Origin of the sequence: Dysgonomonas sp. GY75 (genome assembly GCF_015234155.1) — a bacterium.
Classification (GTDB): domain Bacteria; phylum Bacteroidota; class Bacteroidia; order Bacteroidales; family Dysgonomonadaceae; genus Dysgonomonas; species Dysgonomonas gadei.
The window spans coordinates 807399-865069 of sequence record NZ_JADCLQ010000036.1; the positions used below are offsets into that span (position 1 = coordinate 807399).

The window sequence follows — 57671 nt, forward strand, 5'->3', positions numbered from 1 at the left end:
CCCATAACACGGGTCAGCGGGCGGAAAGATGACATGGATGCTATATTTATTATATTCCCTTTCCCATTGTCTACCATTGCTTTTGCAAATACAAGGGTAGGGATAACCGTACCGAAGAGGTTGAGATCGATTACGTCTTTGAATGCATCTACCTTAACATCGAATATTGTTTTATCCGGCGGGATAGTTGCTCCCGGCATGTTTCCTCCGGCAGCATTTATAAGTACATCGATTTTACCGTATGCTTTAAGTATCTCCTCCCTGTTTTGTACCAGATTTTCTTCGTTCATGGCATCTGATACAAGAAACATTGCTTCGTCTCCTTTGGCTTTAATCTTAGCGGCCAAGGCCTCACCTTTTTCTTTCGAACGTCCGAGTATAACTACTTTAGCTCCTTCCGATGCCAGATATTCTGCCATTTGCGAACCTAAAATACCATATCCTCCTGTGATGAGGACTACTTTTCCGTCGATGTTGAACAAGCTGTTTTTCATTTTTAGTTACGAGTTACAAGTTATGGATTACAAGTTTTCAGGCTTCAAGTTTACCCATTACTTATTGTTATTTTTAATTTTTAGTTTTTCACGTTACATTTAGATTCCTATAATTTATAGTTGTTATAATAATCTACATTTTCCTTTATGAGTATGTCTATAGGCATAAAGTTGGTTTTCTCCGGTTCTTGTTTAAACAGAAAATAATTTGCCAGTGCCTTGATAGCGTCATATCCCTGCAATTCGGGGCGTTGAGAAAGGATAAATGAAATCTGTCCGTTTTTGAGTGCCCTTATGTTACGTTCTATGGCATCATGGCCCACCAACCGGACTCTTTCGCGTAAAGCCGGTTTAGCTTTTTCCAGAAGGGCGATTAGTTCGTATATCCGCGAGTTTAATACTATGCCGCCTACCAGAGTATCGCTTTGAGAAAGGATATCCTCGAGTTTTTCCAGTCCGGCAGGATGGTTGTCCGGATCTATTTCCACATGATGTATTTTACCTTTATAATCAGATTGGGAAAGGCATTTCATAAAACCTTGTTCGCGAGTCTTCATCTGCACGGATATTTCCTTGTATTTGAATCTTACATGTGCGATAAAAATATCGGCATCGAGACCAATTTCCTTCAGGAGTAGTTTTGCGGCTATATTTCCGCTACCTAAGGAATCACCGCCAAAGTATGCGAGGTCTTTTTGTTTTTGAATGTCCGAATCAATGTATATATATGGAATGTCTTTTTCGTCGAGTTCTTTAGACAGGTTTACAACCAGTTCACCGAAAAGGGTGGCCAGCAGTACGCCATCAAAATCTTTTTCTTTAAACTTGTCCGCTGCTTTGAGAAAAGAAAAACGGTCGTACTGGTTGAAATGGAAATATTCGACACTTATATTGAATTTCCTCATCTCATCTCCTGCACGATTTATACCGTCACAAACAAGCTCCCAATAATCGCCTTCCGAATAGGTGGGCGCGATAACGGCGAACTTATAACTGCGTTTCGACGCAAGAAAACGTGCTACCAGATTAGGCTCGTAATTGATTTCTTTCAGAATAGCTTCTACTTTGATGCGTTTTTCTTCCGACACTCGTCCCCTATTATGCAGAACACGGTCTACAGTGCCTGTTGAGACTCCTGCAAGTTTAGCGATATCTACAATTCGTATATTACTATTATCTTTTTTCATTTTTTGCAGAAAAAATTTAATTGTGTGCGCACACACATTTCTACAAAAGTAATTATTTTTATTAACTACACAATGCGTGTGCGCACACATATTTTTGAGAAAATATTTTAAAACACTAATATTTAATATATTACAATCTTTACTAAAAGATGAATATGTTGTAGGGCATATTTTAACGTCCGCATATCTAATAATACAGCAGTATGCTTCTTAATTTTACTTTTTGTTATATTGTGTGCCAAAATATCGCGTCCCGAAGAGATTTACCTCCCGCAAAAGGGATAAAAGTAAGTATATACACTATCATGGCGATATAAAGCTCAAGAAAAACCTGACCAAATTCAATCAAATAACACGTAAAAAAGAGTGCTACTTTCTTTATATTACTTTATCTATATGTATAAGCTTTTAGCCGTTAGCTGATAGCTTGTAGTTCTTTGAAATATTGATGGCCCCTCCAACCTCCCCAAAAAGGAAGCAACAGAGAAAGTAAAAAGCTAATTAGCTCCGTTGACCGTTGTTTCTTAATTTTTCATTCTTAATTATTAATTGTTTTCCGTGTTACCTATGTTATCTTTTAACTATTTATGGTTAACGAATGTAAAAACTATAAGATAAAAATAGTGAAAAACTGTCAGATGTGTCAGGTTTTAACGAAATATAGTTAATAAGTGTAAATAAGGTAATGAGCTATGAAATTCACTTCAGTATAACCAAGCGCAACATTGTTAACTGATGACTGCTAACTGTTCACTGAAACAAGTGTTACCTTTGTTACTTTTTAACAAGTAGTAAGTTTTAAGTACTAAGTTGAAAGTTATATGAGATACGAGTAGGCAAGACACGAGATACAAGTTGTTAACTGATGACTGTTCTCTGTAAAGCCACTTATGCGATAGCCAAAGCTAACGGCTAATAGCTATCAGCTAAAAGCAGAAATATCTGTTACTTTTGTTACTTTTTTAAACCTTGACATCTGCGGGTGAGAATACTATTACCAGATGACAGCTTACTGTCCACTGAAAATGTTACCTTTGTTTAAGAGCTGCTACAAGTAAAGGAGATGTAAGTTATTTTCTGCTTACTGTGAAAAGTGTTACCTTTTACTATTTTAGGGGAAATATAAGGCACAAAGTTCTTAATTTAAACACCCTTAAAAAAAACGATATTATTATAAACTTAATTCATAACCATTAAAGACACACAGAAAATGAAAAAGAAGACCGGATTAATAAGTATCATGCTTGTATTGATTACTTTATCTTCGTGCAAAACCGAAGTGAAAGAACCAACGGCTTATGGGGCATTACCTACCGAACAACAGATAAAATGGCAAGAGCTGGAATATTATATGTTTATCCACTTGGGACCTAATACCTTTACTGATGTAGAATGGGGAGATGGGAAAGAAGATCCTAAAATATTTAATCCTACCGACCTAAATACAGACCAATGGGCTGCTACAGCTAAAGCGGCAGGAATGAAGGCAATCATAATAACAGCCAAACACCATGACGGTTTTTGCTTGTGGCCAAGCGAATACAGTACGCATACTGTGCGTGAAAGCAAATGGAAAGACGGAAAAGGAGACATATTAAAGGATTTGGCCGAATCGTGCGAAAAATACGGATTACTTTTAGGTGTTTATCTTTCTCCATGGGATCAGAACCATCCGGCTTACAATACACCTGAGTACAACCAGATATTTGCAAATACCCTCAACGAAGTACACTCCAATTATGGTGATATATTCGAACAATGGTTTGATGGAGCAAATGATGGAACATCCAGACAGGTATATGATTGGGACTTGTTCCACAAGACAGTTTTCGAAAAGCATCCGCATGCCATAATATTCAGTGATGTGGGCCCCGGATGCCGCTGGGTAGGAAATGAAAGAGGATATGCCGGTGAAACAAACTGGTCGATGATAAATGCAGAGGGATACACTCCCGGAGCAAATGCTCCGGATATAAAAACACTGAACGAAGGATTACCTGATGGTAAAGAATGGATCCCAGCCGAAGTAGATGTATCTATCCGCCCCGGATGGTTCTACAGCGCGGCTACAGACGACAAGGTAAAATCTGTATCTCACCTGATGGATATATATTACTCATCGGTAGGAAGAAACGGCAACCTGCTCCTTAATGTTCCACCTGACAGAAGAGGGCAAATACATCCAAACGATTCGATCCGCCTCATGGAATTTAAAGAAGCGAGAGAGAAGGCTCTTCAAACAAATCTTGCTAAAGACGTGAAAGCCACAGTAAGTAATACCCGTGGAAATTCGGATAAATATTCGGCCTCCAACCTGTTCGATGGAGACAAAAGTACATATTGGGCTACTGATGATGGTATAAAAACAGCCTCGATAGAAGTTGACTTCGGAAAAACAGTTATGTTTAATAGAATATTACTGCAAGAACATATTGTCCTCGGGCAAAGAATAGCTGAATTTGACGTAAAATACTGGAACGATAAAGAGCAAATATGGAGTGATTTAGCCAGTGCCACAACAATAGGATATAAAAGAATCTTATGCACACCTCAGGTTTCGACTTCAAAGATAAAGATTGACATTACCAAATCTCTGGCCGAACCATTACTTAATAATCTTGAGGTGTATAACGCTCCTGAAATCGTCTCATCTATAACCGAAGGAGAAAGACAAATTAATAGAAAAGATGTAAAATCTGTCATCAAGCCATCGAAGGACATCATTACTACAAAGAAAAAAGACGGGACAATTCTTTATACAGAAAAGAAGGAAAAGCCCATTATTATCGAAATGGATAGAGAGAGCTTAATCCGAGGATTTAAGTTTACTCCGGATATATCCGGAGAAAAAGGTACAATTCAAAGGTATAATTGTTACTATAGTTTTAACGGGATGGAATGGAAAACTGTTATTTCCAACGGTATATTTAATAATATTAAGAACAATCCGATGACGCAGGAAGTTTCGTTTCCAACAGCTGTTCGCGCAAAATTTATAAAAATAGAACCTATAGTATTAACTGAAAGTAATGACAATGAATATACTTACTGTACAATTGATATTATCCTCTAGTTTGGAGTTTAAAAAAAATTCAGAGTGTAATTTTATGCTGTACAGTAGAGCAAATATTATATGTTATAGGAAACAATCCGGCTTATAAGAATCCAAGAGCCGGATTGTTCCTTCAACAAACAAATAAGCTTAATAAAATGAGAATAACAGATAATAAAAAGCAAGGTAATACCTAGGAATGATTGGTCTAAAAAAGAATATGCTATACAAATTATATATATGCATAAAAAAATAAGCTAATAATCAATGATTACTAGCTTATCTTGTCGGGATACCAGGATTCGAACCTGGGACCCCCTGCTCCCAAAGCAGGTGCGCTAACCGGACTGCGCTACATCCCGTTTTTTGCGTATAGCGGTGCAAAGGTATGACATTTTTTTATATTTCAAAACAAATAAAGAAAAAATTACAAAACATATTTTTTGTCACTTTTCAATCCTTTTATAAATAAGCATTTTAACACCATATAAAATAGTATAGATAAATTTATTCTGTTAAATAGTATCGGAAATATCAACAGGTGCTTTTTTTGTTTATTTTTGCATCTAAATCTCAAATCTTATAATTATGGTTAAAAAGGTATTCTTCTCTTTAGGGCTATTAATGCTTTCATTTTCAGCGTACGCGCAAAATCTTCAGTTGCATTTCGATCCGCGCCATGCATTACATGGAAACAAAATCTCAGATAAAAACTATTTCACAGCAACATTTGAAATGTTCAAACCGGACAAATGGGGTTCGACATTTATGTTTGTGGATTTAGATTTTAACCAAAGCCGGGGAAACATTGGTACTATGTATCTCGAAATTGCCCGCGACATTAAATTAGGCAAAAGCCCTGTTATGGCTCACGTCGAGTTTAATGGTGGTGTAGGAAAGGCCGAGAACTTCGGGTTCTCAATAGCAAATGCATATATGGCCGGTGCATCATACTCCACAATGGTAGGCAAAGCCGTTTTAGGAACATATGTTGTATATAAGTACAACGCCTTTGAGAAAGTGAGTAACGACGTACAATGGACCGTTACATGGGGTGTCGACTTGTGCAATAACAAATTCAGAGTTTGCGGGTTTATGGATGTCTGGACACAAAACAAGGCTAAAACCCATGCAGATCCCACCAGCGGCAAAGAGATCGTATTTCTGACCGAACCTCAGTTCTGGTATAATGTTAGCCCTAATCTGGCTTTAGGTAGTGAAATAGAAATCAGCAATAATTTCCTCACTAATAAAGACAAAGCGTACATCAACCCTACAATAGCCGCCAAGTGGAACTTCTAAGATTTGAAAAACAATGAAAAATCTCCTCGAAAAAACATTTAAACTAACAGAGAATAAGACCACCATCCGCAAAGAACTTCTCGCCGGGCTTATTACTTTTTTAACCATGTCATACATACTGATAGTCAATCCTAGTATATTATCGACTACCGGTATGGATAAAGATGCCCTGTTCACTGCAACAGCTCTGGCTACAATCTTCGCTACCCTGATGATGGCTCTCTATGCCAAACTTCCGATAGCGCAAGCTCCGGGAATGGGCTTAAATGCTTTCTTTGCATTCACCATCTGCGGAGTAATGGGATATTCCTGGCAATTTGCTTTGACTGCTGTATTCATCGAAGGTATCATTTTTATACTCCTAACATTTTTCAATGTACGGGAACTAATAGTAAAGAGCATACCAAAGGTACTGAAAGACGCTATACCTGTCGGGATCGGACTATTTATCACTCTGATCGGACTAAAAAATGCAGGAATAGTGGTTTCAAGCCCCGCCACACTGGTAGCACTGGGTGATTTTTCCCAACATAGTGTATGGATCGCCTTCTTAGGCCTGATTGTTACAGCCGTTCTGTTTGTAAGGAACATAAACGGTTCTATACTTATAGGAATAGTTGTGGCAACTATCTTCGGTATCATTCTGGGCGATGTAACATTACCCGATACCAGCATCATCAGCACACCGCCCTCTATTGCTCCTATCTTTGCCCAATTCGAATGGGATCATATTCTATCATTCAATATGCTTGTGGTGGTATTCACCCTCCTATTCGTTAACCTCTTCGACACTGTAGGTACATTGATCGGTGTTGTTTCCAAAGCAGGGCTGGCCGATGAAGACGGCAACTTTCCTCAAATGAAAAAAGCTCTGTTCTCCGATGCATTAGGAACTACAGTAGGCTCTATCTTAGGAACAAGTACCATTACCGCATATGTGGAAAGTGCATCGGGCGTAGCATCGGGCGGACGTACCGGACTAACATCTGTAAGCACAGCTCTGATGTTTGTTCTGGCTCTGTTCTTTGCTCCGTTATTCTTAATGGTTCCAGCAGCAGCAACATCTCCTGCACTTATTATCGTCGGGCTGTTTATGATCTCATCCGTTGCCAAAATTAACTTTAGCGACATGAGCGAAGGACTACCAGCATTCCTTACCATCGTATTTATGCCTTTCACTTATAGTATTGCAGAAGGTATTGTGTTTGGTATGCTTAGCTTTGCTTTCATCAAAGTTTGTTCAGGTAAACACAAAGACGTATCAACTACTGTGTATGTAATCGCCATATTATTCTTACTCAAAATAATTTTGGATGCATCTCATATAATGACCAATGCAGCTGGTTGAGCAGGCAAAATAACAAGATAATCTTTAGTCCCTCCCTTCTTTAACCGGATCGGAGGGACTTCTCTTTTCTACCGCAACTTGCGACTAAAATGCTTATCTTTGCCCTAAATTATAATCCCGATATGAAATACAGCGACATACTCCTCGACTTAGACGACACATTGATAGACACCATAGAGAATACCCGCCTCACATTAACAGAAATATATGATGACTATGCGTTCAGCCGCTACTTCCCGTCCTTCCATGACTTCTATACTATCTATTACGCAAATGTAAGCCATTTGTGGGAACTCTACGGCAGAGGACAGATTACCAAGCAGACACTGCAACGCGAACGCTTTATAGGCCCTCTGAACAGCATAGAAGAAATCTCCGAAGAGCAGGCCCTAGCTATCAACGACGACTTCATAGCCCGGATAATGAAAAAAGGCGTATTGGTAGAAGGCGCAAAAGAACTGCTGGACTACCTGCACCCCCGTTACAGGATACATATCCTCTCCAACGGCTTCACCGAAATGCAATACATAAAGATGGAAAGCGCCGGTATTTCATCATACTTCGATAAGGTTATCCTGTCCGACAAAGTGGGGATAAACAAGCCACACCCGGATATATTCACGTATGCCCTGAACGAAATCGGGGTTAAACCCGAAAACATCATAATGGTTGGTGACAACCTGTTTACAGGCATTGGCGGGGCCTACAACAGCGGACTGGACCAGATATGGTATAACCCCAAGAACAAGCCTTCCGAAGATTTCGAGCCGACTCATACAGTCGCCAGACTGGAAGAGATCAGGAACATCCTCTAAAAAACAAAAACCGGACGACATACACCATCCGGCTTCTTACTATATACACTAACTAAAATATATCAGTTCAGATATTTCTTCAAATCTTCCACCCATGCAGTAAGACGTGCATCAGTTTCGTTATATTCGTTATCTTCATCTAATGCCAGACCGATAAAGCGACCATCAATAACAGCATCAGACTCATCGAATGTATAGCCGTCGGTAGAGACCGAACCTACTATTTCGACTTTCCCTTTCAGTGCTTTGTAAATGTAATACATTGCTCCGGCAAAGCTTGTGGAGAATGAAGCACTGTCTCCCAGTGAGAATAGAGCAACTTTTTTTCCGGTAAAATCCATCTTTTCAACCTTAGGCAGAAGAACTTCCCAATCGTCCTGTAAATCGCCTACCCCTGTCGTAGATGCCCCGAAAATCAAAAAGTCATATGGTTTCAAATCATCAACACTCACACTCTCAGCATTGAAGAGTGCAGCATCGTCGAACAATGCCTGTATTTTTTCTGCTACCGCTTCTGTGGCCCCGGTAGATGACCCGTAAACTATTGCAATTTTGCTCATAACAAGTTAAGTAATTTATTAAATTGATTATCAACTATCTGGAATCATTCAAAATAGCAGGAGCCATAAAACTCTGTACTATCCCTCTCAAAGCCAGATACACAATAAACGCAATCCACAGGATATTGTTCGCATAAATATTTGAAAAAGCAAAATACAATACAAAAAATCCGGCAACTGCTATCAACATAGAATTACGCATCTGATGAGAAGCAGTCGCCCCCACAAACACCCCGTCCCAAAGAAAAGCAGAGAAGCCCGCAAAGGGAATCATATACACCCAGATATGAAATTGCCTGCTAAATTCTACAATATTCTGCTTATCGGTCAAAATACCCAATATCTGATCCAGGAAGAGGATATAAATAAGCGTAAAGAACGAAGCAATAATAATACCCCAGACAAACAGCCGTTTGACAAGAAATTTTAGCTTGATCCTGTCTTTTGCCCCTATAAATCTGCCTGTCAACGCCTCGGCAGCATAGGCAAACCCATCCATCATATATGAGAACAGAATAAACAACTGCATCAGTAAAGCATTGGTCGCCAGCACATCTTTCCCCGACTTTGCTGAAGCAGACATAAAGAAGGTAGTAACAGCGACAAGAGCCATCGTACGGATAAAGATATCGCTGTTGACCTTAAAAAACGGGATATAAGATGATAAATCTTTCAGCACCTTCAGATTGATATATTGTTTCAGCCAGCCATATTTTATATTCCAGAAAAGAAGGAACGAAAGAAAGCCCGTATATTGTGCACATACGGAAGCTAAAGCCACCCCTTCTATCTTCATCCCAAAACCATAGACAAAGGCAAAACTCAATCCTATATTGACTATATTGACTCCGATAGCTACAATCATCGGCATCTTGGCATTCTGCATCCCTACATACCAGCCATTAAAAGTGTACATCCCCAGAATAGCCGGAGCAGCCCAGATGTATATATAGAAATAGTCGAGGGCGTATCCTTTTACCGTAGGCTCTCCATTCAGCAAATAGAAACCCGCATGGGCAATAAAGTATTGCAGCAGAATAATAACAACGCCTGCTCCCATTGCCACAGCGAGTGAGCGAAGCAAAATATTGGTTTGCTCCTGATGGTTACCAGCCCCATATGACTGGGCCGTAAATCCGCTTGTACCCATACGCAGAAAGGAGAAACTCCAGTAGATAAAATTGAAGATCATTGTCGCAAGCGCAATTGCCCCGATATAATCCTCCGAATCGAGATGTCCTACTATATACATATCCACCATACCCAAAAGCGGCACGGTGATATTGGATATAATATTTGGAATAGCTAAACGCAGAATGCTTTTATTCATAATGGTTACAAAAATAGCAGGAATCGGTTAATAATAAAGAATGAAAAATTGAGAATCAGGCATTCTCTATTTTATCTTCTAATTTCAGCTCTTTAAAAAGTTGACAAACTTGACACTTTTTTCTATTTTTCATTATTCATGCGAATCAGTAGTTGAGATTTAATGTTGTATTTTTTCTGCTTCACTACGTTGCGCTTAAACGTTCATTTTGGCATTGCCCAAAACGAACCAAAAGGCTAGCGCTGCGTTCCTCGGCGACCCAAAACCGTTTTGACGGCTGAATCAAACAAACGGGCTATCGCCCCGTTTGATTCTACGCCGCCTGCAACGGATTGGGTACCCCGCCTGCGTCACTAATGCGCAAGGGCTGACGCACGTGGGGCTAAAGCATGAAAAATCTCTGTCTTGTCGCCGCATCGCGATTCCGGCCTCGTCCCGCAGGCGGGACACCCAATCCGTAAAGCGGAGGTGTAGGGCAAAATAGGATAGCTGCTATACACGGCTGATAATCCGGCTAGAGATGATTCCGTATTATTTTGCCCCACCGCAGCTGCGGTTTTGGGTCGCCGAAGGGATGCAGCCTTAATTTTTGTAACTTTTTATCAAGAAAAAGTTAAGAAAAACAAGCCGGACGGCGCGTTAGAAAAAATAGAACGTTAAAATTCAACTGCTGATTCGTATAATATGCTGTGTTAATTTTTATGAAATCAAAATACATTTATCTATACTGAAAAAACAGGAAATGAAGAAATAATCATTATCTGTTCCACCCTCGTAATTATCTAAAAAGTATGGCAAAGTATAGTGAAGAATTAGTAGATAAAGTCGTTTTTCTTATCGAAGAAGAGTTTTATACTACCACTCAGGTATGTAGGGCTTTAGGTTTTAGCAGGCAGGCTTATTATGGCTGGCTGGACACTAAACCCGGATTCAGGAAAGAGGTGGATATGGCCGTCAGTCGCCGTAGTGAAGCGATGCAGACAATGATGCTGGCCGCGCTGAAAAAGAAACTGGAGGGATATATGACGACCGTGGAAAAAGATATATATGTCCCTGATGAAAGGAATCCCGATGAACTGGTTTTCAAATCGAAAGTGATAATAAAGAAAGAATGTCCTCCTGATCTGCGGACAATAAAGATGTTGCTGGATAGGAACAGCCCCTCCCTGCCCCAAGGGGAGGAGATGTATACTACGAGAGATAACTGGGTGATTGAGGAAGAGACCGTTATAGATAACATAGAAAGGGATGTTGTAGAAGATGAAGAAAAAGAGGTTTCAGTAGTGATTGAGGAGAATGAAGATGTAGAAACTGCGGAGATGATAGAAAGACTGGATAAAGCCTGTGCCCGGCGACGACAAGAAATCAGGAAATCAGTAATAGTGAGTAATAGAAGACCGGTGTATAATCATGGAAAGAGAAGGAAGAAAGCGAAGAGATAATGAATAATGCCAATCAATAGTTCAAGTAACTATTGTAGTATAAAATTGTTCTATTATTCTATGCATTTTTTTCTACGCGCAATTAAAAATTGCTTGTGTTCCTTTTGGCCAAATCCCCAAAAGGAACCAAAAACGCTTTAGCGCCCCGCATCAAAGACCGACCCGTAACGGACAAAAAGACGAAACGGAAAAACTCGCTGGAAAGATCGTATAACCCGAATCGAAGGATAAACTCAAACACGTTTCCGTTTTTTTCGTCTTTTAGCCCTACGGGTACCCCGTCCTTGAAGCTAACGGCGCAGGCTGACGCATATTTCATTCTCGAAAGGGCTTTGCCTTACTAAGGCGTCAGCGGATGCGCATTAGTTTCGCAGGCGGGCACCTGTCCGGAGCAGCCGGCGTGGAAAGGGACGGGGCGATAGCCCGTTTGTCCCTTTCAGCCGGCAAACCGTTGACAGGTCGCCGAGGAACGAAGCGCTAGCCTTTTGGTTCGTTTTGGGCAATGCCAAAATGAACATTCAGACGGAACGAAGTGTAGTCGATAATAATCCAACCTTTTTTCAACTTATTAATACGGAAGAATTTTCTCAATTCGAATAAACATGGATGCTATTCTGTGCGGCAGGAAGATAATTGACGCCGATCCAGGTAATCATAAGTAAAACAAATGCGATTGGCAGCATCCATAAAATAAACTTAACATGATATTTTTGCAGCCGCATATGGATATAGACTAAATATCCGGCCGATGTAATAAACGCCCATGTCTCTTTCGGGTCCCACGACCAGTAGTGTCCCCATGCCTCCTTTGCCCATACTGCTCCCATGAGCATTCCCAGTATGAGGAAGCCGAAACCGATATATACAACATTATCCATCAGCTTATACAGGTTATCATCCAGCCTGTCTTTTTTCAGGTTTACCAACTGAATAATAGCAGCGATGGTCGCAGCCCCAAGCATGGCATAGGATAAAATATAGACTGTGACGTGCGGCACAAACCAATAGCTTTGGAGGGCGGGCATCAGATTGGTCGAATGTATTTCCGGCTTGAATATATTCACACAGACAAAAACACAGGCGACCAGACTGGAGAATGACAGCAGCCATTTATATTTCCAGTGCTTGTATGTAAAATAACCGACGGTCGCTAAAAAGAATGAGTACCATAATCGGGTTTCACCTATTGTACGAAGCGGAGGGCGTTCCTGTCCTATCCACAATCCGACGATAAATGCGGCAAAAATAGCAATGCCGGCTATCATCAATCCTTCTACGATAAATGTTTTCTTACATTTATATACCAGTGCCCCTGCGCTTATCCAGCAAATCATCGCAGGTATTGCAAACCAAAGAAATTCATCCCAAGTCATCTTCCGCCTTTCTTTTTTTGTTTCCCGACCATAATAAACATATCGAACCTACCGACAATAGAATAATTCCGGCATAGACAGGATAGAGCCAGGGGTCGTATACCAGTTCCATACTGCTGTATGTGGACATTCTGCCGGCCTGATTGTCATACCCGTACTGGTAGATAGTCCAACTGCCTATTCTTAAAGGTTTATTTACTTCCAGAACCGCGTGCTGTTCGCTTCCGTCTTCCATAAATACATCTATGTCCGACAGGAATCTCTTTGGCTCGGGTTGTGTCATTACAATACAATATTGAGAGTCGAGAGGTAATGTCATATATAACTGTGCCATATTGCCTCCGCATACCCATCCCTGACGCACTTCGCCTGTTTGCCTGTTCCTTGCCGATACTTTTGCTGCCGGACTGGAGCCGGGCATAGGCACAGCCTGATAAGTACTGTCACTGTTGCGTACTGCCTGATGAATATATTCTTCGAGCCTGATATCCCACTTATCGAGTGTGCCGTTAGGCATTTTCTCATCTATCTGGAAATAATCAGGTTTGTTTTTAGGTTGTGATTCTCCGCTTTCCCTGTCTATTATTGTAAGTTTGGGCGGGTATTCTTCCATCTCGAAATCGTTGAGCTGTATGGCGATGGGTAGTTCGAGCACATCTTTGTTTTCGCTATAGACACGCCATTCCACTTCACCTTCGCGGACATGCATTACATATCTTTTTATATCGGCGGCTCCCAGCCCCGCGGCAAAGAGGAGAATCCAAAGCCCTATATGATTGAAATAGAATGCATAATCCTGCTTGCGGAAAGCGATTAGCCTCCTTACAATCAGTGAACCTAAGGAAATCAGCGTAAGGAAATATATCAGCACGAAAGGCCAGCTGCTTGTTACCTGCCTGAAGCCAAGCACCGTGAATATATCTTTATCATGAGGGTCGAGACGTGCGAATTGCGGAGTGAGTCCCATTACAAGCCCCAATATTAATAAGGCGGCAATGAGGGTTACCGAAAACGGAACACCGGAGATCCATTGGTAAAAAGCACTTTTGCGGACGAATGAAAGTAATATGAGAAATGCGATTACCGCACCACCTAGGATAAGGTTGACCGGAGCCTGTAGCAGGTAAAAGTCAAACTTTCCTACTGTGATCTGAAGCATAAAACCAATGAAGACAAAACCTGCCACAAAAGCGATACTTTCTTTGTACCGCCACGGGAATTGCCACATTTTACGTTTTCCTTGTTCCATATGTATATGAAGAGAAGAAAGTGCCTGAAGTCTTTCTCAGACACTCTCTTCTTTTTTATTTACCGTTTGAGAGTCTGTTTAAATATTTGCTGTTAATTTTCCTTCTTTTTTAGCTTTTTCGAGCCATTGAGGAACTACTGTTTTTATCCAGTTGTCTTTCTTGTCTTTCAGAGTCTTCATATCCAAGCCGATGTATGCCTGCGCCTTATCTTTAGTAGATATATCCGGCATCTGCATATCGGTTACTCCGTGGCTGAACAGTACTTTCTGCAATTCAAGCTGGGCAAGCATTGTTTTGTCGAGGCTGTGAGCCAGTATCCGCTGGGTTTCCACCGGAGCATGGAAGGACGCTCCGTGAGAAGCTACCGCGAAGTCCCAGCGCCATTGTGCCTGACGAAGCAGTTTGAGAGATGCTGCCATTTCTTTGTCGTCTGCTCCTTTGTCCCATGCTGTTTTAGCCATGATGTGAGCTTTCGACAGTTCCTGTTCTATACGGTCACGGATTTCCAATGCTTTGTCCTGATATTGGTAAACATAGTTTTTCAGATTCTCTTCGCTGTCTCTGTGACAGGTCTGGCAGGTATTCGCTACATTTTTCAGCGGGCTCATCACCTGATGGTTCGAGTATTTTATACCGCCTTCCGACATGTATGGCATATGGCAATCGGCACATGACAGACCACGTTGGGCATGAGGTCCCAGCAGGAATATTTCATAATCCGGATGCTGCGCTTTCAGCATAGGGGTTTTACTTAATGCATGTGTCCAGTCTGTGAATTCTGCTTCATCGTAATATTTCTCCATCGCTTCCACAGTCATTCCTCCATCCCAAGGGAATGTCAGGTATTTATTATCTTTTGTAAAATAATATTCAACGTGGCATTGCGCGCAAACCAGCGACCGCATTTCCTGAGGTGTGGCCTGTGTGATATCTTTTCCCTGACGTTGAAATGCTTCTATCAATGCCGGACGGGTAATTGTCAGATTCATCGTGACAGGATCATGGCAATCGGCACAGCCGATAGGGTTTACTATCTCCGCTCCCCAATCGCTCCATTTGGCTTTATAATAGTTTTCAATGCCTTTTTCGTGCATCAGGCGCGGTACATCGGGGCTTTTACATGTCCAGCAGGTACCCGGCTGCATATCGCCCTCTCCGTTTTCGGGGCAACCCGTACGAAGCGTATTACGTACATCCTCAATAGCATGCATATGTCCTCTTGGTGCGGAATAGTCACGCGAAAAAGCGTATCCTGCCCATAGGACTACCATTTCGGGACGCGACTCCAGCACATCTTCGGGCATATTGCCCAGATGCTTGCTTTTGAAATCCATATCGGCAGTCTTTTTCCACGTATTATACTCTCTGGGATAGTTTATTCCCCATTCTTCATTGTGAGGATTTATCCCGGTTATCTCTACTTTTTTATTGTTGTACAGTGTAGCTATTTCGGCACGGCGTTCTGTTATAGAGGCAGCCAGGATGCCTAATGCAAACACTCCTACCATGACAACGGCAAATATGCCCCATCCGATAATCGGTTTCCGTTTGATTGCTTCTGCTAATTTCTTGAACATAATTTATAGAGTTTTTAGTTGTTTATTTTGTATTCATTCTCTTTTTCAGCCACTCCGGTACAGGTGAGGCGGGTAGAGGGACAATCGCGTTAGGCGAGGAGGATAAATTGCTTATTTTGGAGTGTGGTACTTGTGTGTGGCAGTCCCAGCATGCTTTACCTTTGCCTTCCTGCACGTCGCAGTAAGTTATCATACCTGTATTTACAAATTCGGTATTGAGTTGCGTGTGGCAACGGATGCAGTTGTCCATTATTACCCCGTAGCTTTCGTCGCGTGGACGGATTACCTGTGGCTCTCCGTTTATGGTAAATACGGCGGCATGGTAAAGCCCGTCTTTAGCTTTAAATGCGTATTTATTGAGGATGTTGTCCTGCGGTACGTGGCAGTCGTTGCAAGTAGCCCATTGCGCGTGTGAACTATGGTTCCATGACTGATAGTACGGAGTCATAATGTGGCAGTTGATACAGGCTGCGGGATCGTCCGAAAGGTAAGAGTGAGCCCTCGACATATAGACAGAGTATCCTACCAATCCGACTATAATACCACCTACGACAAACAGGGGTACTATAAACTGGTTGGGTATATGGCTCAGGATTTTTTTTATCATGGTATGCTAATTTAAGGTCACAGACCTATTTATTACTTGTTATATGAAAGATAAACAGCGATTTATGGTTGTATATTATTAAATACTTTCTTCTACTTAGTTACTGTTTAAATTTTCCTTAAAACGCAATCTGCAGTTGAGCTATTACTACATTAGAGTTGGCTGCATCCCATTTGTTCGAATAGTCCGAATACGTATAGTTGAGTTGTACCCGGCACTGAGGATAAAAATAGTAATTTATTCCGACAGTATAATCAATTACCTCACTATTAATATCTTTATTCCGGTTATAATAATCGGCTTTTAGTAAGGCGTTCAGTTTTTTGGGAACAAGGTAATATAGCCCCATAGCATAAACCCCTTCCTTTTCTATTCCGCCATCGTTGCCATTTATCCACTCTGCACGGGCATTGAAACGTTCCGATTTATAATCCGCGCTCACATACCATCTGTCGCGTACGTGGTCGGATGTCACCGTTTCTCCGGCTCTGGCATATGAGGCCTGTCCAAAGTAGACTCCTCCTCCGACCCTCAGCCCTTGTACGGGTTGGAGCAATAGCATTCCGGCAAAGTCCTTGGCATTGTTCGTTTCACCGGTGGTAACACCTGTTCCCTGGAATACCCCGGCAGAGTATTGCAACAGGTTATGCTTTTCCATAGGAAAAAGTTCCCCTGAAATCATTGCTCCGGCATCGCGCCCGAAGTTGTTTTTATTGTTTTGTTTTTTCAAGACATCGTCCTCACCGGCATATCCCACCAGATTGGATATGGTGCGGGAATAAGCTGCCGTTTCCAATGTGGCCGGTACATACTGGCTTTCCAGTGTGAACGGGCTCTTGAATTGTCCTACTTTGAAATTAAACTCTTTGGCTGCCGTCCATTCTCCCCAGAATTCCTGAACCGATGGATTTACCATCTCTAAAAGAAAACCGTAGCGGAACGAATCGTTTAGTTTTCCACTCACCGATATAAACAGATTCTTGGCTTTGAAGTCGTTGTGTATTTTGTCTACATCGGAATATCTGTACATGAATTGTCCGTTTCCTCCAAACTGCATATAAGGAGTATTGAAGGCTTGCCTTACTTTTTCTACTTTCTGAGGAAGGGTTGCTTTTTGTTCTTTATTTGCCGTCTCTTTTTTTATTTCATCGGCTTCTGACTGGGTAAGTACATTTTTCTCAACCAGTTTCTTCAGTAACTCGTCAGATTCCTGCGCATAGAAAGTGCTGAATGATAAGCAAAAGATTATTAAAACAAAAATTTTCTTCATTTCTATTCGTATTAGATTTGATTCTTTGAATATACAAAATATGTAAATTTTCTGCAAAAAAAGTGTAATAAATATTACACATTGAAAATGAATGTTTGTTACAGAGTAGATTTTATAGCGATCGGGATGGTATGTTTGCTGAGAAAGTTTATCTATATAATAGCTGATGGCTTTTTGTTATTAGCTAGTGGTTCTTTGAAAAATAATTAGCAAATCGGTATATTAGCATATTAGGAAATGAGGGAAAAGGTGTAACCTTTGTTACCTTTTTCGGGTTTATATAGGGATAATCCCTTGTGGTTACCCGCTTATCATATAACGGGCAGGCACAAGACCTGCCCCTACAAGAATGGTTAAAGTGCTACTTTTGTTACTTTTTATCTATTTATACAGATGTTACCTAAAACATATTTTGATAAGAAAAAAGAACAACGTAATTTTAGAGAAAGTTTATAAATGTTAATAATAAAAAAGCAAAGAGTATGAAAAAAGTATTGTTTTCCACTCTGATCCTATTCATTTTTATGTCGTGTACAACAACTAATAAAAACGGCTTTAAAGAGGCAAAAGCCCCGATAGCCGAAAAGAAGGAGCATCTCCGTATTATACACGGGGATACTGTAAATGATGAGTACTACTGGATGTATGACTTTTTTGGCAAAGGGCCGGACAGCACATTGGTTGTAGATTACCTGAAGGCGGAGAATGCCTATCTGGATACTGTAATGGGCGGTACAGCCGGTTTTCAGGAAGCATTGTTTAATGAGATGAAAGGGCGGATAAAAGAAACGGATGAAAGTGTGCCGACCTTCAAAAACGGTTACTATTATTATACGCGAACCGAAGAAGGAAAGCAATATTATAAGTATTGCCGGAAAAAAGGAAGTCTCGAAGCCTCGGAAGAGATATTGCTCGATGTGGATAAAATGGCAGAAGGTCATTCTTATTACGCTGTCGGTGGTATTTCGGTCAGTGAAGACAATATACTGATGGCCTATGGTGTGGATGAGGTCAGCCGCAGACAATACACTATCTACTTCAAAAATCTGGAGACAGGTGAGGTTTATAAAGAAACGATTCCGAATACAAGCGGAGGAGCTACATGGGCGGCGGATAACAAGACTGTATTTTATACGTCGAAAAATCCGGTAACCTTATTGTCCGAAAAAATCAAACGGCACACCTTAGGTACGGATGCATCTTCGGATGTGACTGTTTATGAAGAAAAGGATAAAAGTAATTATATAGGAGTGGGTAAAACCAAGAACCGGAAATATATCTTTATCCAGTCACAGGCAACCTTATCTTCAGAAACATTCTTTATTGAGGCCGATAAGCCGATGTCTGCCTTCAAATCATTCCAGCCAAGGATAAAAGATGTATTGTATGATATAATTCCTTTGGCCGACAGGTTTCTTATCCTTACCAATAAGGATGCAAAAAACTTCCGCGTTATGGAATGTTCATTGGATAAAACGGGGGTGGATAACTGGAAGGAATATATCCCTCATCGTGCCGATGTATTGCTGGAAAGTGTTGATGAATTTAAAGATTTTATCGTACTTGAGGAACGGAAGGAAGGTCTTATAAAGCTTTGTGTGCGCAGCCTGAAAGACGGGAAAGAACATTATATTGATTTCGGAGAGCCTACTTATATGGCTTATACGGCGTCGAATCCCGAATACGAAAGCAGTATCGTCCGTTATGGCTATACATCGATGACTACGCCGAGTTCCACATTTGATTATAACATGGATACCCATGAAAAAACATTGATGAAAGAACGCGAAGTAGTGGGAGGATACAACAAAGAGGATTACCAGACCGAGAGATTGTATGCTACGGCCAAAGACGGAACAAAAGTACCTATCTCGCTTGTGTACAAGAAAACAACAAAGAAAGACAGTAAAACACCATTGTTGCTATATGGCTATGGAAGTTATGGTGCCAGTATGGATGCTTCTTTCAGCAGCAATCGCCTGAGCCTTTTAGACAGAGGATTCATATATGCGATAGCTCATATTCGCGGAGGTCAGGAAATGGGGCGCCAGTGGTACGAAGACGGTAAACTGATGAAGAAAATAAATACATTCACTGATTTTATCGACTGTGGCGAATTCCTTGTGAAAGAAAATTATACCGGTAAGGAGCATTTGTATGCTCAGGGCGGTAGTGCCGGAGGGCTTCTTATCGGTGCGGTTATAAATATGAATCCGGATCTTTGGCATGGAGTGATCGCTGATGTGCCTTTTGTGGATGTGGTGAATACTATGCTGGATGAGAGTATTCCTTTGACAACGAATGAGTTTGACGAATGGGGAAATCCTAAGGATAAAGATGCGTACTTCTATATGAAAAGTTACAGCCCTTACGAAAATGTAGAGAGGAAAAACTATCCGAATATACTTGTCACTACAGGTTTACACGATAGTCAAGTGCAATACTTCGAACCAGCCAAATGGGTGGCTAAGCTAAGGGATATGAAGACCGATAATAATGTGCTGTTGCTGAAAACGAATATGGAGTTCGGGCATGGCGGGGCCAGTGGGCGGTTCGACTATCTGAAAGATATTGCTTTGGATTATGCTTTCTTATTCACATTGGAGGGAATAGATAAGTAGGATTATAAAAGATAAGCCCTGCTATATGGCAGGGCTTTCCGTTTAAAGACGGAGAGAAATATACCATCGGTATTCTCCGGCACATATTGATACTCCTGGTTTTCTGTATATAACAAAAAAAGAGCAACCATCCGGCTGCTCTTTCTTATATATTAAGCTATCGTATATTATGCGTTAACTTTAGCCATGTGAGCGATAAGCTCAAGCATTTTAGTTGAGAATCCCCACTCATTGTCATACCAGCTAACAACTTTAACGAAAGTTGGGCTCAATTGGATACCAGCTTTAGCATCGAAGATAGAAGTACGTGCGTCTCCGATAAAATCAGAAGAAACAACAGCATCTTCAGTATATCCGAGAACACCTTTCAATTCGCCTTCAGAAGCTTCTTTCATAGCTTTACAGATATCTTCGTAGCTAGTTTCTTTAGCTAGACGGGCAGTTAAGTCAACAACAGAAACGTCAAGAGTAGGAACACGCATTGACATACCTGTAAGTTTTCCGTTAAGCTCAGGGATAACTTTACCTACAGCTTTAGCAGCACCTGTAGAAGAAGGGATGATGTTACCGGCAGCAGCACGTCCGCCTCTCCAGTCTTTAGCTGAAGGTCCGTCTACTGTTTTTTGAGTAGCAGTAGTAGCGTGAACTGTAGTCATCAAAGCTTCAACGATACCGAATTTGTCATTCAATACTTTAGCGATAGGAGCAAGACAGTTTGTAGTACAAGAAGCGTTAGAAACGAATTGCTCGCCTTTTTCATATTTATCGTGGTTTACTCCGCAAACGAACATACGAGTATCGTCTTTAGAAGGACCAGACATAACTACATATTTAGCACCAGCGTCGATATGGCCCTGAGCTTTAGGTTTTTCAAGAAAAAGACCTGTAGACTCTACGATATATTCAGCGCCGATTTCATTCCATTTCAAGTCAGCAGGATTTTTTTCAGCAGTTACACGGATAGCGTTTCCGTTTACTACCAATTTGCCGTCTTTTACTTCAACTGTACCATTGAATTTTCCATGAACAGTATCGTATTTTAGCATATATGCCATATATTCAACATCGATAAGGTCATTGATACCAACAACTTGAATGTCACTTCTGCCTTGTGCAGCACGGAATACCAGACGACCAATACGTCCAAAACCGTTAATACCTACTTTAATCATTTTGTTTTTAATTTTATAGTTAAATAATCGAGTATATCCTATTTAAACGCTTTAGTAGGAATAAAATATTTATGTTATAAAACATCCTTTTTTAAAAGCTGTACAAAAATAACAAATTATTTGGCAAGAAAGAAATTTGTTAGTCATTTTTAATGACAAATTATTTGTTATTCTAAGTGATAATCACGTTTTTGCCTGTTTTGCAATGTCTACTTTACTATTTGATGTTTTTAGTTAAAAAGATCATAAAAATGCATAATCTTTATCTATATAAGAAACTCTTAGTATCCCGTTCTTTGAAAAATTGATATATGGAAAGCAAATATGGAATGAATGAAGAAAATATATGCAGAAGTTTGTCTACAGTTTTTTGGGGATAAATAATTCCAATCTCCCATGATTGTTAGCGGCAAACTATTGACCATAAATTGAAATAGTTGTTAACTTTGTGTCCAATAATTGTATTACATATAAATGGCAGATTCTCTTAAAAGGAAAACAGGTGTAGCTTTGTTCTGGAGCTTTATTGATAAAGGCGGACAGCAGATTATTACGCTGGTTTTCTTTTATATTCTCGTCCGTCTGATATCTAAAGAAGATATTGGGACGGTAAATTTGCTGGCCATCTTTACCATTATTTCGGGCATGTTGCAGGAGAGCGGTTATTCATCGGCACTGATCCGGAAAAAGGAAGTACATCCTGAAGAATATACCTCTGTTTTTTATTTCAATATAGTAATCAGTCTTAGCCTGTACACAATTCTATTCTTTTGCGCGCCTGTTATCAGCTGGTTTTATGAAAAACCTGTATTGACAGATTTGGCGCGTTTTGTATTCCTGGCCTTTGTCTTCAATGCATTCGCAATTATACAGAATGTAAATCTGGTGAGAGAAATGAATTTCAAGCTCAATACACGGATTACGCTTGTCGCATGGTGTGTATCGGGATTGATAGCAATATTGATGGCGTACAACGGATATGGAATATGGAGTATGGCTGCCCAGCAGGTTTTACAAAGTTTTATCAGAAGCTCATTGTTATGGATTTTTGTAAAATGGAGGCCAAGTGGGAAATTCGTCTTCCTGCATATAAAAAAAATGTCGTCCTATAGCATAAATCTGTTGATATCTGGACTGTTCGGACAAATATGTAACAATATATCACCCTTGATTATCGGTAAAAAGTTCTCTATACCCCAGGTGGCTTCATACAGTCAGGGCCTGAAACTGACAAATATACCGCAGTCGGTTATCAGTGACGGGATGCGGAGTGTGGCTTATCCACTATTGTCGAAGATAGGAGAAGATGACGAAAGAAGCAAAAAGGCATACCGGAAAGTTATGCGTATAACATCCTTTATCTCTTTTCCTGTGGCTATGCTACTCATCGTTACGGCGAGTCCGATAGTTTCTATCTATCTGCCTCCCGAATGGACGGATGCAATCCCCATATTGCAAGTATTGGCTATTGGAGGGGCTTTCTTGCCTCACTTCGGCCTTATTTCATCACTGCTCCAATTTAAAGGAGAATCGAAGCTACTATTAAAGATTGAAGTGTGTAAAAATGTACTTATACTGGTTGCAATCGCTATCGGCGTACAATTTGGTATACAAGGACTGGTAACCGGATTAAGCCTTGTAAATGTTCTGGCTTTTTTTGCAGGCATATATATTGCCGGAAAACGTATCTCATACTCATTTATGGAAATACTCAAGGATACGATACCATACGTCATTATATCAGTGGTTTCATTTACTCCTTTTGTACTGCTTCATATGACAGGACTGGAAAATGTATTTTTACAACTCATTATTCCCGCTATTGTGGGAAGTTGTGTTTACCTTCTGATAATGAAGGTCTTTGGCTCAGTTATTATGCGGGAAACAATCGATTTTGTGAAACTCTCTTATAATAAAACTTTTAAACGATAATAATATGCCTAAAGTTTCCATACTGATGCCTGTTTATAATGCCGGACAATACTTGTCGCAGGCCATAGACAGCATACGCTCGCAGAGCTTTAAGGATTGGGAGCTGATACTTGTCAATGATGGGTCTACTGACGATAGTGAAGCGATTATATGCGGCTATAATGACAATAGGATATATTATGTAAAGAACCCTGTAAATTTGGGGTTGATAAAGACGCTCAATAAGGGTATCGACCTATGTGGAGGTGAATACATCGCCCGTATGGACGCGGATGACATCTCTTTCCCCGAACGATTGAGGATACAGGCAGACTTTCTGGATATTCATCCCGACTATCTGATGTGTGGGACTAACGCCTCCGTTATCAACAATGAGGGTAAGAGAACCGGAAAAATAAGAAATCTGCCGGATAATGATTTTTTGCAAATCAATCTTTTATTCTCACCGCCGTTTGTTCATCCTACTGTAATGATTCGCCGTGAAGTATTGGAGAAGAACAGATATGATGAAGCATATAAGCATGTGGAAGACTACGAACTCTGGTGCCGGATAGCAAAACAGGGAAAGATCGCTAACCTGAAAGACGAGTTGTTTGCTTATCGCTGGCACGACAGCAACGTATCCGTACTGAATAACGAGATACAGGATAGGCTGAAAGATAAGATTATCTCTGATGAACTGGGAACATTGGATATTGTGCCTACCGGGCAGGAGTTGTATTGTCATAAAGTAACTTTCCGGCTATATCGTATGGGAAACCGGCAAGAGATATCCGTCTCGGATTTCAATGATATTTCTGCTTGGTTTTCGAAACTTATCCGGAAGAATGCGGTTGCGGGCAGATACAACCAAGAAGACCTGATCGCATTTCTTTGGGCACGCTGGATTGTCCTTTGTATGTCCGGGAAGAAGTACAGAAAAATGATACCTTCATTTGCTTCACTAAAACCATCTATATTTATAAAATTATTGAAACTTATACTATTCCTAAAGAATAAATGAACGAAACCGAAGATTTAAAAGCAATATACAATCCTGAGGGATCTGAACTAAGGACGTTACAGTTAAAGATGCTCGATATACTAGTTGTAGTAACAGACATCTGTGACAAACATAATCTGCCATATTGGGTCAGCGGAGGGACATTGTTGGGGGCTGTCCGTCACAGAGGATTTATTCCGTGGGATGATGATATTGATATTGAGTTGCTTCGCCCCGATTATCTGGAACTGCTAAGAATTCTACCCAAGGAACTGCCGGATAATCTCTATTTGCAAACACCAAAAGAGAAAAGCTACAGACTACTTTTTTCCAAAGTAAGGGACAGGTATTCTATTGTACATTCCGAAGAAGAGGATATGGCAAGGTATAAGGAAAAGGGAATTTTTATTGATATTTTTTCTGAGGAGAGAAGCTACAGATGGATGAAGAATATTGTAGATTTCTTTTATGGCAGGGCTTTCAGGCGATTGAAAAGAGGAAGGCCGTTCCATTCATTAAAGTTCTTCTATGAATATGCCACTTCGTTAGTCTTATATCCTATAGGAGTCCTGCTTATATGGATTGCCAGAGGAATATGTGCTATTACCAAACCGGATAATATATTACATAGCTATGGCATAGGGAACTCAACCAACCATAATGCCAGATATATGTTCCCTGTGGAAAAGGTCACATTCGAAGGCAAGGAGTTTTCCGCCCCGAAAGAAGTGGATACATACTTGAGAAAACAATACGGAGATTATATGACCGTTCCCCCTAAGGAGAAGCGTGCCACACATTTCTTAAAGGTAGAATATCTCTGATATTATCAGATACCCATCTCTTTAAATAACTTCGCTTCGCGTTGTTTGGCCTTCTCTATCGAAGCCGGATTCTTCGAATCAATACCGTATTTGGCTGGGGCAGGTATAATCAGCTTTGTCCCGAGTGCGATATTATTCGCGTTTTTGATAACGCTCTTGTTTTCTTCATAGATATAGACCCAAAAAGATTTATGACCGTAGTATCCCAGTGCTATGTTCCGAAGAGTATGACCACTTCGTATAGTTTCTGTAGCCAGAGGTTTGGAAGAATCTTTAACCGGCTGGGCGGTAACCTTTACGTCTTCATTCTTTGGCTCGGTTTTCGGCATTTTTGTTTCCTGCTGAGGCTCTTTCTTTGTTTCCTGAGCAATGCCTTGTATTTGTGTCGAATCTTGTTTCTGCGCCAGTGAATCGACTGGTGATTTCTTATCAAAAACAATTACTACTTTTTTGCTCTTATCCACAGGAGGTTGTCCTGTTAAAAATCCTGCCAGTTCCTGAAAATAGTATCCGCCAATAGCAAACGCCGCTAAAATAAGAAGTATAACAAAAGCCAAAGAGATAAAGCGTCTGCGCTTAGACTTCTTTCTGTGATTGTAGAACATAGACTCAATGTCTGTACTGGCAGAAGGAGTCTTGAAGGGCGCAACTGTTTCTTCATGAATTATTCCGGGAGCGTTTGCTACGGTGTTTTCTTCTTCGGTATCTATTTCAGCCTCTGCTTTAGCTTCTGTTATGGCAGACTCTGCTTCTGCCTCGGTTTCTATCTCCGGATCAGGAGTTCCTTCTACTATTTCATTTGCTTCGATAGCTTTTTCCGCTGATTCCTCAGGAACATTGATATATTCTGTAATTTCTTCTTCGATGGAGCTTGTATCAGTGCTATCGTCCAGCTCTTCGGTAATATCCTCTTCGGTTTCGCTTTCTACATTTTCGAAAGAAACCCCATCTTCAAGGACAACACTCTCGAAATGAGCGAAAGGCTTATTGATAGCTTCTTTTAGTGATTTATCGGGAGTGAAGCTAAGTTTGTAATGAGCCGGAATCTCAATTGCTTCCCCTGTATTTACATCCACACTTTTACGTGCGTTCACCTTAACCAGTTTAAATACACCGAAGTCCTTTATCCGTACCGAATCATTGCTCTCTATACTCTCTGAGATAACAGCAATGAGTTCCCGTAAAAAGGTTTCTGCCTCCTTTTTCGCTATTCCCTGTTTTTTTGCCAGAAGGTCAATTAAATCCTGTAGACTAAGCCGTTCATTCATTTACTTCCAGATTTTTAAGGTTATCTTTTATTGTTTGTCCGGGACGAAATGCCAATGAGATTTTAGGAGGAACAAGGAAACGCTGTTTTGATACAGGGTTAACGGATATCCGTTCTCCTTTTTTCTTTGTTTCAAAAAGACCGAACCCCTGAATATTAATAGAGTTCCCATCTTCAAGATTGCTATTAATTATGGAAACAGTAGCTTCCAATACTTCGGAAGTCTGTCGTTGAGTCCACCCTAACCGTTTAGCCAATGCAGCTATTAATTCCTGGTTTGTCATAGCATTTGTATTTAGATTTAAATCACTTCTCCATATAGATCGAATGGCTGGGCACCCGTTATCCTGACATTGTAAAAGTCCCCAATATTAAGCATTTTATTTTTCTTAATCAATACTTCAGGATCTACTTCGGGCGAATCATACTCAGTACGGCCGATATAATAGTCTGATTCTTCCCTGTCTACAATTACTTTAAGGGTATTACCTATCTTCTGTTCATTAATATCAAGAGCTATCCGTTCTTGCAGAGCCATCAGGACATCCATCCGTTCCTGTTTTACCGCATCTGATATTTCATCCCTGTAGTGCGCATAGGCATACGTTCCGTCTTCATGTGAATAAGGGAATGCACCCATTCTATCGAAGCGTACATCCTTTACAAATTGGAGCAGTTCCTCAAAGTCCTTATGCGATTCTCCCGGATGCCCTACCATAAGAGTGGTGCGGATATGAATACCGGGAACTTCTTCCCTGATACGCTTTATCAGGTTATATGTCTGCTCTTTCGTAATATTGCGGCGCATCTTTTTCAGCATATTGTCGCTGATATGTTGTAGCGCTATATCTAAATATTTGCACACATTCTCATTATTTCGCATCACCGGTAATAGGTCGTAAGGGAAATTTGCCGGATATGCATAATGCAAACGGATCCATTCCACGCCTTCAATCTTTGCTATGCGATCAATCAATTCCGGTAGCTTCGCCTGCTTGTAATTGTCCAAACCGTAATATGACAAATCCTGTGCGATAACCTGAAACTCCTTTACACCGGAAGCAACCAGATGCCTGACCTCTTCCTCTACTTCTTCTATCTGCCTGGACTGATGCTTTCCTGTCATAATCGGGATAGAACAATAGGAACAGGCACGGTTACAGCCTTCCGAAATTTTCAGATAAGCGTAATGTGAAGGAGTGGTTATGTTGCGTTCCAGCGCCAACTCCTTATGATATGATTTACCCAAATCAGAGATGAGGGCTTTCCATCCAAATTTCCCGTAAAAGCTGTCCACTTCGGGTATTTCGGCCTTCAATTCCTCCATATACCTGTCGGTAAGGCAGCCCATTACAAACAACTTATTCAGTTTTCGCTCTTTCTTAGCCTCTGCAAACTCAAGAATCATATTGATAGATTCTTCCTTTGCATCACCTATAAAGCCACATGTATTTATAACTACGATTTCTCCTTCCGACTTATCCGGATCATGTTTTACGGTGTAGCCGTTTGCCAACAATTGTTTCATCAATAACTCGGAGTCTACCAGATTTTTAGAACAACCAAGCGTGATGACATCTATTCTGTTTTTCTTCATTTCTTATTCTCCAAAGAGACTGTTGACAAACTCGCGACGGCGAAATACCTGAAGATCGTCAATACCCTCTCCTAAACCTATATATTTTACCGGTATCTTGAACTGATCGGAAATACCGATTACGACACCTCCTTTTGCCGTACCGTCCAGTTTGGTAATAGCCAAAGCTGTAACGTCGGTAGCAGCAGTAAACTGTGTAGCCTGTTCGAACGCGTTCTGTCCGGTAGAGCCGTCGAGTACAAGTAGTACCTCATGCGGTGCTCCCGGAACTATCTTATCCATCACTTTCTTTATTTTTGAAAGCTCGTTCATCAAACCGATTTTGTTGTGGAGTCGTCCTGCTGTATCTATTATTACAACATCGGCATTGTTCGATTTAGCAGAACTTAATGTATCAAAAGCCACAGAAGCCGGATCGGAACCCATTGCCTGTTTTATGACCGGAACACCTACACGCTCGCCCCAGATAACCAGTTGCTCAACGGCTGCGGCGCGGAATGTATCGGCTGCACCAAGGTAGACGGACTTGCCTGCTTTCTTGAACTGATTTGCCAGCTTGCCGATTGTAGTTGTTTTACCAACACCATTAACTCCGACAACCATTATTACATATGGTTTTGCTGTTTCCGGAACAGAGAAATCATCATTATCTACGGCATTATTTTCAGTCAATAAATCAGCGATTTCTTCCCGCAGTATATTTTTCAACTCTTTGTCGTCTACATACTTATCCTTTGCTGCCCGTTTTTCGATACGTTCGATAATCTTCAATGTAGTGTTTACCCCTACATCGGACATGATCAACACTTCTTCGAGTTGATCGAGTACATCATCGTCTACTTTCGATTTTCCGGCAATAACACGTGATAGTTTGGAAAACATTGACTCTTTAGTCTTTTCCAATCCTTTATCAAGCGTTTCCTTTTTTTGTTTCGAAAAGAAATCAAATAATCCCATAGATTTTATTCTTCTGATTATATAGATAAAAATAAATCAATCTCTTAAGCCTTGGGGCTGCCCGGTATTTTTACCTTCTGCAAAGCTACGAAATGGATAATAAAAAACCTCCCTGCATAAGAATGAAGGAGGCGTTTTAAATATTTTTAACAAGACTATTTTGCGAAATAATCTTTTACTGATTCGTTTGGAACCATTTCTTCTTTAAATGTGTAAGCGCCTGTTTTAGGAGACTTTACCATTTTGATTACTTTAGCATAGTTACGACCGTCTTTTGCTGATGGGTCACGATAACCTGCGACTGTTTTCTTTGCCATGGTTTATGTTGTTTTACTTGATTTCTTTATGTACAGTTACTCTTTTCAATATAGGATTGTACTTTTTCAGCTCCAATCTCTCTGTAGTATTCTTTCTGTTCTTAGTCGTAATATAACGGGATGTGCCCGGCATACCACTGGCTTTGTGCTCTGTGCACTCCATTATCACCTGGATTCTGTTTCCTTTTGCTTTCTTAGCCATTTCCTGTTCCTCCTAAATTAAGCGTTTAAATAACCATCTGCGGCCGCTCTTTTGATTGCAGCGTCCAATCCAATTTTATTGATTGTACGAAGGCCTGCAGCTGAAACATTCAGGCTAACCCAACAATCTTCTTCTACCCAGTAGAATTTCTTTTTAAAAAGATTGACATTAAATTTTCTCTTTGTCTTTCTATTAGAGTGAGAAACATTATTGCCAACCATAGCTTTTTTTCCTGTAATTTGACAAATCTTGGACATCGCTATTGTGTTTTATATGTTTATTTTTATATTATATCCTATCCAAATCGGGATGCAAATCCTATCCAAATCGGGATGCAAATTTAGTCATATTTTTCAAACCTACAAATATTTATATCGTTAAAGTTCTTTTTATTTCCAGTTTCGGCTCAACTAATCCTCTTAATGTGATTACTATAAACTATTTTTGATTAATTTTGCCGGAGGACTACTGCTTAGGATACAGGCAGATAGGGCAAAAACATGAAATAGAGGATTTTAGCCATTGATCTCATTCACATTTATTAACCGTATATAGTTAAAACCTGACACATCTGACAGTTTTTGGACTATTTCCGTACTGTCATTTTTACATCCATTAATCATATATAGTTAAAAGGCAACAGTTTTTTTAGCTATTAGCTTTTAGCCGTTAGCCTTCTTCTCGTATCTTGTCTACTCGTATCTCATTTAACTTATTACTTATCCCAATATATCAAAGAACTATAAGCTAACAGCTATCCATATAGATAAACTTTCTGCATAAAAACACATATTTCGTACGTTTGCCCTTATAGGCAGACGCCTTTATTCATATTTGGCAAATAATATTTGTATCTTTGGCATATGAATAATAAACGTATACTCATCACAGGGGCCAGTGGCTTTATAGGCAGCTTCCTGGTCGAAAAGGCTTTGGAAAAAGGTTATGAAACCTGGGCCGGAATCCGCAAAAGCAGCAGTCGCGAATATTTGCAGGATACGCGTATTCAGTTTATAGACCTCCCCTTTCAAGATAAAGATAAATTAACGGAGGACTTACGACACTTTGTGTCCGAACACGGGAAATTTGATTATATTATTCACAATGCCGGAGTCACAAAATGTTTAAATCCTAATGATTTCGACAAAGTTAACTTTCAATATACAGCTAACTTTATAGATGCACTCAAGGATGCGGATGCTGTTCCCGAAAAATTTATATTAATGAGCAGTCTCAGCGCATATGGACTTGGAGATGAAATTAATTATATTCCGTTAAGGATAACCGATGTCCCTAACCCCAATACGGCATACGGAAAAAGCAAACTTAAGGCCGAGATGTATTTACAATCGACCAGTGATTTTCCATACATCATTTTGCGTCCAACAGGGGTATACGGTCCGCGCGAAAAGGATTATTTTTTGATGGTAAAGACTGTAAAATCAGGATTGGATGTAGGTGCGGGATTCAGACCTCAACACCTGACTTTTATATATGTCAAAGACCTCGTCGATGCTGCGTTTCTCGGCTTAGAAAGCGACATCCGAAACGGAGCTTATTTTGTTGCCGATGGAGATGTATATACCGATAAGGAATATACCCGGTTGGTAAAAGAATCTATAGGAAAAAAGCATGTGGTTAGCCTGAAGGTTCCTTTATGGTTATTAAGGGTAATCTCTTCCATAGCTGAAAATATATCCAGATTGACCAAGAAGCCATCAACCTTGAATAGGGATAAATATAAAATAATGAAGCAACGCAACTGGGAATGCGACATAACCCCGCTTTCCAACGACCTCCGGTTTTCCCCAAAATACAATCTAAAGAAAGGTTTGGAAGAATCCATAAAATGGTATAAAGAAAACGGCTGGTTATAAGTCGATTGCAAAATGATACGAGAAAAGAGTATTATATAACAATAAACAAGTTTAAATTTGACTATATGCTACTTATTGTGTACATTTAAAGAATTCTTCAGAGGGAGAACCGATAGTATTTAGTTCTTTAAACATTTAAATAGTAGATATATGTCATTATTTAATTTAAAAGGAAGAGTTGCTGTGATAACAGGAGCATCTTCTGGTTTAGGAAAAAGATTTGCTCGTACGCTCGCTGAGCAAGGTGTGAATGTGGCAATAATTGCCCGCAGGATCGAGCGTCTGGAAGAAGATGCAAAGGACTTGAAGAAATTAGGGGTGGAATGCCTCCCTATCCAATGTGATGCAACCAAAGAGCAAGAAGTAATATCATCCATAAACCAAGCTATCCGGCATTTTGGTAAAATAGATATACTGGTAAACAATGCCGGTATTGCACTTGGCGGTAAAGCTGAGGATGTTTCAGGTGAAGACTTTAAGAAAGTAATGGATGTAAATGTCAACGGAGTATTCTATTTTGCCCGCGAAGCTGGTAAGAATATGATTGACAATAAGTATGGTCGCATAATCAACGTATCATCGATGTACGGAAAGGTCGGGAATAAATTTAGCGCATGCCTTAGTTACCACACATCGAAAGGAGCTGTTGAGAACTTCACAAGAGCCCTGGCTGCGGAATGGGCAAAGTATAATATCACTGTAAATAATCTGGCTCCGGGCTTTTTTGACTCTGAAATGACAGGAGGATTTATCCATAATGATCATTTTGTGAATTTTGTAAAAAACAGTACTTGTATGGAACGTACAGGCAGAACTGAGGAACTGGATAGTGCCTTGATATTTTTAGCTGCCGATGAATCAAGTTATATTACCGGACAATCCATTTTCGTAGATGGCGGCTGGACGGCAATCTAAAGCATAAATCCGGTCTTGATAAATTTAATATAGAATTCGTTTTATAAGTGGTCGGCTAATATAAGCTGGCCACTTCGTGTTTATTGCCCTTTCATTTGCTAACAAATATCTCGAAAAGAAGAATAAATTGGCAATATTAAGGACTGATACTCCGTTATATATAGATAAATCCATTGAAATATAATTACATGCCGATTATCAACTAATGGACTTTGATAACTCTCTGTCCGAAGTATTTGGTTATCTTTGCACATAAATAAAATTTATAGAAATAAATAATACTTTTCTTTTAATGAAAAAAATCACATTAATCCTAGCTATTCTGACAGTGGTGTTAGCTTCTTGTCAGGATAAGAATGCGTATACTATTGAGGGTAATTTCACTGAAAATACATTTGATGGTAAGATGATCTATCTTCAAAAGATAGATAGCATGAGAGCCGAATCATCTTCAGTGATAGATTCAGTAGTATTGAAAGACGGGAAATTCAAGTTCAAAGGAACTACTGATGGTAATCCTATTATGGGTTTTATCTCTGTAGGCAAACTGGAGACTCCAGAGGCAGATTCTCCGGTAGGAACGCTTATTCTGGAGCCGGGAGCAATAAAGATAACATTAGAAAAAAATGCAGTGAGTACAAGCGGAACCCCGAGAAATGATGAGTTTAATAAGGTTCAGACCGCAATGAATAAGATGGCTGCTTTATATAAGGAAGTGAATGATGCAGGAGGTATACAGGGAGTCCCGGATGCTAATTCAAGAATGCAGGCATTACAGGAAGAAATGCAAAAAGCTAATTTTGAATTTACAAAAGCAAATATGTCGAACAAGGCCGGTGAATTTTTGTTTTATTCTTCTGCTTCGATGTTTACAATGGAGCAACTAAAAGAATTATTGCCTTTGGCTGACAGTACTTTCCGTAATACTCCGGAAATGAAAGCTTTGGAAAAAGAGTTGAACAGGGTAGTGCCTGAAGTCGGCCAACCGTTCGCTGATGTACAGTTGGTAGATATGACCGGTAAGGCCGTTGCCTTGTCCGAATATGCAGGCAAAAGCAAATGTGTTGTTATCGATTTCTGGGCTTCGTGGTGCGGTCCGTGTATTCAGGAAATGCCGGGTCTGATAAAAACCTATAATGCATATAAAGCCAAAGGTCTTGAGATCGTTGGAATATCTGTAGATGAAGACAGGCAAGCATGGCTTAATGCTGTGAAGACTCACAAAATGACATGGATACAGTTAGCTGATGATACAAAATCAGCTTCAGAACTATATGGTGTGAACACTATACCGCATACTGTTTTATTAGACGGGAATGGCGTGATCGTGGCTAAAGACCTGCGAGGAGCTGCACTGGAAGCTAAGATTGCTGAAATACTCAATTAAACAATACAATAACATTCCTTGTTTTATTACTAATGGTTTGAGTAATTTATTCGAGAACTTATATATTAACTGTCTTATTTATTAATAAAATGAAGAAAATTATATTATCTCTATCAACGGTACTGGTGTTGGTTACATCTTGTGGCGAAAAAGATCAGTTTACTATTAATGGTACAATAGCGGGAGCGTCTGATAGTGCTAAGGTGTACTTGCAGACACTTGAAGATAACTGGAGAGATCAGGTAGCAATTGACTCTGCTTATGTGACGAATGGCAAATTTCAGTTTAAAGGACTTGCAAAAGAAGGCGCGAAAGTTCATTTCATAGCATTGGCTAAACCTACAGATATAGTGAAAAGACCGGTTTTGCTGGTTGTGGAACCCGGACAGATAGAAGTTGCCCTGGATAGTGTTTCTACTATTAAAGGTACAGCTTCGAATGGTGCTTACCAAGGTTTGAATACCAAACTGAGCGGATTTGACACGGAACTAAAAACTGTATTTGAAAAATCGAAACTGGATACATCTAAGGTTGCAAAAGCTGAACTCGAAAAACAATATGAAGAGATCGATGCTCAGAAGACAAAAGAAATATATAATTATGTGAAAGCAAATATACAAAGCCAGATAGGCGCCTATATATTTGCATCCAGATCATATCTGTTTACTTTAGATCAAATGAAAGAGTTATTTGCATCTGTAAAACCTGAATATAAAACCAACGAAAGGATGGCAAAACTTGAGGCCCGTATACAGGCTCTGGATGCAACTACGGAAGGCAAAGTGTTTACAGACCTGAAAGGAAAGACCCCTGAGGGGAAAGATGCAGCGCTGTCTGATTATGCAGGTAAGGGTAAATATGTGCTTGTAGACTTTTGGGCGTCATGGTGTCCTCCATGCCGTGCCGAAATGCCGAAACTGGTACAAGCGTACAAGCAATTTGGAACAAAGGATTTTGAGATTGTAGGTATTTCGTTAGATAGAACCAATGAGGACTGGGTAAAAGGAATTAAAGACCTTGGTATTACATGGGCTCAGATATCCGACCTGAAATTCTGGGATAGCGAACTTGCCGGTGCTTATGGGGTGAATTCTATACCTCACCTTGTATTACTCGATAAAGACGGTAAGATTTTGGCTCGCGGAATAAGCGCCGATGAAGCTGTTGCTAAACTGACTGAATTGCTTAAATAATCAAGCTATAAAATAAGAAAAGAGCTTATCATTACTGATAAGCTCTTTTTGTATTCATATACTTATTTACTCTTTCCTTGCTATCCTAATTCCGATTTTCTCAATACCTTTCAGTTGTTGATCGCGCATACCATGTCCTATTATTATCTGATGGCTACGTTTTTTATTAAAGATGATATTATCATCAAAAATAAAAGACGCCTGATATAACGTACCAAATCCAGAACCTGTCCACTTGCCGAATTTATCAGCCAACAGAAACTCTTTTTCCCGTTTTGTAAATACAGAATCGTTATAAATGTCTGATTGGACAAAGAACCAGATGTTTTGATACGGGTAGTTCACATTGTTGGTCACCTCAAAATATATGGTATATGGAACGTTCAATTCGAAAACGGTGGAATCTATATCAAATATGAGCTTATCATTCTGTGCCCATTCCGCATCCTTTATTTCATGGAAACGATAATATACCTCCTGCTTGTTGCAGGAGATAGCTATGATAGTTAACAGTATGCCGCATAAGACAGATAGAGGCTTATGCGTCAGGCTTTTTCTGGTCAGGCTTCCCATTTCTGTTATGTCTGTTTCTGTCGTTCCTGTTATTTTTATGATTATTGTTTTTATTCTGGTTCTGATTCTGTTGATTGTTGTTTTCAGTCCTGTTGTTATTGTTTGGCCTGGCATTCGGGTTTGCATTTGCCTGCTTGTTATTATTAGCTTGTTTATTGCTATTATCCGGCCGGTTATTTCCTCCCTGGTTGTTTGGAGAGCCTTGTCCGCTATTTTCAGACCTGTTCTTTACAAACTTCTTCTTTTTATTATTCCGGTTATTGTTGCCACTGTTATTGTCGAAGCGATTGATGTTCTCCTGCAATATATCGTGAGAGGTCACTTTTTCTGTCTGTTCCTGAGGCTCTGTGGTAAGATGTGTCGGCTTGCCTCCCTGTTTATTGATCCTGATAATTTCATATACGCGGTCTTTAGGGAGTGTAACGAGGTTTGCTGCAAAATGCTTGTCGGTAGAATATGTCATTTCACCTGAAAGAATATCAGTCTTGAAATGGAAGAATGAAGCATCTTTCGTTTCTAAAACCACTTCTCTTGAGGGCAATTTCCGTTGAGCCTCCACGTATGTATCTACTTCGAAATTGAGGCAACATTTCAGTTTACCGCATTGTCCGGCAAGTTTTTGAGGGTTTAGCGGAATATCCTGCAAGCGTGCTGCTGATGTGGAAACCGATACAAAATTAGACATGGAACTGGAGCAACACAATTCGCGGCCGCATGGGCCTATACCACCTACACGTCCGGCTTCCTGACGCGCACCGATCTGCTTCATTTCTATTTTTACACGGAATTCCGATGCATATACTTTTATCAATTGGCGGAAGTCTACCCGCTCATCGGCTATATAGTAGAAAATAGCTTTGTTACCATCTCCCTGAAATTCCACATCACTGATTTTCATGGCCAGTTTCAATTCTTCGGCTATCTCCCGCGCACGGAGCATCGTTTTGTGCTCTTTGGCTCTGGCCTCATTCCATTTATCTATATCAGTTTGCTTTGCAATGCGATAGATACGTTTGGTTTCGCCACGATAATTATTTTTAAGCATTTGTAGCTGAACCAGTTTTCCTGTCAGGGTTACTTCTCCTATATCATGTCCCGGGGATGCTTCCACAGCTACAATATCGCCCCGGTATATCTCTACATTGTTGCTATTCAGGTAATAACCTTTTCGTGTATTCTTGAACTGTACCTCTACCATTTGTGATTCTCCGGCAACTTCCGGTAAATCCTGTAGCCAGTTGTAAACTTCCAGTTTATTTGTTCTCGAGCAGCATGAACCGCCCTTCTTGGAGCAGCCGCCACCTGATTTACATGAACAACCGCCACCTGATTTACATGAGCAACTTCCTCCGGAACTACAGCCTCCGCCAGAGCCGCATCCGCAACTTTTTGTGGCTGCCACATATCCTGTTTCAATATCTGCCGTTTCCAAAGCTTTTTTGTTCGCTCTGGCACAGGTGCATCCCACGGGCGTTTTGCAGGTACCCTGGCAATCGTGTGGGACAAATGTATTTTGATTTTCCATTATATATTTATTTTAATTAATTAAGACAAAGCCCCTTCTACGGCTTTGTGGGTCTATATTTATTGTTTTATAAGTATGGTTATTTTCAGGCAAAGATCGAAAAATACCATCTTTGCATTTACATTTTGCTCTATATGCCTTTCTGCTAAGGCCAGTTCGTTCATAAATCCTATTATGTTACGTTCGTTGATGAATGGGGCGAAGCGGGTTCCAAAGTTTGCTTCGTCCTGAGCCAGATATATCATTTCAGGCTGACTCATGTTGCTGACAAAATACTCACGGATCATTCGCTGGCAGTATTTCAGGAAACCTTTCTGGTTTTCGCGTCCTACTCCGGCTATTTCATTACCGATTGCTTTTATTTCTTTTATATTGCGGGCATACGAAGCTCGCATCATCTGGATGAAGAGATTGAAAAAGAATTTATGCTCCTCGTTCAGACTGATTGTTTCTATAGCCTTCAGGTAGTTTCCGTTTGCCAGATGAGCCACGTTTGCAGCATCTTCGGGACTGATATTATAGGCAGATTCCAAAGCCTCGGTTATATCCGTCTCTTTTACACCATGTATGTTGACACGCTGGCAACGCGATTGTATGGTGGTGATAATATTATCCGGAATATCAGAAACCAATAGGAATATCGTATTGTCTGTCGGTTCCTCTATTATTTTCAGCAGTTTGTTGGCGCACGATTCGTGCATCTTTTCGGGAAGCCAGATAATCATTACTTTGTATTTGGCCTCATATATCCTTAAACTCAGCTTGCGGATAATTTCTTCACTTTCTTTGGCATAGATCAGCCCCTGAGAATTTTCTGCATCGATATGATCGAGCCACTGGCTGAGATTGAAATAGCTGCTCTGTTTGATAAATTCGCGCCATTCGGTAATATAATCGTCGCAAACCTCTTTTTTCTTCGCCGCCTTTTTTATAATAGGGAAAACAAAGTGTAAATCAGGGTGCGCCAGATGGTTATATTTTACACATGACGGGCATTTACCACACGAATCTGTTTCCGATGGATTCTCACAATTCAGATATTGGGCATAAGCAAGTGCCAGAGGGAATTTTCCAACTCCTTCCTGTCCGCAAAAAAGCTGTGCATGAGGGATAATTCCCTTTCCTGCCGAACTTATCAGCCGCTCTTTTACTTCGTTTTGCCCTATTATATCTTTAAAAAACAAATTTCTTTCTAATTATAAGTTATAAAGTTAAGAATTACTTTTTTAATAGTAATCCAATATCTAATATATCTCTTTAGCTATTCTCCGAACGCTTTCGGTCGCCAACAATGAATAAAAGTGCAGGCTTGGCACTCCGTGTGCAATCAGTTCCTTGCATTGCTTTATGCCCCATTCCACACCTACTTCCTTAGATTCGTCATCTGTTTTACACTTGCGAAGTTCAATCGCCAGTTCTTCCGGAATGCTTGAACGGAATATCCGTGGAAGCACTTCCAGTTGGCTCATCAGTACAATTGGCTTTACTCCCGGAATAATCGGCTGAGTGATTCCTGCCTTACGGCATTTATCTACAAATGAGAAATATTTTTCATTGTCGAAAAACATCTGGGTAACAAAATATTCGGCGCCATTGTCGGCCTTCTGTTTCATGTAATGTATGTCCGATTCCATATTGGGAGCGTCTTCATGTATTTCGGGATAGCATGCCATACCATAAGCGAACGGGGTGGCATTTTTTTCAAAAGTGGTACCGTCGGCTGCAATGCCTTCGTTGAACTTATTCACCTGAACTTGCAGATCGGTAGCGTATTCGTTCCTGTTCGGATATATCTGCTCCGGAGCAAGGCGTTTGGTATCGCCTCTTAATAACAGAAGATTATGTACATGCAGAAAGTTCAGGTCTATCAATGCATATTCGGTTTCCTCCTGAGAGAATCCTTTGCATATCATGTGCGGGACAGCCGCCACATTATATTTGTGCTGGATAGATGCGGCAATCGCTACCGAGCCGGGACGTTTACGGATGTTAACCCTCTTTACCGACCCGTCAGGCATTTCCTGATCGAGATATTCGCTATGATGTGTCGTTATATTAATATATTGAGGATCGAATTCAATCAGTTTATCAATGATATTATACACTTTTTCGATATTATTTCCTTTTAACGGAGGAAGTATTTCGAAAGAAAAAGCGGTTTTGTCATTTTTGTTTATTAATTCACTTACGGTCATATCTTAATATCTTTTTTTTTACTAATAAATATGGTATCCTTAAATCCATTTGCTTATTGTTATATTACCTGATTCGGTATTTCCTCCTATTTAAAGAAGATTCTCATTATGTCATTTCCATTGGCCACTAGCAGCAGGAGGAGTAAAAACAGCATACCGCCTACCTGTGCATATTCCATAAATTTCTCATTCGGTTGCCGCTTGGTTATGGCTTCGTATAAAAGGAACATAATGTGTCCTCCGTCCAGCGCCGGAATAGGGAGTATATTCATAAAGGCAAGTACGATGGACAGGAATGCAGTCATAGACCAGAATGCGTACCAGTTCCATTGAGCCGGGAACATATTGCCGATACCGGCAAACCCACTCAGGTTTTTCACTCCTTCTTTGGAGAATACGAAACGTATCTGTGCTACATAGCCCTTAAGTGTTGCTACACCATTGTTGATTCCCGCCGGAAATGATTCGAAAAAGCCGTAGTGGTCGGTCTGCATATTCTTTTTCGAGAAAATATCGGACATCTTTGTCGAAGATGTGAAACCGATAACGCCGGATGTGTCTATCGCAGCTGAAACTGTCTGTACTTCACCGTTTCTGTAAAAAGTGATAGCCAGCGTATGCTTTTCATTATCCCCCAGTTTATTACTTATCCTAGTTACATATTTTTGGATACCCAACTGAGAGGTAATCGGCTGTGAATCAAGAGCGGTTATGCTATCTCCGCGTATCAGGCCGATTCTTTTAGCCTCGGAGTTTTCGCTTACGCTATCCACAACAGGTGCAGACCAATATTCATAAGCCACTTGTTTCGATGCAATTACACTGTCAGCAAAGCTTTCGGGGAGAGTCAACTCCATTTGTTTGCCATTGCGTACGATGGTTACGGTCTTGGCATCGATGAAATGCATGAATGTATTCATATCCAGAACCCCGCGTCCCAGAACAAGGTCTTTGCCGTCGGCGCTCACCAGTATATCTTTATCCTGAAATCCTCCGTTTCTTTTTACTGTTTCGGAGAAAACCATCCCATCTTTTACATTCTTCAGAGGCAGGTATTCATCACCCCATACGAACAGCATCATAGAGAAGATGATGATAGCCAGTATGAAATTGAACAAAACACCGCCTACCATCACAAGCAGACGTTGCCATGCCGGTTTGGAGCGGAACTCCCATGGCTGGGGAGGAAGAGCCATTTGCTCCTTGTCCATCGATTCGTCTATCATTCCCGATATTTTCACATAGCCGCCTAATGGCAACCAGCCTATTCCGTATTCTGTATCGCTGTTCTTTGGCTTATATTTGAACAGGGAGAACCACGGATTGAAGAATAAGTAGAACTTCTCAACTCTTATCTTGAAGAGGCGGGCGAATAAGAAATGCCCGAACTCATGTATAATAACCAGTATCGATAAACTTAGGATTAATTGTAACGCTTTAATTAAAATTGTTTCCATTAAAAAATCAGAGTGTTATTTGATAAATTCTTTTGCTATGTAACGGGCTTCCGTATCGGTCTGCACGTAATCTTCATACGACGGAGCCTGAATAAAACTTGTTTTGTGCATTGTTTTTTCTATGACCTCGCTCATTTCCAGAAATCCGACTTTGTCTTTCAGGAAAGCAGCTACCGCTATTTCGTTTGCCGCATTCATGATGCAGGCCATATTTCCTTTTACCCGCGCGGCCTCGAATGCAAATGCCAGATTGCGGAATCGCTCCATATCGGGTTTTTCGAATGTCATTGTTTTCAGTTTGAAGAAATCGAGACGTTCGAAATTCGATTTTAACCTGTTGGGGTAAGCCAACGCATATTGTATAGGCAGATGCATATCGGGTAGTCCCAATTGTGCGATGATGGACGAATCCTCGAATTGTACCATCGAATGTATGATGGATTGCGGATGCACAACGACCTCAATCTGGTCGGGGGTGACATCAAACAGCCATTTGGCTTCTATCATTTCCAGTCCTTTATTCATCAGGGATGCCGAGTCTATCGTAACTTTTGCTCCCATGTCCCAGTTCGGATGTTTCAGAGCTTCGGCTTTGGTTACTTTTGCCAGTTGTTCTGCAGAATGATTCCTGAACGGACCGCCGGACGCCGTAAGGATAATCTTTTCGATAGGAGAACGTTCGCCATTGAGACATTGGAATATGGCGGAGTGCTCCGAATCTACAGGCAATATCGGTACTTTATGATCAATGGCCAGACTTGTAATCAGTTCACCTGCAACAACCAGTGTCTCTTTGTTTGCCAAAGCAATTACTTTTCCCGCTTTTATGGCATTTATAGTAGGTTTCAATCCCGAATAACCGACCATGGCAGTAAGTACCATGTCGATAGGTTCACTTTGTACTACCTGTGCTATTGATTCACTTCCGGCCCATACTTTGACAGGTAAATGCTGTAAGGCTTCTTTGAGTCGGGTATATTTATTCTCGTTGGCAATAACCACTACCTCAGGAGAGAATTCCTCTGCCTGTCTGATAAGTAAATCTATATTTTCGTTGGCTGTCAGTGCATATATTTCAAAATGGTCAGGATTTTCTCTGACTATATCGAGCGCTTGTGTTCCAACTGATCCTGTAGAGCCTAGTATTGCAATATTCCTTTTCATATGTGGTTTTAGAAAGATATATAGTTTTCAGGATTTACGGCATTGCCTCTATACCAAAGTTCAAATTCGAGTATTGAAGTTGTTGTACTTTCTGCTTTTTCGTCATCTACTTTGGTCTCTATTACAGCTATAGCCTCTCCTGTACGCACCTTATCTCCTGTTTTCTTTAGTAGCAGGGTATTGTACCTATATACTGAAATAAATCCGTTTTTATGCTGGATTTGTATTGTATGTCCTGTCTTCAGATCATATCCGGCAAATATGACCACACCCTCCAGTGTCGCCAGTATGGTCTCTTTAGGTGAGGTTTTAATTGCGACTCCGAAGTGTCCGCCGGAAGGATCGAATTTGCTCGTTATAATTCCTCTGGCGGGTCTGAAGAATACAACACCTTCCATTGGATTGGTGGTACTGGATGATAATACAGAGAGATTGTACCGTTCTTCGTCTTCATATCGTTTGGTATATTCTTTCTCCAGATCTGTTTTCTTGAGTAAGGGGTCGTTTTCGGATACAGATATCGTATCGAGAATCTTTACCGAATCGATCTGACGGGTGCCGTCAAAAATACTGCGGAGGTTACTTATATAAGCCTCCTGATATTTCAATTGCTGTTCGAGAGAGTCTGTCTTAATTGCCGACCGGATTGCTTTTTCCCTTACTTCGGCATCGAGATAACCCGGCAGGTAGTAGCGGATCGGTGTTGCTATGATGATAGCGGATGTGATTGCAATGAGAAAAAAAGCGAATACAAGAACCAAGACAGCACCTGAGAATATAGAAGCTTTAATCTTCCATATCTCCTCAAGTGTATTTTCATTCATTACGGAAAGGCGGTATTTGAAGTGCAACCGCTTCCATAGATTATGTTTGTTTTTTTTCTTCTTTATCATTCGGTGCCATGGCTTTTCTAAGCATCAAAAGGCTTTCAAATTCTAATTATTTGACATATGTAGCCACTAATCTGCAAATTTAAGAAAAAAGCGATATATTACGGGAAGAAGAGGCAGAAGATTGTATTAAAATATCCTTTTTTTAAATATTTATTCCAAAAGGGACACATTCTTATTTTTTTTAGCTATTTTTGCAGCCTGTAAATCTCGGAATATTAAATTGTTCCTAAGATGCAGTTATAATAATCTACATTTGTTGTAAGTTGAGTATGAGTTTATTAACTGATAAGTTATATCGGTACGACGCGGCCAGAAATACACGGGCTGCAGGAATTTACCCTTATTTTAGACAAATCCAGAGCGATCAGGACACCGAAGTCGTTATAAATGGGAAAAAGGTGTTAATGTTCGGATCAAATGCCTATCTGGGATTAACCAATCACCCGAAAGTAAAAGAAGCAGCCATAGAAGCTACCCGTAAGTATGGGACAGGGATGGCCGGTTCCCGTTTCCTGAATGGTACTCTTGATATCCATATCGAACTGGAAAAAAAGCTTGCAAAATTTGTAGGCAAAGAAGATGCTATCGTTTATTCGACAGGCTTCAATGTGAATCAAGGTGTAATATCTTGTATTACAGGACGTGAAGATTACATATTGTGGGATGAGCTGGACCATGCTTCCATTATTGAAGGAGCAAGGGTTTCTTATTCTACAAAGTTGAAATTCCGTCACAATGATATGGAATCTCTCGAAAAACAGCTGCAAAGATGTGAACCTGACAAGGTGAAACTTATTGTGGTTGACGGGGTATTCAGTATGGAGGGCGATATAGCAAACCTTCCTGAAATAGTGAAACTCGCCAAACAATATAACGCCAGTGTAATGGTAGACGAGGCTCATAGCTTAGGGGTTCTCGGTAAAGATTACAGTGGAAAAGGGCTTGTGGAACAAACAGGTTTAGTTGACGATGTGGAACTTATAATGGGAACATTCAGTAAATCTTTAGCTTCGCTTGGCGGATTTATCGCCGGAAGCGAAACTATTCTCGACTATCTGCGACACAATTCCCGCGCTTATATATTTACAGCCAGCGCTACACCTGCAGCTACAGCGGCAGCCAGTGCAGCATTAGATATCATTATTTCGGAACCTGAGCGTATTAAGCATTTGTGGGATATTACTCATTATGCATTAGATGGTTTCCGTAGCCGTGGTTTTGAAATAGGACATACCGCTACTCCTATTATACCGCTATTTATCCGCGATAATGAAAAAACATTTATGATAACAAAATGGCTTTTCGAAGAAGGCATATTTGTTAATCCGGTAGTGTCTCCGGCTGTTGCTCCGGCAGATACATTGATTCGTTTCTCTCTGATGGCTACACACACCAAAGAACAGGTTGATATAGCGTTTGAGAAAATAGAAAGAGTATTCAAAAAAGCAGGAATATCTCTGGAAGCTAATGCCCGATAGGCAGAGCGACCTTATATAACTGTATTACAAAATAAGATAACCCTCTGTCCGTTAAAAGATAGAGGGTTTATTGTTTAAGGCCGCAAGCTTATTATCTTTGTATCTGCAATATCAATAGCCGGTTACGAAGGAATAATGTTGCTTTTAATACTTTCTTGACCAAAGCAGTTGCTTATGAAAAAAATAACTCTATTATTGTTTATAGTCGCCGTATCACTGCGTCTGGCAGCTCAGGATACGGAAGGAAAACTTGAAGCGCATATAGACTATGAAGTGGAAAGGCGGAATGCGACAAATGAAACTATAACCGAAGAGGAGATGAAAAATAAAATATTTTCAGCTCCGGCAACATTCAGCTTTTATGGATCGGGAGGCAGTGAGGCTGTTTATTATACATGGTTTCTATACAAGAAGGGAGATATGGAGAATCCTATCGCACGCTATTCGGATAAGGATATAACCAGATATACCTTCGAAGAATTCGGAGAATATGTTATGAAACTGGAAGTTGCAGACAATGATTCCAATACGTCTGAAGATACATTCTCATTTACTATTTCTGAGTCAAAGCTTGAAGTACCTAATTATTTCTCTCCGGGAGACTCTCCGGGGGCAAATGATGAATTCCGGGTTGCATACAGGTCTATCGTGAAATTTAAATGTACCATTTTCAACCGTTGGGGGCAAAAACTTTTTGAATTTGCCGACCCGGCTAAAGGGTGGGACGGGACATATAAAGGAAAATATGTGAATACCGGAGTTTATTACTATGTAATAGACGCTCTGGGTTCTGATGGAATCAGATATAAAAGGGGCGGGGATATAAATATTCTGCGTTCCCGTTAAAATATTTTTTACACCTCTGATCTGTTATCTTATCATTATAATTTTATCTATAGTTATTTACGACGGCTTTTAATCGAGGCTCATCGACGAAAGCAAAGAGCCGGAAGCGGAAAAGTGAAAGTCGAATAGAATTATCAATCGACGAAGGTAAATTGACAGAATAAAAAATAGTGCAAAAAGTGTCAAGTTTGTCAGGTTTTTATGGAAGATAATTTCAGGCATAAAGATATTATCTTCATTTACCGCCTCTTACGAAATATATGTCGCACTGAATAAAAAAAATAGAAACTGCTTTTCAGGCTTATGTAAAGATATATTTTGCCCGCGTATAACAAAATAAGACAACCGGACGTATGCAATACGTCTCTACAAACTTTTGATAGAGATAAATGATTTGAAGGATTTGCCCTGACAATAAAAGAGAGATTACTTAGTTTTAATAAAAAAACCTATATTTGACGTATAACCAGTAACTATAAATATGAAACACATCTTGTCGTTCGGCTTTTTTATTCTGTTCTCTATATCATTATTTTCTCAGACGTATGATCTTACTGGCATGCAGGGATTAAGGAATGAGAAAGGTGAAGTAATGTTGGAATTGAGCGGGTATGAAATTTCAATTTCCACTATTAAAGGTCAAATAGATAATGATAAGACACTTAATGCTATTAAGAAGAAGTATAATCTGGAAACGATTCTGGCCGAGTATTCCGAACCCGGGATTCTGAGAGCAAATAAGATAATAGAATCTGAATCGAAGATTAAAGACCGACCAAAGGTAAAGCTAAGTCAGGTATGTTATATATTCGAAAAATCAGATAAAGAGGTCGATGTAATCTCCTTTAATACACTCAATCAGCGTGATATCGTATTAGAAGAGGAAGTTATCAGGGTATTTCTCGAGAACGGACTTATATACTATATCTCGGATGAACAGACAGCTAATTCTATCTCATTTGCCGGTAGGGAAATAAATCTGGGTTCGGCATGTAACTGGATGAGCCCGCATAATGTAAATTGTAAAGGCGGACAGATGAGCTGGTCGGAGTTTCCATCATTCGAAAGCGCAAATCTGGATATCAATACACGTATAGATGCCAACATAAATGAGAATGTAAGTATACTGGCCGAGGATGATATAGAAGTTGTCTTCGAGGGACTACCGTCTCTTGCTCACCGTGTGGTTTATAAACAAAAGTCAGGATTTGGACGAAGAACAGACCCGCTGATTGTTTACTATATAGTTCAGGAGGTGAGAGGTAAATACCTAAGTTGTGTATTGAGTAATTACAGATACAACAGGAATGATTATGAGCTGGCTCCCCTCTTGCAGGAAGTGATGAGCATTCCGGTATTACCCGAGTCGGCATACAACCAGTTCGATATACCTCAGTTTGAGGAAAATCAGAGACAAGAGCCTGAAGAGAAAGAGTATCTTGTAAACCTTGTCGAGATCCGAGCCGGAAGCTGGTTTCCTATAGGTAGTTTGAAAAATGCATATAAAGCAGCGCCATCCATTGGTGTCTATGTAGGCTATCCCATAAAGAAAGTAATGGCAGTGGATATCGGTTTTCAGGTAGCTTTTCCTGTTAGTCGTGAGTTTTTCGATTTTTATTACCGGAAAGACCCCTATGCTACAAAAGCCGATCTGTTAGTAAATGTAAATGCTCGATTCCGTTATCAGCAGGAAGCCGCTAAGAATGTTTACTGGACTACCTATGCCGGTGCCGGGGTGATTTCAGTTCAGACCGACCTGGAAAAAGAGTATTACGATGACGGGGAAAGCAAATGGCATAGCTTTGAAACATTAGATGTTTTCGGCGGTGTGAATATACGGTATAAAAAAGTAGGACTTTATCTCGAATATCATTATACACCGTATTCCATCGGCAATAAGGTAAGGGCGAATTATGGGAATAGCGCAGTGAATCTGGGCGTGGCAGTTTGCTTTTGAAAAAATAATGCCTATATGATGGTGTTTATTACTATAATCTTCTTGTTCTCTTTCTGGGCTGCATTCATTATTGTATTTGTCATACTTAATAGGAAAAGGGAGAAATCGTATGATGACAAGGAAAATTTGTACCTGACCGAAATTAAAGACAATATACTTCTTGAGTTGAGGGGGCTTAAAAGCAGGCAATATAATCATAATAGAGGAGGGACTGCCATTACAGATCTATATCTGACAAAAGATGCTTTGTACATCATGGCTCGCCAGTCTTTTTGGATTAGCTATTTGACAGCATCGCCTAAAATATTGACCCGTAAACATTTAAATCGGAAGCCTCATGTGGTCAGAAAGTTCAAGATGAACTCGTTTGGCGACACCATTCTTCTGAAGTTTGAAGATACTATATTGTTAAGTATCCCTATCGAACTACGCATCTGGGGCGTTACAGAAGAGCAGAAGAGGCTGATCTCCCTATCGCTTGGCGGTACTGATATCGAAGGATTATATATGTATTGATATCCTCATTAGAAAAAGTGTCTTCTTTAGCCAGAATATTAGATATACTTGTCCGGCGTATTTTTAACATTCTGTCGATTAGATAGTCCTCTTTGTCGATTATTATTGTAACATATGTAATCAGTTCATACTTTTGGAATGTAAACAACTAAAACATGAACATTATGAAAAAGCTGATAATCGCAATAAGCATACTATTCGCAGTAGGGGTATTCAACCCTTTATCTGCCCAGGTAAATATTAATGTAAATATCAATGTAGATAAGCAGCCGGCCTGGGGGCCTACAGGATATGATTATGCCGGATATTACTATATGCCCGACATCAATGTTTACTATGATATTACGAATGCACTGTTCTATTACCTGACGGGAAGTAAATGGATCTCAGCCCAATACCTGCCGGACAAATACCGCAAATATGATCTGTATAGCATGTATAAGGTTGTAGTAAATGATAAGCAGCCATGGTTGCAGAACAAAACCCATAAGAAGAATTACTCGCAGTACAAAGGAGATAAAACACAGGAGCCTATCCGTTATAGCAACAATGCCAAGTATAATACCAGCAAGAATAATACCAATAGCTGGGTAAATACCAATCGTTCAGATAGCAGATCAGGCAATACAGGCAGTAACAGGACTGATAGCAGAAGCAATAATAATGGTAATAATAAAACGCAGGATAATAATAGCCAGAGAAGTCCCGAACGGACTTCCCAACAAAATGGAAACAACAGAAGATAGGTAATAAAGATTGGTTTGGTGAAAACGGGACTGTAATATCTACAGTCTCGTTTTATTTATTCAGCTTTCTTAGCTTCTTCCCATAGTGCATCCATCTCTGACAGAGTCATATCTTTTAGGATTTTGCCCTGCCTTTTTGCCTCTTGTTCGATATAGTTGAACCGACGGATAAACTTTTGATTGGTACGCTCCAATGCGTTATCAGGATTGACTTTATACAGGCGCGCGGCATTAATCAGGCTGAAAAACATGTCACCGAACTCAGCTTCTGTCTTATCAGCGTCCATATTCGAGATTTCGTCTTTCAGTTCGGTAAGCTCTTCCGAGACCTTCTCCCATACGTCTTCTTTCTTTTTCCAGTCAAATCCGGCATTACGAGCTTTGTCCTGTATGCGGTGGGCTTTAGCTATTGAAGGCAAGGATGCAGGTACACCTTCGAGGATGGTTTTGTTCCCGCCTTTTTCTTTCAGTTTGAGTTGCTCCCACGATTTCTCTACCTCACCAGCTGTTTTAGCAGCATCATCTCCAAATACATGGGGATGGCGGAATATAAGTTTGTCGCATAGGGCATTGCATACATCGGCTATGTCGTATGTCTCTTTTTCTTCTCCTATTTTTGCATAGAATACGACATGAAGAAGCACATCTCCCAGCTCCTTTTTTATCTCGTTATCATTATTTTTAATGATGGCCTCACAAAGTTCATATACTTCCTCGATTGTGTTTGTCCGCAGGCTTTCATTTGTCTGTTTGGCATCCCAGGGGCATTTTACCCGCAATTCGTCCATAATGTCGAGAAGCCTGCCGAATGCTTCCAGCTTTTGTTCTTTTGTATGCATCGTCGATTATATTAAGGTCTCAGACCTTTTTATTACTTTGGTAAGTATAACACCCAAAGACTGTTATAGACTAAAAGTATATTATTAAATACTTTCTTTTACTTATTTAGCGAAAAAGCAGATTCTTTCAAACCTGCTTTCTCTTCTTTATTTTGCTTCTTCTTTTATTTTCTTAAAGTTATCCAGCCCTGTATTCAGGAACTTAATATACTCTGGTATATCTTCATTGTATGCATATGAAGGACCTATCGGTTTTCCTGCATGATCGAGCAATACATAGTACGGTTGAGAGTTAGTACCGAACTTATGCCGTTGCAGGTAACTCCATTTATCTCCGATTGTTTTTAGCTTAGTCGTTTTGCCGTTCTCTTCCACTTCTATAACCTCCGGTAATTTCTTCTTGTCGTCTACCATGAGTGTTATCAGCACATAGTCTTTTTCGAGAAGATCTTTCACACGGGCATCTGTCCATACCGAAGCCTCCATCTTGCGACAGTTTACACACCCATAACCGGAAAAGTCTATCATCACAGGTTTGTTGTTTTTGCGCGCATAATCCATGCCTGCTTCATAGTCGTCAAACTTGGCATGCACCTCTCCCTTATACAGGTTGAAATCCTGAGTGAATAACGGGGGAGAGAAAGCACTTATTGATTTCAATGGTGCCCCCCACAATCCCGGTATCATATAGATAGCAAATGCAAATGAGATGATAGCTAAAAATAGGCGTGGAACAGATACATGCTTCAGGTCGCTATCGTGCGGTAATTTAAGCTTGCCCAACAGATAAATACCAAGCAATGCAAAAATAGCAATCCACAATACAAGGAATACTTCGCGGTCGAGAATTCCCCACCCGTAAGCCAGGTCGGCTACAGAGAAGAATTTCAAGGCTAAAGCCAACTCCAGGAATCCTAGTACAACCTTTACCGAATTGAGCCAGCCTCCCGATTTAGGCATACTTTCGAGCCATGACGGGAATATGGCGAATAATGAAAATGGTATAGCCAGAGCCAATGCAAAGCCAGACATCCCGATTGCAGGGGCAACAATCGAGCCTGAGCCGGCAGCTTGTACCAGCAATGTCCCGATAATAGGCCCGGTACAGGAGAATGAAACCAGAGCCAGTGTAAATGCCATGAAAAAGATACTGATAATACCTGTGGTAGAATCGGCTTTCTGATCCATCTTATTTGTCCATGAAGAAGGTAAAACCAGTTCGAATGCTCCGAAGAATGATATGGCGAAAACAACTAGCAGGGCAAAGAATATGAGATTGAAAATAGCGCTGGTTGCGAGATCATTCAGGGCACTGGCACCGAATATAGCTGTAATAAGCAGCCCTAACGCAACATATATAATAATGATACCTAAGCCATAGGTCATCGCATCCTTAATAGCTTTACCTTTATTCTTTTTATTCCGTTTCAGGAAAAAGCTGACAGTCATCGGTATCATCGGCCACACACAAGGTGTAAGTAAGGCTACAAGCCCACCACCAAAACCTCCGAGGAATATCCAGAATAAGGATTGGTCGGAAGTGTCTCCGGCGGCACCATATGCTTTTACTTCCTCTATTACAGGTTTCCAAAGGTCGCTGCTGCTGGTTGGTGTAGTTGAAACTTGGCTCAATGTATCTGCCGTTGCTGTATCTACCGACACAGCTTCCTCTGCGCTATCGGCAGATGTTCCGCTTGCAGAAACTAATGTTGCGGGCAAATCTTTAGACTTGAAGCTCAAGTCTATTTTTATAGGAATACATTGTCCGTCTACTTCGCTGCATACTTGCGAACGGAGATCGCCTTCAAGTACGAATGCAACTTTATCTGTTACTTTGAGGCGTTGGACGAACGTAGCCTGAGTTTCGTAATATCCGATTTCCATCTGGAATATTTCGTCATAACTCTTTTTCAATTTGGAATTGACAGCTTTAAATTCACCTACTTTAGTTGCGCCTTTGATGTTATCTATAGCCAGACTGGTTGGCATAGGTCCTCCTTCCGGGATATGGATATCATAAAGGTGCCATGTAGGGTCTATCTTAAAATTTGCGGTCAATTCTACTTCTCCGTTTCCTTTATCTACTAGCTTTACTGTCCATGTTGCTGGATCCTGGGCATATATTCCAATTGTGGATATAACTGATAAAATCAGAAATAATAATGTTTTTTTCATAAACAACATCTATATCGATGGCTATTATATTATTTATAAGAATGACAAAGTTAAAAAAAAGAGATTATAATAACAGAATGACAATCTCTTTTTTAGATTATTTGGGTAATATACTTTAAATTGTTGTTGCAGGAATATATCTTCTCGATAATAATGGTGGAATAGTCAGTAACCTGAGACCAATAAATAACAAGAGAATCGCTCTACTGATATACTTGTTTAGAGCGATTCTCGAAATATTACAATTTATTATTAGCTTACGTTATCTCTTCAAATCATTATTTAACATTCTACTTTCCGGCCTTTCTCGTCATATTCATTTATTATACTTTTATATATATAACCAGAATTTTCTAAATTATTTCCGTTAGTACTCTTAGTTCCGGATGGTACATCACCCGAATAAATCTCGATAGATATATCAAATAAGTGGTTACGGACAGGTCTTGGCAAGTTAGTAGAAAATTCCTGCATAGTAGATGATCCGTTCATATAGGTGTAAATATATAATTTAGGTACATTGTCGGCTTCGTAAATATAAGTTGTCTGCGTATATACATGGGCTCCGTTATCTACTAGAGCAATAGGGGCAGCATACGTAAAATAATCTGCGGTTCCTAGATTATTTTTGGTCCTGCCAATAACATATGTATATTTAGCTGCATTCTGTATCAGAAAACTATTATTTGTACTTAGAGTCGGGTTTTCCGGAAAAGTGACGTTTATTCTTATTTTTGCACAAGACCTTATTAAGTTAACTATCGCCGGACTGTTAGTCCCATCGTTAAAATTGAAGTCGAGAGTAGAACCATACATGCAAAACCCATTTTCAGGAATCAGGTTGTTTGTCTTGTTTACAGCCGGAGTTGTCAGAGCTTTCAAATCATCAAGCGTTGAAACAGAATTGAGGGTACTCACATTGTTATAATTAGCGACAATATAGATATCTTTCCTAAGCACCGTGGCCGGGTCTAATGGTAAAGTTATCAATTTGTAATCATCGACAGATGAGAATCCCGAATACACATACTTATATGTAATCGCATTTGATGATGGCTCCGTTAAAAAGACACTGAAATTTTTCACAGTTTGTTCACTTAGCAGATTATCCCCGTCTACTACTTTGGTACTAAACCCTGTTTGCTGTACCAGTTTTATTGATACACTCCTCGGCTTGTTTTCCGGATAGTCTTCTGTATTTTCGCTGCAACTTGAATATAAAAGCAACAGCGTTACTGATAATATGTAATAATATATTTTATGCATATCAATTTTATTCTACAACCCTTACACAACGTGATACCGTACTACTAAAGTCATATCTCTCAAACTGCTGATAAAGAACTTTTTCTTTATTTCCGGGAATGCTGAGATCCAGATAGCCCGAATACCAATATGCTTTAACCTGAACCACTACTTCAGAGTAAAACCAAGCTAAACCACTATTGTTCGGAGGGGCTGTATAAGGCCATCCCCCCGGATAGTCAGATTCTCTGATTATAATATCGCCCGGCGTGAAAAAACGGTCTATAACATCTAGTTTTGCATCGCCTAGATTATCTTTTTCGTTATCAGAAAGTACTATGCCGGACAGATCTACACCTGTTAGTTTTTGCAAGAATGCTTGGGCTTCCTGTCTGAAAGGCAGAGGATAGAATGGCAAATTGTTGTCTACCCCTTCCCATGTATTGGATTGCCATACCCTGTATGCCTGATCGAATAAAGCCAGGAAAGACATAAGCTCACAAGAATTGATAAGTCGCCAGCCGGGGCCATATTTCTTTTCGCAATAATAGGGTGGTTGTCCTTTTGTTATTGATGGTCCTTGTACAACAGGGTCCCAATAGTTAACCACATCGCCGTATGCACCTTGTAATCCTTGTGATAAAATTTCATCTTTGTTCAGTATCTCAATCTTACTCGATCCTTCACACAAGACAGGGATGATAATAACACTCGAGTCGGTAGGTATTACAGGGGGGACAACAATAGTCTTATCTCCCTGAAAAACATATCTGTATTCATCTTTATTCCAAGGCTCGATATATGCTTTAATCTGGATGCCGCCCTGAGCATTGATGTAAGCATTGACTATATAATGATAATTGCGTATTACACTATTCGAAGATATGGATGGAATAGTACGTCTCTGCAGGGCAATTCCGGTTTTTCCGTCATCAGTCTCTATCGGAAAAACTTTATTATTTATATGTAATTCTGTAAAATCAGTACTGTTTTCCTGAATGAGAAATTCAGGTATGAAAAATGTAACGGCCCCGATACTATCATTACCATAATTGAGACCGGAAATATCAGCCTGCTTTGATGTCGTCTTCTGTCCGCTATAATAATTATCTACCGGAGGAACAGACAGGCTTGCTGCCACGTTTGACAATTGGACAGAAGTGATTGTATTTGCAGGAATACTGCTCCCAGCAACTTTTTTTCTAAAGATAACGTCTACTTTAGCCAGAGGCCTGATCAATTCTACCTTTCCTGTGGGGATAGCTAATGGAACCGGATTTTTCTCTGTACCACCACTTGTAACCGAAATGTTATTATATATAGCAGACATGACAAAGCGTCCATTACGACCGGTCTCACTGGGGATAAAATCGGGATTATATTGTAAATTGCGGAATCTGGTATCTGTAGAAAATTGTGATTTATTTCCAATAGCCATGAATGCCGAAGCAAAATCGGTGGAGTAAACAGACTCATTTGCTATAAAGTAAAAATCATAATTTCCGGGACGTATGACAACACTTTTGCTACTATTGGCAAAGCCATTCGGGAAATATAATTTTTGATTGAAAACAACCTTTCCATCAGATGTATTGAAAACAACCATCCGTAGTTCATCTACACGGTCCTCCCAATTTACCTTATCTTCATTTATACTAGAGGATGTAGCTTTTAATGAGAGTGAAATAACAGCTTCGTCTTCATTATCCGACTCCTTTCCCTGATCATCACTGCTACAACCTGTAACGAGAATTAGGACGGAAAAGAAAATTGTAAAGTATTTTATTTTTTTTGTTATGTTACTAACCAGTCTCATATAATCTTGATTTCTTTTGTTTACATCTCAGTCTCATAACTATGTACCAGCCAGTTGTTGACCCATATTTCCATAATGGTGTATGTTCCGCAACTACATTGATCTTTAGTTGTAAATCTGATTGTAAAATCATGGTCGCAAGCCAGATTTACATCCGGATTCTTCAATAGCAGGGTGCCGAGCAGGCTACCTCTGTATAGTTCGGCTCCGCTGAGCTTGCTTTTTATTATAATATTGTTGTTATATCCTGTTTCTAGTTTAAGAAGCGTAAACCGGGCTTCCATAACTCCATCTTTTATTGTATGTTCCGCAGAATGTTCTATCACTTCGTCCGGAGCGATACTTCCATCTATATTCATAGACCCGTTGTCCGATTCTATTTCTATTTCATATTCTTCGGCTTTTAGGAGACCTTCGACTGAAATTGTAATGCGATTGGTAATTTCCCGCATATTGATAGCAGCATTTTCAAAAATAGACTCCGAGTTATCAGCTTGGGGTACATATACCGCAGGGCTTTCTCCATAATAGACTCTTGTACCTTCAATGCTGGAAGCACGCTGTGCAGCCCGTTTTAAGCGGAAAAGAAGATCATTTTTAGTTATCGATCCTATTTTAAGAGCTGAGATGTCATAATGGTCAGTCTCAAGTCCGGACCATGCTATAACTGTATAAAGACCACTTTCAGTTTCTATAGTCTGACGAAAATCTTTTTGTAATTTTGTATCATTTGCATGCTTAGAAGAAACCAATATACCATTCTTATCAAATACACCCATAGTGATATTTTTTATTTGTTCGGGATAGTTGGCATCAATGTCACATGGTGTTTTAGAATAAAAGGTTACATTTATCCCTTGCACACAATCTTTGTAATCATCTTTGATACATCCCGAAAAAAATAATAGGATAATCACACTTATCAATAGAATTGGTTTACTACTTAAATTCATTTTTTATTTCAATTAGCAGTATAAATTTGTAATTATATCCTTTGAGGCATGCTAGTCCCCAAAGGATATTTGGGTTCTCTTATATTATAATTCTATATCATAAGAGTGTACAGTCCAGTTAAGAATAGATATATCAACTGTCATATATGTTTGTTCAGGAGATAATGGATCCAATGGATCAATAGGGGTTTCCGGTTCGTCGGGGTTACCTGGTTTAGGGTCAGGATTGTCTGTACCGGGAACCAAAGGATTCCAGTTATAACCGATTTTTTTGAAAGCGGAAATATTTATATGATAAATGTTATTTCTTACCACAGGCGAATTGAGTGGTTTTGCAATATTATCAGGATTAAGCCATGCATATTGAAGCATTTTACCTCCTTCATACAATGCTACTTTCTGATTTTGAACGGCAGCTTGCGCTGCAGCCTTTGTTGAGTATATTTTCCCATCGGTTTCCCCTACATAGAATGTGCCGTTGGTAAGAACACCTCCATCAGCTATAGCAGATTCCAAAGGAGTGAACTTGGCCCTGACTAATACATATGCAGTATTGCCCTTTTTGTAATTAGAAGTTTTCACATCACCTTCTGTATGGGTATTCTCAAATAAGAATTTACCCGGCAAAGATTTATATCCATCGCCGGCAGTAGGCCTTGCGGGAACTGTGGTAGGTGTCTTTAAATCAGCATAATCATAATACTGGGGAGCATCGGTGGTATAAGTACCCAATGCTGGCACATAGGTGGTACCCCAGGTAACATAATTTGACTGTAACGAGAAGTAAACTTTGGTAGTGCCTTGTGCTACAGAGTATGTTATATTAGAGATTGTTCCTACTTTAACCCCGTCGTCATCCAATAGGTCGGTTGAAGCTGTGCTGGTTACGATAACACGAGACGCAACACGTTCTGCTTGTACACTTATTCTATTGGTTCCACTGGTTACTTCCTGTACGGTTACGTCCGGTTCTATAAATGTAGGAGAGCTCTTTCCGGTCATCGTGATAACATCGTAATTTACCCCAGAGACAGTTTTTATCTGCGCCAGACCTGCGATAGGTAAAAGATCATTGTCTAAGGGAGCGGTTGTACCTAATGGATTAGGACTGTTTAGTACAACGTAAACAATTTTAGTACCGGATGTAGTTCTGAATGGCTGACTAGGAGTAATGAGAGAGCCACTGGCTGACAGATCTTTACCCGAAAATCGTTTAGCTTCCACAGTCTTATCTGCTCCGATCATATAGACGTCAAGCGTTTGTATTCCATCATTTCCTACATACTCTCCATCGGGGTTGTAATCTCCCGGTAAAGCCTTTGTTGAGCCTTTGGGAAGAGAAACTGATAAACTGACATAGGTCGGAGTGCCTTCGGGCTCACCACCTTCTGCATCTTCATTGTCATTATTGCTACAAGCGATAAAGCCGAGCGCTATGAAAGATGCTAAAAAATACTTTTTAAAATCCATGATTCTTTTAATTGATTGATTACAAGACTTTTATTTCCAACTATTTGTGTTTGATAAAATTGAGAGGGTTCATTTTTGAAAATAGGAATGCTTCCTTCATTACTAGATATATCATCTGGATCCTTAGATATATTTCGCAATAAAAAAATTAGGCTACTACGTTTTTAATGATTTGACTCTAAAATGGGAGTTTTAAGTTTTATTCTCTAATTCATTTTTATACTCTGGTTCATTTTTGCTTTATGCAGTTGTCCTCTTATTTTACTTATAACGTCTTGGGTTCTAAAAAGTTTTGAATAAATCATTAAAAATGTGATACTAATACTTTTATAGTTGCTTACAATTTCAGATTTATATATTATTTTAACAAGTACAGATTTTCTCAGTTAGCCGATGAATACTGTTCTACTCGCCACTTATTGTGTATAACTGATGAATATAAATTGTAACTTTATGATATATAAATTCTTATTATTAAAAAATGAACTGATGATTGCTTATATTTGATTAAGTCTGAATTTTATGTAGTGATAATATTTAGTGACATACATATCGGAATTCTGTAAATAATTATTACATTTGCGCCTGATTTACATAACACAGACTAATAGAAGAAGAGACTACACAAATGAAACGGTTATTATTAATAATATTTCTGTTTGTAATAATGGGAATACAATCAAATATTGATGCGCAAACAGGTACGGAAAGCATGAGGCTTCTCAAGGGGGTGAAATATCCCTCAGAAGAGAAAAAGACAGAAGCACATAGCGGACCGCTGCGATACTTGCGTGGTGATTATCTGATATTGATACTTGGAGTGGGTGCATATATTATGATAAAGAGAAGAAAGTCCAGAAGAATAGATCTTTAAATACAGAGCCGACATTTAGTTTTCGGCTTTTTTTATGCTTAATTGGTAATATGAAAAACAATTTTAAGAATGGAAGAGAAAAAAGTAGTATTAGGAATT

At 39.9% G+C, this 57671-nt stretch carries 52 protein-coding genes and 1 tRNA gene (2 of these 53 cut by a window edge); 21 read left to right on the forward strand and 32 right to left on the reverse strand.

Annotated features, from left to right (window positions below; genetic code table 11):
• Window positions 1-494: the 5' portion of an SDR family oxidoreductase gene (locus IR083_RS15330; RefSeq protein ID WP_006801285.1), read on the reverse strand. 322 nt of this gene lie to the left of the window's left edge; 494 of the gene's 816 nt are visible here — the first part of the coding sequence; it begins with the start codon at window positions 492-494; its stop codon lies off the left edge, out of view.
• Between the two features lie 107 nt (window positions 495-601).
• The gene (locus tag IR083_RS15335) at window positions 602-1681 is read right to left on the reverse strand and encodes a substrate-binding domain-containing protein (RefSeq protein ID WP_242052429.1); all 1080 of its coding nucleotides are present in this window, start codon (window positions 1679-1681) and stop codon (window positions 602-604) included.
• Between the two features lie 1210 nt (window positions 1682-2891).
• Between IR083_RS15335 and IR083_RS15340 the strand changes: the two genes are divergently transcribed.
• Complete coding sequence (locus IR083_RS15340) at window positions 2892-4754, forward strand: alpha-L-fucosidase (protein ID WP_194224979.1); 1863 nt, start codon at window positions 2892-2894, stop codon at window positions 4752-4754.
• A gap of 266 nt (window positions 4755-5020) precedes the next feature.
• Here IR083_RS15340 and IR083_RS15345 read toward each other — a convergent pair.
• Window positions 5021-5095, reverse strand: a tRNA-Pro gene (locus IR083_RS15345).
• Between the two features lie 226 nt (window positions 5096-5321).
• Between IR083_RS15345 and IR083_RS15350 the strand changes: the two genes are divergently transcribed.
• The 3 genes from IR083_RS15350 (at window position 5322) to IR083_RS15360 (ending at window position 8198) form a co-directional block, all read left to right on the forward strand.
• Complete coding sequence (locus IR083_RS15350) at window positions 5322-6035, forward strand: DUF5020 family protein (RefSeq protein WP_006801289.1); 714 nt, start codon at window positions 5322-5324, stop codon at window positions 6033-6035.
• A gap of 13 nt (window positions 6036-6048) precedes the next feature.
• Window positions 6049-7383, forward strand: a complete 1335-nt coding sequence (locus IR083_RS15355) for an NCS2 family permease (protein ID WP_194224980.1) — start codon at window positions 6049-6051, stop codon at window positions 7381-7383.
• 122 nt (window positions 7384-7505) lie between these two features.
• Complete coding sequence (locus IR083_RS15360) at window positions 7506-8198, forward strand: YjjG family noncanonical pyrimidine nucleotidase (protein ID WP_194224981.1); 693 nt, start codon at window positions 7506-7508, stop codon at window positions 8196-8198.
• Window positions 8199-8260: 62 nt separating this feature from the next.
• On the opposite strand, the gene IR083_RS15365 is transcribed toward IR083_RS15360, so the two are convergent.
• Both IR083_RS15365 and IR083_RS15370 read right to left on the reverse strand, forming a co-directional pair.
• Complete coding sequence (locus IR083_RS15365; RefSeq protein ID WP_006801292.1) at window positions 8261-8758, reverse strand: flavodoxin; 498 nt, start codon at window positions 8756-8758, stop codon at window positions 8261-8263.
• A gap of 34 nt (window positions 8759-8792) precedes the next feature.
• Window positions 8793-10088: an MATE family efflux transporter gene (locus tag IR083_RS15370; protein WP_194224982.1), complete on the reverse strand. Its 1296-nt coding sequence runs from the start codon at window positions 10086-10088 to the stop codon at window positions 8793-8795.
• Between the two features lie 791 nt (window positions 10089-10879).
• Between IR083_RS15370 and IR083_RS15375 the strand changes: the two genes are divergently transcribed.
• A complete protein-coding gene (locus IR083_RS15375; protein ID WP_194224983.1) occupies window positions 10880-11530 on the forward strand; it encodes a hypothetical protein in 651 nt (216 codons plus the stop codon).
• 82 nt (window positions 11531-11612) lie between these two features.
• Here the strand turns inward: IR083_RS15375 and IR083_RS15380 are convergent, their stop codons facing one another.
• Window positions 11613-11849: a hypothetical protein gene (locus IR083_RS15380; RefSeq protein ID WP_194224984.1), complete on the reverse strand. Its 237-nt coding sequence runs from the start codon at window positions 11847-11849 to the stop codon at window positions 11613-11615.
• A 36-nt stretch (window positions 11850-11885) separates the two neighbouring features.
• Here IR083_RS15380 and IR083_RS24810 point away from each other — a divergent pair, with 36 nt between their 5' ends.
• On the forward strand, window positions 11886-12011 hold the full coding sequence (locus IR083_RS24810) for a hypothetical protein (RefSeq protein WP_262893173.1): 126 nt from the start codon (window positions 11886-11888) through the stop codon (window positions 12009-12011).
• Window positions 12012-12117: 106 nt separating this feature from the next.
• On the opposite strand, the gene ccsA is transcribed toward IR083_RS24810, so the two are convergent.
• From ccsA to IR083_RS15405, 5 genes are all read right to left on the reverse strand, one after another.
• Window positions 12118-12903, reverse strand: a complete 786-nt coding sequence (gene ccsA, locus IR083_RS15385; protein ID WP_194224985.1) for a cytochrome c biogenesis protein CcsA — start codon at window positions 12901-12903, stop codon at window positions 12118-12120.
• A complete protein-coding gene (locus tag IR083_RS15390; RefSeq protein WP_242052430.1) occupies window positions 12890-14152 on the reverse strand; it encodes a cytochrome c biogenesis protein ResB in 1263 nt (420 codons plus the stop codon). The genes ccsA and IR083_RS15390 overlap by 14 nt, the downstream gene beginning before the upstream one ends.
• A 78-nt stretch (window positions 14153-14230) precedes the next feature.
• On the reverse strand, window positions 14231-15730 hold the full coding sequence (nrfA, locus tag IR083_RS15395) for an ammonia-forming cytochrome c nitrite reductase (protein WP_410492883.1): 1500 nt from the start codon (window positions 15728-15730) through the stop codon (window positions 14231-14233).
• Between the two features lie 22 nt (window positions 15731-15752).
• Complete coding sequence (gene nrfH / locus IR083_RS15400; RefSeq protein WP_194224986.1) at window positions 15753-16337, reverse strand: cytochrome c nitrite reductase small subunit; 585 nt, start codon at window positions 16335-16337, stop codon at window positions 15753-15755.
• 118 nt (window positions 16338-16455) lie between these two features.
• Window positions 16456-17607: a porin gene (locus tag IR083_RS15405; protein ID WP_194224987.1), complete on the reverse strand. Its 1152-nt coding sequence runs from the start codon at window positions 17605-17607 to the stop codon at window positions 16456-16458.
• 482 nt (window positions 17608-18089) lie between these two features.
• Between IR083_RS15405 and IR083_RS15410 the strand changes: the two genes are divergently transcribed.
• Window positions 18090-20228: a S9 family peptidase gene (locus IR083_RS15410; protein ID WP_194224988.1), complete on the forward strand. Its 2139-nt coding sequence runs from the start codon at window positions 18090-18092 to the stop codon at window positions 20226-20228.
• Window positions 20229-20395: 167 nt separating this feature from the next.
• Here the strand turns inward: IR083_RS15410 and gap are convergent, their stop codons facing one another.
• Window positions 20396-21400: a type I glyceraldehyde-3-phosphate dehydrogenase gene (gene gap / locus IR083_RS15415; RefSeq protein ID WP_006801304.1), complete on the reverse strand. Its 1005-nt coding sequence runs from the start codon at window positions 21398-21400 to the stop codon at window positions 20396-20398.
• A gap of 474 nt (window positions 21401-21874) precedes the next feature.
• Here gap and IR083_RS15420 point away from each other — a divergent pair, with 474 nt between their 5' ends.
• The 3 genes from IR083_RS15420 to IR083_RS15430 are packed head-to-tail and all read left to right on the forward strand — an operon-like array spanning window position 21875 to window position 25138.
• On the forward strand, window positions 21875-23332 hold the full coding sequence (locus IR083_RS15420; protein WP_194224989.1) for a lipopolysaccharide biosynthesis protein: 1458 nt from the start codon (window positions 21875-21877) through the stop codon (window positions 23330-23332).
• Between the two features lie 4 nt (window positions 23333-23336).
• Window positions 23337-24335 (forward strand): glycosyltransferase family 2 protein, encoded by a 999-nt coding sequence (locus tag IR083_RS15425; RefSeq protein ID WP_194224990.1) that lies wholly within the window; start codon window positions 23337-23339, stop codon window positions 24333-24335.
• The gene (locus tag IR083_RS15430) at window positions 24332-25138 is read left to right on the forward strand and encodes a phosphorylcholine transferase LicD (protein WP_194224991.1); all 807 of its coding nucleotides are present in this window, start codon (window positions 24332-24334) and stop codon (window positions 25136-25138) included. The genes IR083_RS15425 and IR083_RS15430 overlap by 4 nt, the downstream gene beginning before the upstream one ends.
• A 5-nt stretch (window positions 25139-25143) precedes the next feature.
• On the opposite strand, the gene IR083_RS15435 is transcribed toward IR083_RS15430, so the two are convergent.
• The 7 genes from IR083_RS15435 to rpmB form a co-directional block, all read right to left on the reverse strand.
• Window positions 25144-26406, reverse strand: coding sequence for an HU family DNA-binding protein (locus tag IR083_RS15435; RefSeq protein WP_194224992.1), 1263 nt, complete (start codon window positions 26404-26406; stop codon window positions 25144-25146).
• Window positions 26399-26689, reverse strand: a complete 291-nt coding sequence (locus IR083_RS15440; protein WP_006801309.1) for an HU family DNA-binding protein — start codon at window positions 26687-26689, stop codon at window positions 26399-26401. The genes IR083_RS15435 and IR083_RS15440 overlap by 8 nt, the downstream gene beginning before the upstream one ends.
• Window positions 26690-26706: 17 nt before the next feature.
• Entirely contained in the window at window positions 26707-28002 is a 1296-nt protein-coding gene (gene rimO, locus IR083_RS15445) for a 30S ribosomal protein S12 methylthiotransferase RimO (protein ID WP_006801310.1), read from the reverse strand.
• A 3-nt stretch (window positions 28003-28005) separates the two neighbouring features.
• Entirely contained in the window at window positions 28006-28959 is a 954-nt protein-coding gene (ftsY, locus tag IR083_RS15450) for a signal recognition particle-docking protein FtsY (protein ID WP_006801311.1), read from the reverse strand.
• A gap of 155 nt (window positions 28960-29114) precedes the next feature.
• Window positions 29115-29276, reverse strand: coding sequence for a DUF4295 domain-containing protein (locus IR083_RS15455; RefSeq protein ID WP_006801312.1), 162 nt, complete (start codon window positions 29274-29276; stop codon window positions 29115-29117).
• A 13-nt stretch (window positions 29277-29289) separates the two neighbouring features.
• Window positions 29290-29478, reverse strand: a complete 189-nt coding sequence (rpmG, locus tag IR083_RS15460; RefSeq protein WP_006801313.1) for a 50S ribosomal protein L33 — start codon at window positions 29476-29478, stop codon at window positions 29290-29292.
• Between the two features lie 17 nt (window positions 29479-29495).
• On the reverse strand, window positions 29496-29735 hold the full coding sequence (rpmB, locus tag IR083_RS15465; protein WP_006801314.1) for a 50S ribosomal protein L28: 240 nt from the start codon (window positions 29733-29735) through the stop codon (window positions 29496-29498).
• 606 nt (window positions 29736-30341) lie between these two features.
• Between rpmB and IR083_RS15470 the strand changes: the two genes are divergently transcribed.
• From IR083_RS15470 to IR083_RS15485, 4 genes are all read left to right on the forward strand, one after another.
• The gene (locus IR083_RS15470) at window positions 30342-31355 is read left to right on the forward strand and encodes an NAD-dependent epimerase/dehydratase family protein (RefSeq protein WP_194224993.1); all 1014 of its coding nucleotides are present in this window, start codon (window positions 30342-30344) and stop codon (window positions 31353-31355) included.
• A 150-nt stretch (window positions 31356-31505) separates the two neighbouring features.
• Window positions 31506-32270, forward strand: a complete 765-nt coding sequence (locus IR083_RS15475; protein ID WP_006801317.1) for an SDR family NAD(P)-dependent oxidoreductase — start codon at window positions 31506-31508, stop codon at window positions 32268-32270.
• 292 nt (window positions 32271-32562) lie between these two features.
• Window positions 32563-33657: a TlpA disulfide reductase family protein gene (locus tag IR083_RS15480; protein WP_006801318.1), complete on the forward strand. Its 1095-nt coding sequence runs from the start codon at window positions 32563-32565 to the stop codon at window positions 33655-33657.
• Between the two features lie 89 nt (window positions 33658-33746).
• Window positions 33747-34850, forward strand: coding sequence for a TlpA disulfide reductase family protein (locus IR083_RS15485; RefSeq protein WP_194224994.1), 1104 nt, complete (start codon window positions 33747-33749; stop codon window positions 34848-34850).
• A gap of 66 nt (window positions 34851-34916) precedes the next feature.
• On the opposite strand, the gene IR083_RS15490 is transcribed toward IR083_RS15485, so the two are convergent.
• The 7 genes from IR083_RS15490 to IR083_RS15520 all read right to left on the reverse strand — a co-directional run bounded on the left by IR083_RS15490 (window position 34917) and on the right by IR083_RS15520 (window position 42657).
• Window positions 34917-35423 carry a gliding motility lipoprotein GldH gene (locus IR083_RS15490; RefSeq protein WP_194224995.1) on the reverse strand — a complete coding sequence of 169 codons (507 nt, stop codon included), beginning with the start codon at window positions 35421-35423 and terminating at the stop codon, window positions 34917-34919.
• Window positions 35389-36948 (reverse strand): stage 0 sporulation family protein, encoded by a 1560-nt coding sequence (locus IR083_RS15495; protein ID WP_194224996.1) that lies wholly within the window; start codon window positions 36946-36948, stop codon window positions 35389-35391. The genes IR083_RS15490 and IR083_RS15495 overlap by 35 nt, the downstream gene beginning before the upstream one ends.
• 59 nt (window positions 36949-37007) lie before the next feature.
• On the reverse strand, window positions 37008-38132 hold the full coding sequence (locus IR083_RS15500; protein WP_194224997.1) for an ATP-binding protein: 1125 nt from the start codon (window positions 38130-38132) through the stop codon (window positions 37008-37010).
• A gap of 60 nt (window positions 38133-38192) precedes the next feature.
• A complete protein-coding gene (locus IR083_RS15505; RefSeq protein WP_006801323.1) occupies window positions 38193-39143 on the reverse strand; it encodes a methylenetetrahydrofolate reductase in 951 nt (316 codons plus the stop codon).
• 86 nt (window positions 39144-39229) lie between these two features.
• Entirely contained in the window at window positions 39230-40600 is a 1371-nt protein-coding gene (gene rseP, locus IR083_RS15510) for an RIP metalloprotease RseP (protein WP_006801324.1), read from the reverse strand.
• Between the two features lie 15 nt (window positions 40601-40615).
• Entirely contained in the window at window positions 40616-41764 is a 1149-nt protein-coding gene (locus IR083_RS15515) for a 1-deoxy-D-xylulose-5-phosphate reductoisomerase (protein ID WP_194224998.1), read from the reverse strand.
• Window positions 41765-41772: 8 nt separating this feature from the next.
• Complete coding sequence (locus IR083_RS15520) at window positions 41773-42657, reverse strand: murein hydrolase activator EnvC family protein (protein ID WP_006801326.1); 885 nt, start codon at window positions 42655-42657, stop codon at window positions 41773-41775.
• Window positions 42658-42926: 269 nt separating this feature from the next.
• Here IR083_RS15520 and spt point away from each other — a divergent pair, with 269 nt between their 5' ends.
• The 5 genes from spt (at window position 42927) to IR083_RS15545 (ending at window position 48200) form a co-directional block, all read left to right on the forward strand.
• Entirely contained in the window at window positions 42927-44135 is a 1209-nt protein-coding gene (gene spt, locus IR083_RS15525) for a serine palmitoyltransferase (RefSeq protein WP_006801327.1), read from the forward strand.
• Window positions 44136-44309: 174 nt separating this feature from the next.
• Window positions 44310-44981, forward strand: a complete 672-nt coding sequence (locus tag IR083_RS15530; protein ID WP_006801328.1) for a gliding motility-associated C-terminal domain-containing protein — start codon at window positions 44310-44312, stop codon at window positions 44979-44981.
• Between the two features lie 481 nt (window positions 44982-45462).
• On the forward strand, window positions 45463-46938 hold the full coding sequence (locus IR083_RS15535) for a hypothetical protein (protein ID WP_194224999.1): 1476 nt from the start codon (window positions 45463-45465) through the stop codon (window positions 46936-46938).
• A 15-nt stretch (window positions 46939-46953) separates the two neighbouring features.
• Window positions 46954-47454 (forward strand): hypothetical protein, encoded by a 501-nt coding sequence (locus IR083_RS15540; protein WP_194225000.1) that lies wholly within the window; start codon window positions 46954-46956, stop codon window positions 47452-47454.
• 164 nt (window positions 47455-47618) lie between these two features.
• Window positions 47619-48200, forward strand: coding sequence for a hypothetical protein (locus IR083_RS15545; RefSeq protein WP_194225001.1), 582 nt, complete (start codon window positions 47619-47621; stop codon window positions 48198-48200).
• Window positions 48201-48256: 56 nt separating this feature from the next.
• Here IR083_RS15545 and mazG read toward each other — a convergent pair whose 3' ends face one another.
• From mazG to IR083_RS15575, 6 genes are all read right to left on the reverse strand, one after another.
• Entirely contained in the window at window positions 48257-49039 is a 783-nt protein-coding gene (mazG, locus tag IR083_RS15550) for a nucleoside triphosphate pyrophosphohydrolase (protein WP_194225002.1), read from the reverse strand.
• A 147-nt stretch (window positions 49040-49186) separates the two neighbouring features.
• Window positions 49187-51223: a cytochrome c biogenesis protein CcdA gene (locus IR083_RS15555; protein ID WP_410492884.1), complete on the reverse strand. Its 2037-nt coding sequence runs from the start codon at window positions 51221-51223 to the stop codon at window positions 49187-49189.
• A 273-nt stretch (window positions 51224-51496) separates the two neighbouring features.
• The gene (locus IR083_RS15560) at window positions 51497-52480 is read right to left on the reverse strand and encodes a DUF4906 domain-containing protein (RefSeq protein ID WP_006801334.1); all 984 of its coding nucleotides are present in this window, start codon (window positions 52478-52480) and stop codon (window positions 51497-51499) included.
• A 7-nt stretch (window positions 52481-52487) separates the two neighbouring features.
• Complete coding sequence (locus tag IR083_RS15565; protein ID WP_194225004.1) at window positions 52488-54275, reverse strand: FimB/Mfa2 family fimbrial subunit; 1788 nt, start codon at window positions 54273-54275, stop codon at window positions 52488-52490.
• Between the two features lie 20 nt (window positions 54276-54295).
• Window positions 54296-55228, reverse strand: a complete 933-nt coding sequence (locus tag IR083_RS15570) for a FimB/Mfa2 family fimbrial subunit (RefSeq protein ID WP_194225005.1) — start codon at window positions 55226-55228, stop codon at window positions 54296-54298.
• An 84-nt stretch (window positions 55229-55312) separates the two neighbouring features.
• Entirely contained in the window at window positions 55313-56698 is a 1386-nt protein-coding gene (locus IR083_RS15575) for an Mfa1 family fimbria major subunit (RefSeq protein WP_006801337.1), read from the reverse strand.
• 628 nt (window positions 56699-57326) lie between these two features.
• On the opposite strand from IR083_RS15575, the gene IR083_RS15580 reads away from it, so the two are divergent.
• Both IR083_RS15580 and IR083_RS15585 read left to right on the forward strand, forming a co-directional pair.
• Complete coding sequence (locus IR083_RS15580; RefSeq protein ID WP_194225006.1) at window positions 57327-57572, forward strand: hypothetical protein; 246 nt, start codon at window positions 57327-57329, stop codon at window positions 57570-57572.
• A gap of 69 nt (window positions 57573-57641) precedes the next feature.
• Window positions 57642-57671, forward strand: the 5' portion of a protein-coding gene (locus IR083_RS15585; protein ID WP_006801339.1) for a solute carrier family 23 protein. The gene runs 1278 nt beyond the window's last position; only the first 30 of its 1308 coding nucleotides appear in the window; its start codon is at window positions 57642-57644; its stop codon lies beyond the right edge, outside the window.

Coding starts and splice junctions, on each gene's coding strand:
- IR083_RS15430 (WP_194224991.1), top strand. CDS start 24,332: ATGAACGAAACCGAAGATTTAAAAGCAATATACAATCCTGAGGGATCT.
- IR083_RS15335 (WP_242052429.1), bottom strand. CDS start 1,681: ATGAAAAAAGATAATAGTAATATACGAATTGTAGATATCGCTAAACTT.
- IR083_RS15455 (WP_006801312.1), bottom strand. CDS start 29,276: ATGGCAAAGAAAACAGTCGCAGGTTATCGTGACCCATCAGCAAAAGAC.
- IR083_RS15530 (WP_006801328.1), top strand. CDS start 44,310: ATGAAAAAAATAACTCTATTATTGTTTATAGTCGCCGTATCACTGCGT.
- rseP (WP_006801324.1), bottom strand. CDS start 40,600: ATGGAAACAATTTTAATTAAAGCGTTACAATTAATCCTAAGTTTATCG.
- IR083_RS15340 (WP_194224979.1), top strand. CDS start 2,892: ATGAAAAAGAAGACCGGATTAATAAGTATCATGCTTGTATTGATTACT.
- rpmB (WP_006801314.1), bottom strand. CDS start 29,735: ATGTCCAAGATTTGTCAAATTACAGGAAAAAAAGCTATGGTTGGCAAT.
- IR083_RS15365 (WP_006801292.1), bottom strand. CDS start 8,758: ATGAGCAAAATTGCAATAGTTTACGGGTCATCTACCGGGGCCACAGAA.
- IR083_RS15560 (WP_006801334.1), bottom strand. CDS start 52,480: ATGCATAAAATATATTATTACATATTATCAGTAACGCTGTTGCTTTTA.
- IR083_RS15580 (WP_194225006.1), top strand. CDS start 57,327: ATGAAACGGTTATTATTAATAATATTTCTGTTTGTAATAATGGGAATA.
- IR083_RS15390 (WP_242052430.1), bottom strand. CDS start 14,152: ATGGAACAAGGAAAACGTAAAATGTGGCAATTCCCGTGGCGGTACAAA.
- nrfH (WP_194224986.1), bottom strand. CDS start 16,337: ATGATAAAAAAAATCCTGAGCCATATACCCAACCAGTTTATAGTACCC.
- IR083_RS15440 (WP_006801309.1), bottom strand. CDS start 26,689: ATGACAAACCAGGAATTAATAGCTGCATTGGCTAAACGGTTAGGGTGG.
- IR083_RS15570 (WP_194225005.1), bottom strand. CDS start 55,228: ATGAATTTAAGTAGTAAACCAATTCTATTGATAAGTGTGATTATCCTA.
- spt (WP_006801327.1), top strand. CDS start 42,927: ATGAGTTTATTAACTGATAAGTTATATCGGTACGACGCGGCCAGAAAT.
- IR083_RS15375 (WP_194224983.1), top strand. CDS start 10,880: ATGGCAAAGTATAGTGAAGAATTAGTAGATAAAGTCGTTTTTCTTATC.
- ftsY (WP_006801311.1), bottom strand. CDS start 28,959: ATGGGATTATTTGATTTCTTTTCGAAACAAAAAAAGGAAACGCTTGAT.
- IR083_RS15470 (WP_194224993.1), top strand. CDS start 30,342: ATGAATAATAAACGTATACTCATCACAGGGGCCAGTGGCTTTATAGGC.
- IR083_RS15480 (WP_006801318.1), top strand. CDS start 32,563: ATGAAAAAAATCACATTAATCCTAGCTATTCTGACAGTGGTGTTAGCT.
- IR083_RS15420 (WP_194224989.1), top strand. CDS start 21,875: ATGGCAGATTCTCTTAAAAGGAAAACAGGTGTAGCTTTGTTCTGGAGC.
- IR083_RS15515 (WP_194224998.1), bottom strand. CDS start 41,764: ATGAAAAGGAATATTGCAATACTAGGCTCTACAGGATCAGTTGGAACA.
- IR083_RS15410 (WP_194224988.1), top strand. CDS start 18,090: ATGAAAAAAGTATTGTTTTCCACTCTGATCCTATTCATTTTTATGTCG.
- gap (WP_006801304.1), bottom strand. CDS start 21,400: ATGATTAAAGTAGGTATTAACGGTTTTGGACGTATTGGTCGTCTGGTA.
- IR083_RS15505 (WP_006801323.1), bottom strand. CDS start 39,143: ATGACCGTAAGTGAATTAATAAACAAAAATGACAAAACCGCTTTTTCT.
- ccsA (WP_194224985.1), bottom strand. CDS start 12,903: ATGACTTGGGATGAATTTCTTTGGTTTGCAATACCTGCGATGATTTGC.
- IR083_RS15350 (WP_006801289.1), top strand. CDS start 5,322: ATGGTTAAAAAGGTATTCTTCTCTTTAGGGCTATTAATGCTTTCATTT.
- rimO (WP_006801310.1), bottom strand. CDS start 28,002: ATGAAGAAAAACAGAATAGATGTCATCACGCTTGGTTGTTCTAAAAAT.
- IR083_RS15540 (WP_194225000.1), top strand. CDS start 46,954: ATGATGGTGTTTATTACTATAATCTTCTTGTTCTCTTTCTGGGCTGCA.
- IR083_RS15435 (WP_194224992.1), bottom strand. CDS start 26,406: ATGAATGAACGGCTTAGTCTACAGGATTTAATTGACCTTCTGGCAAAA.
- IR083_RS15475 (WP_006801317.1), top strand. CDS start 31,506: ATGTCATTATTTAATTTAAAAGGAAGAGTTGCTGTGATAACAGGAGCA.
- IR083_RS15380 (WP_194224984.1), bottom strand. CDS start 11,849: ATGAAATATGCGTCAGCCTGCGCCGTTAGCTTCAAGGACGGGGTACCC.
- IR083_RS15545 (WP_194225001.1), top strand. CDS start 47,619: ATGAAAAAGCTGATAATCGCAATAAGCATACTATTCGCAGTAGGGGTA.
- IR083_RS15565 (WP_194225004.1), bottom strand. CDS start 54,275: ATGAGACTGGTTAGTAACATAACAAAAAAAATAAAATACTTTACAATT.
- IR083_RS15405 (WP_194224987.1), bottom strand. CDS start 17,607: ATGAAGAAAATTTTTGTTTTAATAATCTTTTGCTTATCATTCAGCACT.
- IR083_RS15520 (WP_006801326.1), bottom strand. CDS start 42,657: ATGATAAAGAAGAAAAAAAACAAACATAATCTATGGAAGCGGTTGCAC.
- mazG (WP_194225002.1), bottom strand. CDS start 49,039: ATGCATACAAAAGAACAAAAGCTGGAAGCATTCGGCAGGCTTCTCGAC.
- IR083_RS15535 (WP_194224999.1), top strand. CDS start 45,463: ATGAAACACATCTTGTCGTTCGGCTTTTTTATTCTGTTCTCTATATCA.
- IR083_RS15485 (WP_194224994.1), top strand. CDS start 33,747: ATGAAGAAAATTATATTATCTCTATCAACGGTACTGGTGTTGGTTACA.
- IR083_RS15495 (WP_194224996.1), bottom strand. CDS start 36,948: ATGGAAAATCAAAATACATTTGTCCCACACGATTGCCAGGGTACCTGC.
- IR083_RS15555 (WP_410492884.1), bottom strand. CDS start 51,223: ATGTTGTTTATGAAAAAAACATTATTATTTCTGATTTTATCAGTTATA.
- IR083_RS15490 (WP_194224995.1), bottom strand. CDS start 35,423: ATGGGAAGCCTGACCAGAAAAAGCCTGACGCATAAGCCTCTATCTGTC.
- IR083_RS15425 (WP_194224990.1), top strand. CDS start 23,337: ATGCCTAAAGTTTCCATACTGATGCCTGTTTATAATGCCGGACAATAC.
- IR083_RS24810 (WP_262893173.1), top strand. CDS start 11,886: ATGCGCATTAGTTTCGCAGGCGGGCACCTGTCCGGAGCAGCCGGCGTG.
- nrfA (WP_410492883.1), bottom strand. CDS start 15,730: ATGTTCAAGAAATTAGCAGAAGCAATCAAACGGAAACCGATTATCGGA.
- IR083_RS15355 (WP_194224980.1), top strand. CDS start 6,049: ATGAAAAATCTCCTCGAAAAAACATTTAAACTAACAGAGAATAAGACC.
- IR083_RS15370 (WP_194224982.1), bottom strand. CDS start 10,088: ATGAATAAAAGCATTCTGCGTTTAGCTATTCCAAATATTATATCCAAT.
- rpmG (WP_006801313.1), bottom strand. CDS start 29,478: ATGGCTAAGAAAGCAAAAGGAAACAGAATCCAGGTGATAATGGAGTGC.
- IR083_RS15575 (WP_006801337.1), bottom strand. CDS start 56,698: ATGGATTTTAAAAAGTATTTTTTAGCATCTTTCATAGCGCTCGGCTTT.
- IR083_RS15360 (WP_194224981.1), top strand. CDS start 7,506: ATGAAATACAGCGACATACTCCTCGACTTAGACGACACATTGATAGAC.